Here is a 57,671-nt window from a genome sequence, read left to right as displayed (position 1 = left end):
GGTCGGATCGGACTGACGCGTCGACGGCCCCGGGAGCTGCTCGCTCCCGGGGCCGTCGCGGACGAGGCGGACCTCTCGGACCCGGTCAGGGCCCGACCGGCCGCTGACGCTCGCGCGGGAACACGATCCCGAGCGCCACCATGCCGACCGCGAGCACGAGGTGCAGCCAGTTGTCCGCCCAGTTCAGCGGCACGAAGTTGGCGCCGGACATCGTGCCCGCGGTGAAGAGGCCGTACACCCACAGCACGAAGTAGACGAGCCCGCCGATGACGAGGTACATCCGGGAGCCCGTCGGGTAGCGCGCCGCGAGCAGCCCCACGACGCCGAACAACAGGTGCACGACGTTGTGCAGGACCGAGACCTGGAAGATCCCGAGCAGCATCGCCATCGAGCCGTGGCCGGCCCCGGCGAGGTCGCCCGACGTGAGCCCCGGGACGAACCCGGCGATCCCGACGAGCAGGAACACGATGCCGACGACGAGCGCGGTCTTCTGGATGCTCGAGCCGGCGTAGCGGTCGGTGGACGTGGTGACGTCGGACATGGTGCCTCCCTGGTTCGGCGTGTCCCCGACCGTACGCACCGGGTGGACGCCTCGTTCCACGTCCGCGCAGCCGGGACACGTCGGCGTGGGAGACTCGTGCCGTGACGACGGGGGACGACCAACGACCGCTCGCGGCCTGGCGGTACCAGGGACGACTGCGGACGTACCAGCAGGACGTGCTCGACCGCGTCCCGGTCGTACCCGGCGACCCGGTCCACGTCGTCGCTCCGCCCGGCGCCGGCAAGACGCTCCTCGGACTGCTGCTCGCCGGACGGCACGGTGCCCGCGCACTGGCCCTGGCCCCGACGGCCACCATCCGGTCCCAGTGGGTCCGGTCGGCTGCGGCGCTCGACGGCACCGCCACCGTCTCGGAGGACCCGGAGGCGCCCGGCGACCTCACGGTGCTGACCTACCAGATGCTGTCGGTGCTCGAGACGGGGAACCCGCTCACCGACCTGGCGAGTGCGGACTGGCAGCGCGAGCTCGTCTCGGGCGGACGCGACGAGGAGGACGCGGCGTCGTGGCTCGCCGACCTCGGACGGTCGAACCCGACGGCCCACCGGAAGGGGATCGCCCGCCGCTCCCGGGCGATCCGCCGCCGACTCGCCCGCGAGGACCCCGCGCTCCTCGCATCGGCGCTCCACCCCAACGCCCGCGCGCTCGTGGACCGGCTCGTCGCGCACGGCGTCGAGACGATCGTCCTGGACGAGTGCCACCACCTGCTCGACCACTGGGCACTCGTCGTCGCGTACCTCGCCGCCCGCATCCGGGACGCCGGGCGTGAACCCGTCCTCATCGGACTCACCGCGACCCTGCCGTCGACCGACGACCGCGCCGCGCACGACAACTACACGGCGCTCCTCGGCGAGGTCGACCACGAGGTCCCGACCCCTGCGGTCGTGAAGGAGGGCAACCTCGCGCCGTACCGCGACCACGTCTGGTTCGTCGAGCCCACCGCGGACGAGGTGACGTTCCTCCGGGGGCACGAGCAGCGTCTGGCGGAGCTGGTCACGAGCACCTTCGACGATCCGGACGGTGCCGAGTGGCTCGTCGCGACGCTCCAACCACCCGCCGACCCCGCGGGGTCCACCGGCCGGGACGACCCGGAGGCACGGCTCGCCCGCGCGTTCGACGCCGACTTCGCGGTGGCCGAGTCCGCCGCCCGCATGCTCGCAGAGGTCCGCCCGGACCACCCCGTGCTCGACCTGCTGCACCGCGGGGCACGGACCGCGCCGGACGCCGAGCAACGGCTGCGACTCCTCGCCCGCTACGCCCTCGACCGGCTCCTGCCGGACCCCGCCCGCAGCGAGCAGTGGCTCCGCATCAAGCGCTCGATCGTCGACTTCGGCTTCACCCTCAACGACCGCGGTGTCCGGCGAGGTCGCGACCCGATCGACACCGTGCTCGCGTCCTCGGCCGCCAAGGACACCGCGGTCGGCGAGATCCTCCGCCTCGAGGCCGGCCAGGACGCCGTCGAGCACCTCCGGGCGGTCGTCGTGACCGACCACGCCACGCACGGCAACACCCGGGGGAGCGGTGGACGGGGCGCCGGAGCACTCCGGACCTTCACGACCGTGACCGCCGACCCGGCGCTGGCCCGCTTCCGTCCGGTGCTCGTCACGGCGCAGCACCTCCGCATCGCGGCACGCGACGTCGACGTGCTGCTCCCGGCACTCCGCCGGCGGCTCGGGGACGGCCTCGCGACGACCACCCTGGAGGACGCTCCGCACGTGCTCGCAGTCGACACCGGCGGGCACGGCTCGGCCGCGGTGCTGTCCGCCGTGTCGGAGCTCCTGACCGACGCCACGACCCGACTGGTCGTCGGCACGCGCGGACTCCTCGGCGAGGGGTGGGACTGCCCGGCCGCCAACACGCTCATCGACCTCACCGCCGTGGCGACCTCCGCGGCGACCCAGCAGCTGCGCGGTCGGACGCTCCGCCTCGACCCCGCCTGGCCGCGCAAGGTCGCCCACAACTGGACCGTGACGGCCGTCGTCCCGCCCGACGTGCCGCTGCTCGCCGTACCCGACGTCGCCCGCCTCCACCGCAAGCACGAGCAGATCTGGGGGCTGCTCCGCGCGGACGACGCCCAGGTCGTCCGCGGCACCGGCACGGCGCTGACCGAGGCGCAGGCCCTGCGCCTCGGCGGACTCGTCGCGAAGGACCGCCGGCAGAGCGTCGCCGGGCTCGACGCCGACATCGCCGCAGCGATGCCGAGTCGGGCCGACACCCACGCCGCTTGGCGCATCGGCGAGCCCTACGCCGACCGCGAGGGCTCGGCCGCCGTCGTCGAGGAACCGGACGCTGCGCCGTTCACGACCGGTCCCACCGCCGCCGTCGTGATGGCCGGGGTCCTCGCCGTCCTGCTCGTCGTGGTCGGACAGGGGCTCCGCGTCCTCGTCGAGGCCTGGCGCGCCGGAGCGGTGGCCGGGGTGGCCGGGACGGTCCTGCTCGCCGCCGTCGCAGCGGCGCTGGCGTGGCCGGTCGCCCGTGGCCTCGGGACCGCCCTCCGTCAGCGCTTCGACTCCGTCGGGGGGTACCGCCGTGCCGTGCGGGTCGTGATCGACGGACTCCACCGAGCCGGCCGGATCCCCGCGTACGGCGACGGGGACGTCCGCGTCACGGCACGGTGGGCGGGTCGCGTGCCGGCGGCGTTCACGATGGAGGTCGTCGGCGGCTCGGTCGCCGATCGCCGGACGGTCACGGCCGCCTTCGCGGACTTCTTCGGGCCCGTCCGGACGCCGCGGTTCCTGCTCGAGACCGGCCGCGTCGAGGCCACGCGGATCCGACGGGCGCCACTCCTCGCCGCGTCGCTCTGGGCCGCGCGGCGACTCACCCGCGGCAACCGGTTCCTCGCCGTGCCCACCGGGATCGGCCGCCGTCGCGAGGACGCCGAGGCGTTCGCCGCCGACTGGGCACGGCGGGTCGGCCCGTGTCGCCTCCACGAGGTCGACTCACCGGAGTCGCTCGTCCTCCTGCTCCGCGCCCGTCGCGACTCCGGCGCCTCGTCGACCCCGCCGACCCTCCGCGACCAGTGGTCGTGACCAGCCGCGCGCGCACCGCACGAGCGTGACGTCCGCCTGCGTGGCCGTGGGACGATGGACCCCATGCGTCTCGTCGTCGCCGGCAGCCCCGCTGCGGCCGTCCCCACCCTCCGCCGACTCGCGGCGTCCGACCACGAGATCGTCGCGGTGCTCACCCGCCCCGCGACACCGCAGGGTCGCAAGCGGGTCCTGACGCCGACGCCGGTCGCTCAGGTCGCCGCGGAACTCGGTCTGCCGGTGATCGAGGCGTCCCGGGTCGACGACGCGGTCACGGCCGAGCTCGCCGCGCTGGAGCCCGACCTCGGCGTGATCGTCGCCTACGGCGCGCTGCTCCGCCGTCCCGCGCTCGACACCCCGCGGCTCGGTTGGGTGAACCTGCACTTCTCCGACCTGCCGGCGTACCGCGGCGCCGCGCCCGTCCAACGTGCGGTGATGGCCGGCGACACGGACACGGCCGCCACGGTGTTCCAGCTCGTCGAGGCACTCGACGCCGGCCCCGTGTACGCGTCGGAGCCGTTCACGATCGACCCCGACGCGACGAGCGGTGACGTCCTCGCCGCGATGGCGGAGACCGGCGCCGAGGTCGTCACACGGGTCGTCGACGACCTCGCGGCCGGCACCGCGGTCGCCACCGAGCAGACCGGCGACGTCACCCTCGCGCCCAAGCCCACGGCCGAGGACGCGCACGTCCGCTTCGACGAGCCCGCCGTCCACGTCCACGCACGGATCCGTGGCGTCACGCCCGAGCCCGGCGCTTTCGCCCACCTCGGCGAGACGCGCGTCAAGCTGCTCCGCACCGCACTGCAGCCGGGAGGCGCGCCCTCCTCCACCCCGCACCTCGCGCCCGGCGCGCTCCGCCTGGTCGACGGCCGGCTGCTGGTCGGCACGGCCGACGACCCGCTCGTGCTCACCGAGGTGCAGCCCGCCGGCAAGAAGGCGATGGACGCCGCAGCCTGGGCCCGAGGGCTCGGCCAGCTCGACGGGAAGGTCCTCGCATGAACACCGCCGGAGCCCAGCGCAGCCGGGGACCGCGTCCGACGTCGGCCCGGCGGGTGGCGTACGACGTCCTCCGCGCCGTGCAGGTCGACGACGCGTACGCCAACCTCCTGCTGCCCGCCCGGATCCGCCGTGCCGGGCTCGCGGCGCGTGACGCTGCGTTCGCGACCGAGCTCACGTACGGATCGATCCGGATGCTCGGCCGCTACGACGCGATCGTCGGTATCGCGTCCGGCCGTCGGGTCGAGAACATCGAGGCCGACGTCCTCGACGTGATGCGCCTCGGCACCCACCAGTTGCTCGGCATGCGCACCCCGACGCACGCCGCGGTCTCCGCGACGGTCGAGCTCGCCCGCGAGGTCGGCGCCCGCCGGGCCACCGGCTTCGTCAACGCCGTGCTGCGGAAGGTCGCCGCACGGACCGACGCCGAGTGGGACGCCGCGATCACCGAGGGCCGTGGTGGCGATGCGCTCCTGGCGACGCGGTGGTCCCACCCGACGTGGGTCGTGTCGGCGCTGCGGGACGCCCTCGCCGCCGAACGGTCCCGGGACGAGCTCGCGGCCTTGCTCGCGGCCGACAACGTCGCACCACGGGTGCAGCTCGCCGCGCTCCCCGGGCTCGCGACGGACGACGACGTCGCCACCGCGACCGGGTCGCACGGCGCTGCGGCCGACCCGACCGACGGCGCTGCGGCTGACCCGACCGACGGCGCTGCCGTGGACGGCGGCGAGGCGGTGGACGGGACCGACGACGTGCCGGCGGCCGACGACGCGACCGGCACCGTGCCTCCCGTCCGGGCTGACGCCGACCTGCTCCCGGTCTCACCCACCGGCATCCGCGGCGTGTCCGGTGACCCCGCCCGCGTGCCGGGTGTCGCCGCCGGCCGGCTCCGCGTGCAGGACGAGGGCTCGCAGCTCGCCGCCCTCGCGCTCAGCCGGTCGTCCGCCGTGCGACCGGGGGAGCGGTGGCTCGACATGTGCGCCGGACCCGGGGGCAAGGCGGCGCTGCTCGCCGCCGAGGCCGCGGTCGGCGGCGCGCACCTCGTCGCGAACGAACTCGTACCGGCGCGGGCGGGGCTCGTGCGGAAGGCCCTCGCGGGCTTCGGCGACGGCGTGACCGTGGTCGAGGGCGACGGGCGACGCTTCGGTGGTGACGGTGCGGGCGTGCAGTACGACCGCGTCCTGCTCGACGCGCCGTGCACCGGGCTCGGAGCACTCCGGCGCCGCCCGGAGGCCCGGTGGCGCAAGCAGCCCGAGGACGTGCCGGACCTCGCCGCGCTCCAGGCCGAGCTGCTCGACGCCGCCGTCCGGGTGCTCGCCCCGGGCGGCACCCTGGCCTACGTCACGTGCTCACCGCACCTCGCGGAGACCCGCGGGCAGGTCGACGCCGTGCTCGAGCGGCACCCCGGTGTGCTCGAGCAGCTCGACACCGCGGGCGTCCTGCGGGCGGTGGCCGTGCGGGACCCGCAGGTGGCGGACGGCCCGGTCGCGCAACTGTGGCCGCACCGGATCGGCACCGACGCGATGTTCGTGGCGCTGTTCCGCCGCGTGGGCTGAGCGGGCGGCGCGGCTGCGACGCTGAGTCTCGCGCTGAGCGACAGTTCTCGTGCCGCGGAACCCGAGAACCGTCGCTGAGACCGAGTCTCGCGGAGCCCGAACCAAGTCTCGGGGCACCACCGCCGCCGGTAGGGTTGCCGGGTGACGATCCGCATCTCGCCGAGCATCCTGTCCGCCGACTTCGCGAACCTCGAGCGCGAGCTCCACCGCATCGAGACCGCCGACCTGGTGCACGTCGACGTGATGGACAACCACTTCGTGCCGAACCTCACCCTGGGCCTGCCGATCGTGCAGCGTCTGCAGGAGGTCTCCCCGGTGCCGCTCGACGTGCACCTGATGATCACCGACGCCGACACCGAGGCGCCGAAGTACGCCGAGACCGGGGCGTCGAGCGTCACGTTCCACTTCGAGGCCGCCTCCGACCCGGTCGCCACAGCGGCGGCCATCCGGTCGAACGGTGCCCGTGCCGCGGTCGCGGTGAAGCCCGGTACCCCGATCACGCAGGTGCTCCACCACCTCGACGCCTACGACATGATCCTGCTCATGACCGTCGAGCCCGGCTTCGGTGGTCAGGCGTTCATGCCGTCGGTGATGCCCAAGCTCGCGGACGCCCGCGCGGCGGTCGACGCGTCGGGCCTCGACGTCTGGCTCGAGGTCGACGGTGGCATCGCGGTGGACACCGTTCCCGAGGCGGTCCGCAGCGGCGCCGACACGCTCGTCGCGGGGTCGGCCGTCTACGGCGGCGAGCCGGCGCAGCGGATCGCGGACCTCCGCGGAGCCGCGGCAGCAGCCCGATCGTGACCGACGCGGACGACGCGACCCGTGCCTCCCGTCCGGACGGTGCGGTCGGCGAGCCGACGCAGGACGGTAGCCTGGACCCCGTGAAGACGTTCGACGACCTGTTCGCGGAGCTGACCGAGAAGGCGCGCACGCGCCCCGAGGGCTCCGGCACCGTCGCCGAACTGGACGCCGGCGTGCACCAGATCGGCAAGAAGATCGTGGAAGAGGCAGCCGAGGTCTGGATGGCGGCCGAGTACGAGGGCGACGAGCGCACCTCGGAGGAGATCTCGCAGCTGATCTACCACCTCCAGGTGCTCATGGTCGCGAAGGGACTCACCCCGGCGGACGTCTGGCGACATCTGTAGGACGCACTCCGCGCCCACGGGCGTGGTCCGCACCCGACAGCAGTCACCGACCCTCCTCCAGAAAGCAGACCCCTGATGCTCCGCATCGCCGTGCCCAACAAGGGCTCACTGTCCGAGACCGCCTCCGAGATGCTCCGGGAGGCCGGGTACGCCGGCCGCCGCGACCCGAAGGCGCTCCACCTCATCGACGAGCGGAACGGGGTCGAGTTCTTCTTCCTCCGTCCGCGTGACATCGCGACCTACGTCGGCTCGGGCGCGCTCGACGTCGGCATCACCGGCCGCGACCTGCTGCTCGACTCCGGGTCCGAGGCGCACGAGGTCGACGCGCTCGACTTCGCCGGCTCGACGTTCCGGTTCGCCGGGGCACCGGGACGCTTCGGGTCGCTCCAGGACCTCGAGGGCGTGCGGGTGGCGACGAGCTACCCCGGCCTCGTGGGCGACTTCCTCGCGAAGCACGGTGTCACCGCGACGCTCGTGAAGCTCGACGGCGCGGTCGAGAGCGCGGTCCGACTCGGGGTCGCCGACGCCGTCGCGGACGTGGTCTCGACGGGCAGCACGCTGCGGCAGGCCGGGCTCGAGATCTTCGGGCCGGTCATCCTCGAGTCGACCGCCGTCCTCATCGCCACCGACGAGGCCCGCCCGGGCATCGACGTCCTCCGCCGACGCCTGCACGGCGTCCTCGTGGCGCGGGGCTACGTCATGCTCGACTACGACATCCCGACGTCGCTCGTGCCCGACGCCACCGCGATCGCCTCCGGCATGGAGTCCCCGACGGTGTCGCCCCTGCACGGTCGCGACTGGTCCGCGGTGCGCGTGATGATCCCGCGCTCGGACATGAACCAGATCATGGACTCGCTGTACGAGCTCGGCGCCCGGGCGATCCTGGTCAGCTCGATCCACGCGGCACGCCTGTGAACGCCGCGGTGTCCGGTGCCTCGGGGACCCCGGCTCGCGAGGGCGGCGTCGCGGTCCGTGTGATCCCGTGCCTCGACGTCCAGGGCGGTCGCGTCGTGAAGGGCGTCAACTTCCTCGACCTGCAGGACGCCGGCGACCCCGTCGAGCTCGCCGCGCGGTACTACGAGCAGGGTGCCGACGAGCTGACGTTCCTCGACGTCGGTGCCACGGTCGAGAACCGCGCGACGATGTACGACACGGTCACCCGGACCGCCGAGCAGGTCTTCATCCCGCTCACGGTGGGTGGCGGCGTCCGGAGCGTCGACGACGTCGCGCGCCTGCAGCAGTGCGGTGCCGACAAGATCGGTGTGAACAGCGCCGCGATCGCCCGCCCGGAGCTCGTCGGCGAGATCGCTGACCGCTTCGGCGCGCAGGCGGTCGTGCTGTCGCTCGACATCAAGCGTTCCGACCGGATGCCGTCCGGTTTCGTGGTCACCACCCACGGCGGTCGCACCGAGTCCGACCTCGACGCGATCGCGTGGGCGCGCGAAGCGGTGGAGCGCGGTGCGGGGGAACTCCTCGTCAACTCCATCGACGCCGACGGCACGAAGAACGGGTTCGACCTCGAGCTCGTCGCCGCCGTGCGAGCGGTCGCGTCGGTCCCGGTGATCGCCTCGGGTGGCGCCGGTCACCTCGACCACTTCGCCCCGGCCGTCGAGGCGGGTGCCGACGCGGTCCTCGCCGCGAGCGTCTTCCACCGCGGCGAGATGACGATCGGCGACGTCAAGGCGGCGCTGCGCGCCGCGGGCGAACTCGTCCGCTGAACCGACCCGCTGACGGACGGGAGGCCCGTGGCGGCACCGCCACGGGCCTCCCGTCCGGTCTTCCACACCCCGCGTGGTCCCGCGTGGCACGCCGTAGGCTAGGAACCTCATGACCGACAGCACCAGCGCCAGCACCGACGCGGTCCTCGACCGCGTGCGATTCGGTGCGGACGGCCTGCTCCCCGCCATCGTGCAGGAGGAAACGTCGAAGGACGTCCTCATGCTCGGGTACATGGACCGGGAAGCCCTCCGCCGCACCCTGACCGAGGGGCGGGTGACCTTCTGGTCCCGCTCGCGGCAGGAGTACTGGCGCAAGGGCGACACCTCCGGGCACGCGCAGTACGTGCGTGCCGCGGCGCTCGACTGCGACGACGACACCCTGCTCGTGACCGTGCAGCAGGTCGGTGCCGCGTGCCACACGGGCGCGCACGCCTGCTTCGACGTCGATCCTCTCTCGCCCGTCACGGCGACCGCTCCGGAGGCCTCCCGATGACCGACCAGCCGCACTCCACCCGGCGCGAGGAGTTCGACGGACTCCTCGCCGACCACCGCGTCGTATCCGTGGTCCGCGCGCTCTTCGCCGACAGCGAGACCCCGGTCGGCGTCTACCGCAAGCTCGCCGACGGCCGACCGGGGTCGTTCCTGCTCGAGTCCGCCGGGCAGGGCGGCCTGTGGTCGCGCTGGTCCTTCGTCGGCGTGCGGAGCTTCGGTGTGCTCACCCAGGACGACGACCGTGCCGTCTGGATCGACACCGGCATCCCCGCCTCGCGTGCGGTCGACTCGCTCGACGGCGCGCCGCTCGACGTCCTCGCCCGGCTGCACGAGCGGTGGGCAACGCCGCGCGTCCCCGGTACGCCGCCGCTCGTCGGCGGGACCGTCGGGTTCATCGGGTGGGAAGCCGTCCGACAGCTGGAACACCTGCCGAACGTGCCCGCGGCCGACTTCGACGTGCCAGGGCAGGCCCTGGCGTTCGTGTCCGAGCTGGCCGCGCTCGACCACCGCACGGGGCTCGTCCTGCTCGTCGCGAGCGTGCTCAACGACGGTGAGGACGACGCCGACACGATGTGGGCGGACGCCCAGGCACGACTCGACCGGATGCAGGCCGACCTCGTCCAGCCCACGGTCGCGACCGTGGCCGAGGCCTTCGACATCGCCGAACCGACCCCCTCCCACCGGTCGACCCCGGACGAGTACATGGCCGCGGTGCAGCGCTCGAAGGAGTTCATCCGCGACGGCGACGTCTTCCAGGTGGTCATCTCGCAGCGGTTCGACCACGAGGTCACCGCGGACCCGCTCGACGTCTACCGGGTCCTGCGGACGCTGAACCCGAGCCCGTACATGTACTTCCTCGCGCTCTGCGACACCCACGACGACCCGTTCTGGATCGTCGGCGCCTCACCGGAGGCGCTGGTGAAGGTGCAGGCCGGTCGGGCCATCACGCACCCGATCGCCGGGTCACGTCCGCGTGGTGCGACGCCGGAGGAGGACGTGCGCTTCGGCGAGGACCTCCTCGAGGACCCGAAGGAGCGCGCGGAGCACCTCATGCTCGTCGACCTCGCACGCAACGACCTGCAGAAGGTGTGCGAGCCGGGCACCGTCGCGGTCACCGAGTTCATGACGGTCGAGCGGTTCAGCCACATCATGCACCTCGTGTCCAGCGTCGAGGGTGCCGTGCGCCCGGACGCCTCGGCGATCGACGTGTTCCGAGCGACGTTCCCGGCCGGCACGCTGTCGGGGGCACCGAAGCCGCGCGCGCTCGAGATCATCGACGAGCTGGAGCCGGCCAAGCGTGGCGCGTACGCCGGGGTCGTGGGCTACTTCGACTTCGCGGGTGACGCCGACCTCGCGATCGCCATCCGGACCGCGATGATCCAGGACGGCGTCGCACGGGTGCAGGCCGGAGCCGGCCTCGTCGCCGACTCGGACCCGGCGACCGAGCACACGGAGACCGTCAACAAGGCGGCGGCGCCGCTGCGTGCGGTCGCGACGGCGAACCGGATGCGCGAGGTGCGATCGTGACCCTCCGGCGCTCCCGTCCACTCGTCGTGGTCGCCGGGCTGCTGGTCGCCGGCATCGTCATGCTGTCGTGGACCCAGACGTGGTTCACCGTGCACCTGCGCGCGGGGTCGGCCGTGGTCGCCACCGTGACCGCCGACGGGTCGAAGACCGTGCCGCAGTACACCGCGCTCGCGATCGCCAGCCTGGCGCTGTTCCTCGCGTTGACGATCGCGGGACGGGTGCTGCGGGTCGTGCTCGCCGTGGTCGAGGTGCTCCTCGGCGTCGCCGTCGTGGTCACCGGGGCGTCCGCGCTCCGTGACCCGGTCGCGTCCGCCCGTGCGGCGATCGGCGAGGTCGCGGGGGTGAGCGACCTCGCCGGTGTCCGGCGTGTCGTGTCCTCGGTGGACGTCACGGCGTGGCCCGCGGTGGGGATCGCCGGCGGCGTGCTGGCGGTGGTGCTCGGGATCGTCGTGCTGTTCGTGCAGCGCGCGTGGCCGGGGCCGAGCCGCAAGTACGGCGCGGCGACCGCGGGCGCGGCGGCGGACGCACGTGCCACCGCGACGCAGCGCGACGCCGTGACCGACTGGGACGACCTGTCGGCCGGCACGGACCCGACCGACCCGTCCGCCGACGGTCCGCACGGCGCTGACCGCACGCCGTCCGCCGACGGCGAGCGTGCCGGGACCGCCACGGTCGACGCGGTAGGGTTGGAACACGGCGATCGACCGACGACGCCGGAGCAGAACGAGGAGCACCGTGAGCAACACTGAGCCCGCAGAACTCGGCGAGGGCCACTCGCCGGCAGCCTGGACGGCCGTCGTCATCATGCTGATCGGTTTCGCGGCTGGGACGCTCTTCTTCTGGTTCGACCAGCCGATCGGCGTGTGGATCTCCGCCGCGGTCGTGGTCGTCGGCCTCGTCGTCGGCGCCGTCATGGCGAAGGCCGGCTACGGCGTCAACGGCCCGAAGTTCGTCCCGAAGCACCACGGCGAGTAGTCCGACCATGCCGAACGTGCTCGAGACCCTCGTCGCGGGCGCGCTCGAGGACGCGGCCGCCCGTCGCGCCGACCGTCCGTACGCGGACGTCGAACGCGACCTCGACCGGGTGGCGTCGCCCCTCGACGCGCTGACGTTCCTCGCCCCCGGCGACGACGTGAAGATCCTCGCCGAGGTCAAGCGTGCGAGCCCGTCCCGCGGCTCGATGGCCCCGATCGCCGACCCCGCGGCCCTCGCCGCGGAGTACGAGCGTGGCGGTGCGTCCACGATCAGCGTCCTGACCGAGGGCCGGAAGTTCCTCGGCAGCCTGGCCGACCTCGAGGCCGTCAAGGCCCGGGTGGGCGTGCCGGTGCTCCGCAAGGACTTCATCGCCGACCCGTACCAGGTCGTCGAGGCACGGGCTGCCGGTGCCGACGTCGTGCTGCTCATCGTGGCGGCCCTCGAGCAGCCGCGGCTCGTCGAGCTGCACGGCCTGGCCGAGGAGCTCGGGATGCGCGTGCTGGTGGAGGCGCACTCCGCCGACGAGGTCTCGCGTGGTCTCGACGCCGGTGCCCGCATCCTCGGCGTCAACGCCCGGGACCTCACCGACTTCTCGCTCGACCGCTACCTGTTCGGCTCGCTCGCCGACCGCATCCCCGACGGTGTGGTCCGCGTCGCCGAGTCCGCCGTCGCCGGTCCCGCCGACGTCGCGCACTACCGTTCCGCCGGTGCCGACGTCGTCCTGGTGGGGGAGGCGCTCGTCACGGGCGACGACCCCGCCGCCACGCTCGCGTCGTTCATCGCCGCCGCCCGGTCCTGACACAGGACGGGCGGGCACCGAGACGACGTCCGGCTCCCGGGGACCGTCGACCCCCGGCCCCGCAACGACCCACCCGGTCCGGCAGTCCCGGACCCCGCACGGAAGGCATCTCGTGACCTCGCTCCGCGATCAGCACGGCCCCTACTTCGGCGACTTCGGCGGACGGTTCGTCCCCGAGTCCCTCGTCCTGGCGCTCGACGAGCTCGAGGCGGCCTTCCGCGAGGCCTGGGCGGACCCGGCGTTCCGGCAGGAGCTCGACGATCTGCAGCGCGACTACACCGGACGCCCGTCGATCATCACCGAGGTGCCCCGGTTCGCGAAGCACGCCGGCGGTGCCCGGATCATCCTCAAGCGCGAGGACCTCAACCACACCGGCTCGCACAAGATCAACAACGTGCTCGGCCAGGCGCTCGTCGCGAAGCGGCTCGGCAAGACCCGCCTCATCGCGGAGACCGGCGCCGGGCAGCACGGCGTCGCGACCGCCACGGCCGCCGCGCTGTTCGGCATGGACTGCGTCGTCTACATGGGCGCGGTCGACACGGAGCGCCAGGCCCTGAACGTCGCACGCATGCGGCTGCTCGGCGCCGAGGTCATCCCCGTGGAGACCGGCTCCCGCACGCTCAAGGACGCCATCAACGACGCCCTGCGGGACTGGGTCGCGAACGTCGAGCACACGCACTACCTGCTCGGCACGGTCGCTGGTCCGCACCCGTTCCCCGAGATGGTCCGTGAGTTCCACAAGGTGATCGGGGACGAGGCCCGACAGCAGGTACTCGACAAGGTCGGCCGGCTGCCCGACGCCGTCGCCGCGTGCGTCGGTGGGGGTTCGAACGCGATGGGCATCTTCGACGCCTTCCTCGACGACGAGTCCGTCGCCCTGTACGGCTACGAGGCCGGTGGCGACGGCATCGAGACGGGTCGCCACGCCGCGAGCATCTCGCTCGGCCGGACCGGTGTCCTCCAGGGCACGAAGTCCTACCTCATGCAGGACGAGGACGGCCAGACGATCGAGAGCCACAGCATCTCCGCCGGGCTCGACTACCCGAGCGTCGGACCGCAGCACGCGCACCTCGCAGCGATCGGACGCGCGAAGTACGAGCCGATCACCGACGCCGAGGCGATGGAGGCCTTCCGCCTCCTCAGCCGCACCGAGGGCATCCTCCCCGCGATCGAGTCGTCGCACGCCCTCGCCGGTGCGATCAAGCTCGGCAAGGAACTCGGCCCCGACGGCGTCATCCTGGTCAACCTGTCCGGCCGCGGCGACAAGGACGTGGCCTCCGCCAGCCGGTACTTCGGCATCCTCGACGAGAACGCGGTGCAGCTGTGAGCACGAACACGAACACCTCGGTCGCGTCGACCATCGACGCCGCCAACACCGAGCGCGCCGGAGCCGTCGTCGGCTACCTGCCCGCCGGCTTCCCGGACCTGCAGACGAGCGTCGACTCGGCGGTCGCCCTCGCCGAGAACGGCGTGGACGTCATCGAGCTCGGTCTGCCGTACTCCGACCCGGTGATGGACGGCCCGGTCATCCAGCGCGCCGCGGAGGAGAGCCTGGCGAACGGTTTCCGTGTCGCGCAGGTCTTCGACGCGGTCGACCAGATCACGAGTAGGGCCGACGTCCCGGTGCTCGTGATGACGTACTGGAACCCGGTGCTGCGCTACGGCGTCGACCGCTTCGCCGACGACCTGGTCGCCGCCGGTGCGTCCGGGCTCATCACGCCGGACCTCATCCCGGACGAGGCCCGCGAGTGGATGGACGCCTCGGAGCGCACCCACCTCGACCGTGTCTTCCTCGCCGCGCCGTCCTCGACGGACGCGCGCATGCACCAGGCCGTCGAGTCGAGCCGCGGCTTCGTGTACGCCGTGTCGACCATGGGTGTGACGGGTGCGCGCGTCGGGGTCGACGCTGCCGCGCGGACCGTTGTGTCGCGCCTGCGGGACGCCGGTGTCGAGCGCACGTGCGTCGGGCTCGGCATCTCGACGGCCGACCAGGTCGCGGAGGTCCTCGAGTACGCCGACGGCGCGATCGTCGGTTCGGCGTTCGTCCGTGCCCTCGCCGACCTGGGAGTGCAGGGCGTCGCCGACCGCGCGGCGGACCTCACGAGCGGCGCGCAGCGCCGCTGACGGACGGCACCTCCTGGAGGCCCGGATCACGTGAGCGGAGCCGGTCACGTGATCCGGGCCTCCAGTCGGTCGTTCCCAGGGAAGAAACCGACCGTCACGATTTCCACAGGACCGTCCACGACGGTCATGGCGGGCCGGTGGTCCGCGCTACAGTGATCGAGGCCGCGCCGGACGGCGGCCAGGCCAGCAAGCACCGAAAGGCGACCGCACCTCCATGCCCCTCCTGAGCATCCCGAGCCCGAGCACCGCCTGGCAGTACTTCGACGTGACCGCCTGGCTCCGCGACGCGTTCGGCTGGTCGTTGCCGCTCGACTTCCGCATCCACGCGTACGCGATCTGCATCCTCATCGGCATCGTCGTCGCCGTCGTGATGGCGAACCACCGGCTGAACGCCCGCGGTGTCGAGCGGTGGATCATCATCGACATCGCGATCTGGGCCGTCCCCGCCGGCATCATCGGTGGCCGCCTCTTCCACGTGTTCACGCACGTCAGCGACTACTTCGGGCCCGGGCGCGACCCGTGGTCGTTCCTGTACATCTGGGAGGGCGGGCTCGCCATCTTCGGCGCGCTCATCCTCGGCTCCGTCGGCGCGTTCATCGGCTGCCGCCAGGTCGGCCTCCGCTTCACGACCTTCATCGACGCGATCGCGCCGGGTGTGCTGCTCGCGCAGGCGTTCGGGCGCTTCGGCAACTACTTCAACCACGAGCTGTTCGGCATGCCGACGAGCCTGCCGTGGGGCCTCGAGATCGAGTCGACCAACGCCGCGTACCCGAAGGGCCTGCCGGAGGGCACCCTCTTCCAGCCGACGTTCCTCTACGAGATCATCTGGAACGTCCTCGGCGTGCTCGTCATCCTCTTCCTCGCGCGGAAGTTCACGCTGCAGTGGGGCAAGGTCATGGCGCTCTACCTGATCTGGTACGGCGCGGGCCGCTCGGTCCTCGAGTCGATCCGTGTCGACACGAGCGAGACCTTCTTCGGTGTCCGCACGAACGTCTGGATGGCCCTCGCGGCGGTCCTGCTCGGCATCGTCATCTTCCTTGTGCAGTCGCGGCGACACACCGGCAAGGAGCCCTCGCCGTACCTGCCCGGTCGCGGGCCCGACGCACGCGCCGATGTAGACTCGGACGACACCTGGTCGGAGCACGACGACGAGCCTGCAGCCGTCGCCGCCGACCCGGTCGGCACCACCCGGTCCTAGCGCTCGGCGCCCCGCAGCGAGCTCCGAGCGCCCCGGACCGGACGCCGACCGACCACCGCCCGCCACGAACCGGGCTCCACACCACCCGTGCCGACGGGGCAACCCGCCGTCGGCACGGACGGGCACCTGTCCCGCCCGTCCGGGCGGAACGCACCACCGGGCCACCGCTGTCCCTGTTCCCATCCTCGTGAGGACGGTTCCCCATGGCGCACCAGCCAGACCAGACGCGCAGCGCCGCGTCGTCGCTCCTGCCCCCGCACCGCCGGTTCTCGGCCGTCCCCGACGCCACCGGCATGTACGACCCGGCGAACGAGAAGGACGCCTGCGGGCTCGCGATGGTCGCGACGCTCCGCGGCACCGCCGGGCACGACATCGTCGACGCCGCCCTTGGTGCGCTCCGCAACCTCGAGCACCGCGGTGCCGTCGGGTCGGACGCCGGGACCGGCGACGGTGCGGGCATCCTCTGCCAGGTGCCGGACGCCTTCCTGCGCGACGAGGTGTCGTTCGACCTGCCAGCGGCGGGGGAGTACGCCGTCGGGACCGCCTACCTGCCCCTCGACGAGGACGACCGCCACCGTGTGCAGGGCGCCGTCGAGCGGATCGCACGCGAAGAAGGCCTGCGTGTCCTCGGCTGGCGGGAGGTCCCGGTGCGTCCGGAGGTCCTCGGCACGCTCGCCCGTGCCGCCATGCCCGCGTTCGCCCAGCTGTTCGTCGCGTCGAACCGGCACGACGTGCACGGTGCTGCCTGGCACGGGATCGCCCTCGACCGCCAGGCATTCCGCCTCCGCAAGCGTGCCGAGCACGACGTGGAGGTCTACTTCATGTCGCTGTCGAGCCGGACCATGGTCTACAAGGGCATGGTCACGACGCTGCAGCTCGAGCCGTTCTACCCGGACCTCAGCGACGAGCGCTTCGCGTCGAAGCTCGCGATCGTGCACTCGCGGTACTCCACGAACACCTTCCCGTCGTGGCCGCTCGCGCAGCCGTTCCGCACTCTCGCGCACAACGGCGAGATCAACACCGTCCGCGGCAACCGCAACTGGATGCGGGCGCGGCAGTCGCAACTCCAGAGCGAGCTGCTCGGTGACATGGCGCCGCTGCTGCCGATCGTCAGCCCCGGTGCAAGTGACTCGGCCTCGTTCGACGAGGTCCTCGAGCTCCTCAGCCTGACCGGTCGGTCGCTGCCGCACGCGGTGTCGATGATGGTGCCGGAGGCGTGGGAGAACCAGACCGGTATGGACCCCGAGCTCCGTGCCTTCTACGAGTACCACTCGATGCTCATGGAGCCGTGGGACGGCCCCGCCGCGATCACCTTCACCGACGGCACGCTCGTCGGCGCGACCCTCGACCGGAACGGCCTGCGTCCGGGTCGCTTCCTCGTCACGGACGACGGACTCATCGTCATGGGCTCCGAGACGGGTGTCATCGACGTCCCGGCCGCGAAGGTCGTCCGCAAGGGCCGCCTGCGTCCTGGTCGGATGTTCCTGGTCGACACCGAGGCCGGTCGCATCATCGAGGACGACGAGGTCAAGCGGTCGCTCGCCGGGTCGGGCCCGTGGAGCGAGTGGCTCGAGTCCGGTCGGATCAACCTCGCGGACCTGCCGGAGCGCGAGCACATCGTGCACACGCCGGCCTCGGTGACCCGACGGCAGCGAGCGTTCGGCTACACCGAGGAGGAAGTGCGGATCCTCCTCCGCCCGATGGCCCAGACCGGCGCGGAGCCGCTCGGTGCGATGGGTTCGGACACGCCCATCGCGGTCCTCTCCCAGCGGCCGCGGCTGCTCTTCGACTACTTCACGCAGCAGTTCGCGCAGGTGACGAACCCGCCGCTCGACTCCATCCGCGAGCAGGTCATCACCTCGATGGGCATGGGTCTCGGTCCGGAGCGCAACCTCCTGTCCGCCGGCCCGGAGCACGCGAAGCAGATCGTGCTCGGCTTCCCGGTCATCGACAACGACGAGCTCGCGAAGATCCAGCACTTCGAGACCGCGTCGGGACGGCACCTCACCGTCACGATCAAGGGCCTCTACCGGGTCGACGACGGCGAGGCCGCGATGCAGAAGCGCATCGACGCGGTCTGTGCCGAGGTCGACGCCGCCATCGAGTCGGGCAAGCAGTTCATCGTGCTGTCCGACCGCGACGGCAACGCCGAGAACGCCCCGGTCCCGAGCCTCCTGCTGCTCGCTGCCGTGCACCACCACCTGATCCGCACCGAGCAGCGCATGAAGGTCGGCCTGATCGTCGAGGCCGGCGACGTGCGCGAGGTGCACCACGTGGCCACCCTGATCGGCTACGGCGCCTCGGCGATCAACCCGTACCTCGCGATGGAGACGTGCGAGAACCTCGTCCGCGCCGGGATGATCACGGGCATCACGCCCGAGCAGGCCGTCCGGAACGTCATCAAGGCGCTCGGCAAGGGCGTGCTGAAGATCATGTCCAAGATGGGCATCTCGACGGTGTCGAGCTACGCGGGCGCCCAGGCGTTCGAGGCGGTCGGTCTGTCCCAGGAGTTCGTCGACCGGTACTTCACCGGCACGTCGTCGATCCTCGGCGGCGTCGACGTCGACGTGATCGCCCGCGAGAACGCCGAACGGCACGCCCAGGCCTACCCGCAGGACGGCGCGGTGCTCTCGCACGAGCGGCTGCAGACCGGCGGCGAGTACCAGTGGCGACGCGAGGGCCCGCCGCACCTCTTCAACCCGGACACGGTGTTCCGCCTGCAGCACGCCACGCGCGCCCGCCGCTACGACATCTTCCGCGAGTACTCGAAGGCCGTGGACGACCAGTCCGAGGCGCTGATGACGCTCCGCGGGCTGTTCCGCTTCAAGGACGGCGCCCGCCAGCCGGTGCCGCTCGACGAGGTCGAGCCGATCGAATCGATCGTGAAGCGGTTCAACACGGGCGCCATGTCGTACGGGTCGATCTCGCAGGAGGCCCACGAGACCCTCGCGATCGCGATGAACCGTCTCGGTGCCCGGTCGAACACGGGTGAGGGCGGCGAGGACGTCGAGCGCCTGCTCGACCCCGAGCGTCGGAGCGCGATCAAGCAGGTCGCGTCCGGCCGCTTCGGTGTGACGAGCATGTACCTGACGCACGCCACGGACATCCAGCTGAAGATGGCACAGGGCGCCAAGCCCGGCGAGGGCGGGCAGCTGCCTCCGCAGAAGGTCTACCCGTGGGTCGCCCGCACCCGGCACGCGACCGCCGGTGTCGGGCTCATCTCGCCGCCGCCGCACCACGACATCTACTCCATCGAGGACCTCAAGCAGCTGATCTTCGACGTGAAGCGGGCGAACCCGTCCGCGCGCGTGCACGTCAAGCTCGTGAGCCAGTCCGGCATCGGCGCGGTCGCGGCCGGGGTGACGAAGGCCCTCGCCGACGTCGTCCTCGTGTCCGGCCACGACGGTGGGACGGGCGCCTCGCCGCTCAACTCGCTGAAGCACGCCGGCACCCCGTGGGAGATCGGCCTCGCCGAGACCCAGCAGACGCTCATGCTCAACGGCATGCGCGACCGCGTCGTGGTGCAGGTCGACGGGCAGATGAAGACCGGGCGCGACGTCGTCGTGGCCGCGCTGCTCGGCGCCGAGGAGTACGGCTTCGCGACCGCTCCGCTCGTCGTCGAGGGCTGCATCCTCATGCGGGTGTGCCACCTCGACACGTGCCCCGTCGGCGTCGCGACGCAGAACCCGGAGCTCCGCTCCCGGTTCTCCGGCAAGGCCGAGTACGTGGTGAACTTCTTCGAGTTCATCGCACAGGAGGTCCGCGAGCTCCTCGCCGAGCTCGGGTTCCGGTCGCTCGACGAGGCGATCGGCCAGGCAGACGTGCTCGACGTCGACCGCGCCGTCCAGCACTGGAAGGCCTCCGGTCTCGACCTCGGCCCGGTGCTGCAGGGGCCGACGTTCGAGGCGGACGAGCCACGCCGACACCACCGCGAGCAGGACCACGAACTCGACGAGCACTTCGACGTCGAGCTGATCCAGCGCACCGCCGACGTGCTCGAGCACGGGGGCTCGGTCGCGCTCGACCTGCCGATCCGCAACACGGAGCGCGCGGTCGGGACGATGCTCGGGCACGAGGTGACCCTCCGCCACGGCGAGCACGGGTTGCCGGCGGGGTCGATCGACATCACCCTCCGCGGCTCGGCGGGGCAGTCGCTCGGCGCGTTCCTGCCCGCGGGCGTGACACTCCGGCTGGTGGGCGACAGCAACGACTACGTCGGCAAGGGCCTCTCCGGCGGCGAGGTCATCGTCCGCCCCGACGACGAGTCCGCGTTCGACGCGGCCGAGAACGTCATCGCCGGCAACGTCATCGGGTACGGCGCGACCCAGGGCAGCATGTTCATCCGCGGGATCGTGGGCGAGCGCTTCCTGGTCCGCAACTCCGGGGCGACCGCGGTGGTCGAGGGTGTGGGCGACCACGCGCTCGAGTACATGACGGGCGGGCTGGCGCTCATCATCGGCGAGACCGGGCGGAACCTCGGCGCCGGCATGTCGGGCGGGACCGCGTACGTGCTCGGCCTCCGCGACGAGGACGTCAACCAGGACGCCCTCGCGAGCGGGGAGCTGCGTCTCGGGCCGCTCGACAGCGCCGACGTCGAGATCGTCACCGACCTGCTCGAGCGACACCGCGACGAGACGGGGTCGACGGTCGCGGCGGAACTGCTCGAGTCCGGTGACCTCAGCGGCTTCGTGAAGGTGCTGCCGCGCGACTACGCGGCGGTCCTCGCAACCCGGCAACAGGCCGTGGAAGAAGGGCTCGACCCCGACGGCGACATCGTCTGGAACCGCATCTTGGAGGCGACCAATGGCTGACCCGAAGGGCTTCTTGAAGGTGCAGGAGCGCGAGCTCCCGCAGCGACGCCCCGTCCCCGTGCGGCTCATGGACTGGAAAGAGGTCTACGAGCAGCAGGAGTCCGGCGCACTCAAGCGCCAGGCCGGTCGCTGCATGGACTGCGGCGTGCCGTTCTGCCACCAGGGCTGCCCGCTCGGCAACCTCATCCCGGAGTGGAACGACCTCACCTGGCGCGGCGAGGGTCGGCAGGCGATCGAGCGGCTGCACGCCACGAACAACTTCCCGGAGTTCACGGGTCGGCTCTGCCCGGCGCCGTGCGAGGCGTCCTGCGTGCTCGGCATCAACCAGCCCCCGGTGACGATCAAGCAGGTCGAGGTCTCGATCATCGACGAGGCGTTCCAGAACGGCTGGGTCACGCCGCACCCGCCCGAGCGCCTGACGGGCAAGACCGTCGCGGTCGTCGGCTCCGGCCCGGCCGGGCTCGCGGCCGCGCAGCAGCTGACCCGCGCCGGCCACACGGTCGCGGTGTACGAGCGCGACGACCGGATCGGCGGCCTGCTCCGCTACGGCATCCCGGACTTCAAGATGGAGAAGCGCCAGATCGACGCGCGTCTCGCCCAGATGCAGGCCGAGGGCACCCGCTTCCGCGCGGGTGTCGAGATCGGGCGAGACATCACCTGGGACGACCTGAAGTCCCGCTACGACGCCGTCGTGGTGGCGACCGGGGCGATGGTCCCGCGCGACCTGCCGATCCCGGGGCGCGACCTCGCGGGCGTCCACTACGCGATGGACTACCTCGTCCAGCAGAACAAGACGAACGCCGGCACGACCGTCGACAACCAGACCACGGCCGAGGGCAAGCACGTCGTCGTGATCGGCGGCGGTGACACGGGGGCGGACTGCATCGGCACCGCGCACCGGCAGGGCGCCCTCAGCGTGACGAACCTGGCGATCGGCAAGCAGCCGCCGCTCGAGCGTCCGTCCGAGCAGCCGTGGCCGATGTTCCCGACCGTGTTCGAGGTCACGAGCGCCCACGAGGAGGGCGGCGAGCGACACTTCCTCGCCTCCACCGTCGAGTTCCTCGGCAACGAGGCCGGCGAGGTCCGTGCCCTCCGTGTCGCTGAGACCGAGTACCTCGACGGCCGACGGGTCCCGAAGGCCGGCACCGAGCGCGAGATCCCCGCCGACCTCGTCCTCATCGCCATGGGCTTCACCGGGCCGGAGACCGACACCATCGAGCCCCAGCTCGGGCTGCCCACTGCGGCGTCCGGAGCGCTCGCCCGCGAGGCCGACTACTCCACCAACGAGCCGGGCGTCTTCGTCGCCGGGGACGCCGGTCGCGGGCAGTCGCTCATCGTGTGGGCGATCGCCGAGGGCCGTGCCGCCGCCGCGAAGGTCGACGAGTACCTCGAGGGCTCGACGATCCTGCCGGCGCCGGTCAAGGCGACCGACCGCGCGATCACCGTCTGATGCACGACGAGTGAGCGACGGGCCACCGGCACTCGGTAGGGTGCTGGTGGCCTCGCTTCGTTCCGCGCGGCCCCACAGCGCGGAAACCCAAGCACCATCCACCACCAGAAGGAATCCATTGAGACGCGCAAAGATCGTTTCGACGCTCGGACCGGCAACGTCGGAGTACGAGACCGTCAAGGAGATCATCGAGGCGGGCGTCGACGTCGCCCGACTCAACCTCAGCCACGGTGACTACAGCGTCCACGAGGCCAACTACGAGAACGTCCGTCGCGCCGCCGAGGAGCTCGGCAAGCCCGTCGCGATCCTCGTCGACCTGCAGGGCCCGAAGATCCGCCTGGCGAAGTTCGCCGACGGCCCCCACGAGCTCGCGGTCGGTGACGTCTTCACGATCACGACCGAGGACGTCCCCGGCTCGAAGGAGATCTGCGGAACGACCTTCAAGGGCCTGCCGCAGGACGTCAAGCCCGGCGACCCGCTCCTCATCGACGACGGCCGCGTGCGGCTGCGCGTGCTCGACACCGACGGGGTCCGCGTCCGGACCGAGGTCGTCGTCGCCGGCACGGTGTCGAACAACAAGGGCATCAACCTCCCGGGTGTCGCCGTCAACGTCCCCGCTCTGAGCGAGAAGGACGAGGCCGACCTCCGCTGGGCGATCCGCCAGGGCGCCGACCTCATCGCGCTGTCCTTCGTCCGGAACGCCGCCGACGTGCAGCGCGCCCACGAGATCATGGACGAGGAGGGCAAGCGCCTCCCCGTCATCGCGAAGATCGAGAAGCCGCAGGCCGTCGACGCGCTCGAGGAGATCATCGACGCCTTCGACAGCATCATGGTCGCACGCGGTGACCTCGGCGTGGAGCTCCCGCTCGAGGCGGTGCCGATCGTGCAGAAGCGCGCGGTCGAGCTCGCCCGCCGCATGGCGAAGCCGGTCATCGTCGCGACGCAGATGCTCGAGTCGATGATCTCGTCGCCGATCCCGACCCGCGCCGAGACGTCCGACGTCGCGAACGCGGTCCTCGACGGCGCGGACGCGGTGATGCTCTCGGGCGAGACCAGCGTCGGCGAGTACCCGGTGCAGACGGTCCGCACCATGGCCCGCATCGTCGAGTCCACCGAGGACCACGGCCTCGAGCGCATCGCGCCGCTCGGCACGAAGCCCCGCACGCTCGGGGGTGCGATCACCCTCGCGGCCGTCGAGATCGCGGAGTTCACCGAGGCGTCGTACCTCTGCGTGTTCACCGAGTCCGGCGACTCGGCTCGTCGCATGTCGCGCCTGCGTCACGGCCTGCCGATCATCGCCTTCACCCCGAACGAGGCCACGCGCCGCCGCATGGCGCTCACCTGGGGCGTCCGCTCGTTCCTCGTCGACCGGAAGACCCACACCGACGAGCTGTTCTCGCAGGTCGACGACGTCCTCCTCGAGCACGGTCTCGCCGCGCCGGGCGACCGCGTCGTCGTGACGGCGGGTTCGCCTCCCGGCATCGAGGGGTCGACGAACGACCTCCGGGTGCACCGGGTCGGGGACGCGCACGCCGAGGCCGCACCGGCCTACGTGCGCGACTGACACCGGTCGCGTCCGGACAGGGCGCGGACGGGAGGCACGGTGCGGGTGATCCGCACGGCCTTCGGTCCGCGCCCTGTCGCGTCCCGCTCCGCACCTGCGCCGACGACGCGCCTCGCGTCACGCCCCCACCTGCGCCGACGACGCGCCTCGCGTCCCGCCCCCACCTGCGCCGACGACGCGCCTCGCGTCCGCCCCGCGGCCGACGCGACCAGCCCGTCGCTCGACCGGGCAGGATGGGTGCTGTGAGCCTCCAGGACGACACCGTGTCAGCACCCACCGGCGCCGACGTCCGTCGCTGGCGCCGCTACCTGGCCGACGAGCGCGCGGAGGCGGCCGTCTACCGGAACCTCGCCGCGCGTCGCACCGGTGAGGAGCGCGAGATCCTCGCCGCCCTCGCCGAGGCGGAGGGTCGGCACGAGCAGCACTGGCTCGAGCTCCTCGGCGACCGTGTCGGCCGACCGCAGCGGGGGAGCCTGCGCACCCGGGTCCTCGCGTCGCTCGCGAAGCGGTTCGGCTCGGTGTTCGTGCTCGCGCTCATGCAGCGGGCCGAGGACCGCTCGCCGTACGCGGACGACGACGACGCCACCGCACGGATGGCCGCCGACGAGCGCATCCACGGCGAGGTCGTCCGCGGTCTCGCGAACCGTGGGCGCATGCGGCTGTCCGGTACGTTCCGCGCGGCCGTCTTCGGCGCGAACGACGGCCTCGTGTCGAACCTCGCGCTCATCATCGGCATCAGCGCGTCCGGGGCTGACCGCCACTTCGTCCTGCTGAGCGGCATCGCGGGGCTCCTCGCCGGCGCGCTGTCGATGGGCGCGGGGGAGTACGTGTCGGTCCGGTCGCAGCGCGAGTTGCTCGAGGCATCCGCGCCGCACCCGGAGGCCGGCCGTGCGGTGGCGGACCTCGACGTCGACGCCAACGAACTCGCGCTCGTCTACCGCGCGCGTGGCATGGACGAGGCGGCGGCGCACGCCCACGCGGCCGAGGTCATCGCCGGACTCGGGCCGTCCGCCGAGACGGGGTCCACGCCGACGCGGGACGACCACGAGGCGATCGGCAACGGCATGAGTGCGGCGGTGTCGAGCTTCTGTTTCTTCGCCTCCGGTGCGGTGATCCCGATCCTGCCGTACGCGTTCGGGCTCGAGGGGTGGCCCGCGATCACGGTCGCCGGTGCGCTCGTCGGGGTCGCGCTGCTCGGGACCGGGGCGGTCGTCGGGGTCCTCAGCGGCGCCTCACCGCTCAAGCGGGCGCTGCGGCAGCTCGCGATCGGGTTCGGCGCGGCGGTCGTGACGTACGGGCTCGGGTTGCTGTTCGGGACCGGCGCGGCGTAGCGGCCCCGGCGGCCGGTCGTCGGTCGGACGCCGGGACGTCGGTCGGACGCCGGGGCGTTGATCGGCCGTCGCCGCGGCCACCGGCGCCTGCGGACGGGAACGCACGCGGACCCGGTCAGCGTCGCGCGGCTGCCCGCGGCGGCAGGAGCAGCAGCGCGGCGGCACCCACGACGACCAGGGCGATGCCGGCGAGCACCGTGAAGACCGCGAGCGCGAGCGTGGGGGCGAGGAGGACGGCGACGCCGCCGAGGACCGAGAGCACCCCGCTCACCGCGGTCGGGACGCGCGACGACCCGGGGTGCCCGACGACCGCGCCGACGGCCGACACGGCGCCCTCGACGATGAACCCGACGCCGGCGAGCACCGCGTACACGACGAGCGGCACGAACGGGTCCACCAGGCAGAGCAGCCCGGCGAGGCCGACGAGCACGCCGACGACGCCCGACGTCCACCGCCAGACCGGTGCCGTCCCGTGCCCGCGGACCGCAGCGAACACCCGGAGGGCACCCGCCACGACGAGGTAGACGCCGAACACCACCGCGAGGAGCGCCAGGGTCGGGCGCGGCCAGGCGATCGCGACGATGCCCAGGGCGATCGCGACGACGGCGGTCACGACGACGAAGACGCGGAACGTCCGGACGGCACGAGAGTCCACGAGCGCTCCTTCCCTGGTCGGCCGCGGTCGGGCCTGCTCGGCATCGACGCTACCGCGAGCGTCGTTGCCCGGTTCCCGCGGGCGCCGATGCCCGGTTCCCGCGGGCGGCGCCGCCCGGGCGCGGCGTCCGGTGCTGCCCGGGTGCAGCGGGCGGCGCTGCCCGGGTGCCGACCGTGCAACCGGATGCAACCTCTCCCGTCGTAGCGTGCGAGCAGGCGCGGACCCAGCGCCGCCGACAACGTCGTCGAAAGGTGTCCACCATGACCATCGCACCGTCGCCCGCCACCTACGCCGCCCCCGGCGAGGAGGGCTCGCTCGTCGAGTACCGGTCGCGCTACGACCACTTCATCGGAGGCGAGTACGTCGCCCCCGCGGGCGGGCAGTACTTCGAGAACCCGACGCCCGTCACCGGCAGGGTCTTCTGCGAGGTCGCCCGCGGCGACTCCACGGACGTCGACCGGGCGGTCGAGGCCGCGTGGAAGGCGTTCCCGGCGTGGAGCCGCACGAGCGTCGCCGAACGAGCCGGGATCCTCAACAAGATCGCCGACCGGATGGAGGAGCAGCTGCAGATGCTCGCGGTCGCTGAGACGTGGGAGAACGGCAAACCGATCCGCGAGACCCTCGGCGCGGACATCCCGCTCGCGATCGACCACTTCCGCTACTTCGCGGGCGCGATCCGCGCGCAGGAGGGCTCGACGGGGGAGATCGACCACGACACCGTCGCCTACCACTTCCACGAGCCGCTCGGCGTCGTCGGCCAGATCATCCCGTGGAACTTCCCGATCCTCATGGCGGTGTGGAAGCTCGCCCCGGCGCTCGCCGCGGGCAACTGCGTCGTGCTGAAGCCCGCCGAGCAGACCCCTGCCTCGATCCACGTGCTCGTGGAGCTCATCCGCGACCTGCTGCCGGCCGGGGTGCTCAACGTCGTGAACGGCTTCGGCATCGAGGTCGGCGCGCCGCTCGCCCAGCACCCGGACATCCGGAAGGTCGCGTTCACGGGAGAGACGACGACGGGCCGGCTGATCATGCAGTACGCGTCCCAGAACCTCATCCCGGTGACGCTCGAGCTCGGCGGGAAGAGCCCGAACGTGTTCTTCGCGGACGTCGCCCAGGAGCGGGACGCCTTCTACGACAAGGCACTCGAGGGCTTCGCGTTCTTCAACCTCAACCAGGGCGAGGTCTGCACGTGTCCGTCGCGGGCGCTCGTGGCGAAGGAGATCTACGACGGGTTCGTGGCGGACGGACTCGACCGGGTACGCGCCGTCAAGCAGGGTCACCCGCTCGACCCGGCGACGATGATCGGGGCGCAGGCCTCGAACGACCAGCTCGAGAAGATCCTGAGCTACATCGACATCGGCAAGCAGGAGGGCGCGAAGCTGCTGACCGGCGGTGAACGGGCCGACCTCGGCGGAGAGCTGTCCGGCGGCTACTACGTCACCCCGACGATCTTCGAGGGCGACAACTCGATGCGGATCTTCCAGGAGGAGATCTTCGGCCCGGTGCTCGCCCTGACGTCCTTCAGCGGCTACGACGACGCCATCCGGATCGCCAACGACACCCTGTACGGCCTCGGCGCGGGCGTGTGGAGCCGCGAGGCGACGACGCTCTACCGCGCCGGGCGGGACATCCAGGCCGGTCGTGTCTGGTCGAACACGTACCACCAGTACCCGGCGGGCGCGGCGTTCGGCGGGTACAAGCAGTCGGGCATCGGGCGCGAGAACCACAAGATGATGCTCGAGCACTACCAGCAGACGAAGAACCTCCTCGTGTCCTACGCCGAGGGCCCGATGGGCTTCTTCTGATGCCGGACTCCGATGGCGGGGCGGCGCCCCGACCCGTCACCGACGGCGGGGCGGCATCCCGACCCGCCACCGCCCGCGTGGCGGTCACACCGGCGGCGGGGGAGCTCCTGCGCTCCCTCGCCGCCCGGCACGGCCCGCTCATGTTCCACCAGTCCGGCGGCTGCTGCGACGGCTCGAGTCCGATGTGCTACCCGGTCGGCATGTTCCGGACCGGCCCCGGCGACGTGCTCCTCGGCGCGTTGGACGTGGACGGCATCGACCCGGTCGAGGTCTACATGTCCCGCTCGCAGTTCGAGTACTGGAAGTACACGCACCTCACGATCGACGTCGTAGACGGCCGCGGCGCGGGCTTCTCGCTCGAGGTCCCGGAGGGCAAGCGCTTCCTGACGCGGTCGCGGATGCTCACCGACGACGAGCTGGTCGACCTGGGCCTGGTCCCGGCGAGTGGTCGGACGTAGGCTGACCGCACCAGCCGCGACGACGCGGTCGGGGTTCCGGACAGGAGGGCACGTGCGCGCACCGTCCGGGCTCCGTCCGCTCGTCGCCGAGTCGTGGGAGCGGTCCGCCCGTGTCGACCCGGACGGCCTCCCCGAGGTCGCACTCGGCGACGACGAACTCGATGCCCTCCTCCGTGCCGGCCCGCTCGGGACCGCGCTGCCGGTCGTCCGTCGCCTGCTCCTCGACGACGCACGGTCCGCGGGGTGCATCGTCGCCGTGACGGACGCGGCCGGCCGGCTGGTCTGGGTCGAGGGCGCGCACCGAGCCCGCAGCGCGGCGGAGGGCATGGGGTTCGTCGCGGGCGCCGACTGGGCGGAGGAGCACGCGGGCACGAGCGCACCGGGGACCGCGCTCCGGCTCGGTCGCCCGGTCCAGATCCACGCCGAGGAGCACTACGCGACAGCCGTGAAGGCGTTCTCCTGCACGGCGGTCCCGCTCCGGGACGCCTCGGGCCGTGTGGTCGGTGCGCTCGACCTCACGGGCGACGAACGCGCGGTCGAGCGGCACACGCTCCCGCTGCTCACCGCGACCGCCGCCGCTGCGGAGGCCGAGCTCGCCCTCGCCGCACTCCGGGGTCCCGTCGCCCCGATGCCTCGACCGGAACCGACCGGTCTGGACCTGCTCGGTTCCGACACGGCGACCCTCCGGACCGGGGAGCGCAGCGTCCGACTGTCCGAGCGGCACTCGGAGATCCTCGCCGTGCTCGCCGCCGCACCCGCCGGGCTCGGGGCGGCGGACCTCGCGGTCGCCGTCTACGGCGACGTCCGGGCGGTGACGACGCTGCGCGCCGAGGTCGTCCGGCTCCGTCGGGTGCTCGCCGACCATGCGCCGGACGCACGCCTGACGTCACGGCCGTACCGTCTGTCCGGGGTCCGGACCGACGTCGACAGCGTGCTGTCCGCGCTCGACCGCGGGGCGCGCCTCCAGGCCGTCGACCGGTACACCGGACCGGTCCTGCCCGGGTCCGCTTCGCCCGGTGTCGACGACCTGCGCGACCAGGTGCGCTCCCGGTTCCGCGAGGCGCTGCTCGCCGACGGCGGCGTCGACGCGCTGCAGGCGTGGGCACGCACCGCGGACGGTGCCGCGGACGAGCAGGTGCTCCGCGCGCTGCTCGCGGTGCTGCCGCGGCGGTCGCCGCGGCGGGCCGGCGTGGTGGCGGCGATCGAGGCGATCGAGCGTCCCTGACCGCAGGCGCTGACGGCCGGGAGGCACGACACGCGTCGACCGGTCGGCCGACGGTGCGCGCCTCCCGCGCCGGGTGCGGTCACCCGGTCAGGACCCCGTCGTCGGCGCGGGCGTAGCGGAGCCGCCCTCGCTCGGGGCCGTGCCGTCCTTCGGTGCGGCGGGCGGGGTGGGGGCCTTCCCGTCCTTCGGTGCGGCGGGCGGGGTGGGGGCCGTGCCGTCCTTCGGTGCGGCGGGCGGGGTGGGTGCCTTCCCGTCCTTCGGCGCGGCCGGCGGGGTGGGGGCCGTGCCGTCCTTCGGTGCGGCGGGCGGGGTGGGGGCCTTCCCGTCCTTCGGCGCGGCCGGCGGGGTGGGAGCCTTGCCGCCCGCGAGCGGGCCCGCGACGCACCCCGGCGCCGCGGCGGGGCCACTCGCGTCGCCTCCAGGTCCGGCCTTGGGCGCACCGCTGGGCGCTCCGCTCGGTGCGCCGCTCGGTGCACCGCTGGGTGCTCCGGTCGGGGCGACGCTCGGTGCGCTCGGCGCGGCCATCGCCGCCGTCACACCGATCCCACCGAGGACCAGCGCCGCTGCCGCCGCGGTGCCGATGCCGACCGCCCGGAGGGTCCGGCGTCGACGGCCGGCGGTGAGCTGGTCGTCCTGTTCGTGCTGCATGGTGTCTCCTGTTCGTCGAGCGGCTGACCGGTCGGACCGCCGCGGAGGAGACGCTCGGATCCGAATCTGAAGCAGGACTGAAGCATGTGCGGCGCACAGGGTTTCTCCAGGCCGTTCCAGGCTCCGTGATGGCGGTGCCGACCTACGGTGTCCGCCGTGAACGCACCAGCACGCATCCTCGTGGTCGAGGACGACGACTCCCTCCGGACCGCGGTGGCGACGACCCTCCGCGCCGAGGGCTTCGTCGTCGCCGAGGCCCCGGACGGCCGCACCATCGCCGAGGACCTCGACCGGACGGCCCCCGACCTCGTGCTCCTCGACTGGATGCTCCCCGGGCCGAGCGGCATCCTGCTCGCCGCGCGCATCCGTGCCCGCTCGGACGCCGCCGTGGTGATGACGACCGCGCGCGATGAACTCGACGACCGGCTGCGCGGGTTCGCCGAGGGTGCGGACGACTACGTCGTGAAGCCGTTCGCGATGGCCGAACTCGTTGCGCGGGTCACAGCGGTGCTGCGCCGACGCGGACGGATCCCGTCGGTGATCGAGGTGGGTGACCTCGTGCTCGACCCCGACGCCTCGACCGTCCGGCGGGCCGGCATCGTGCTCGACCTCACCGCGACGGAGTTCCGGCTCCTCCGGTTCCTCGCCGAGAGCCGCGGCCGCACGGTCTCGAAGGCGCAGATCACGACCCAGGTGTGGGGCTACGAGGACATCGCCCCGAACGTGGTCGAGGTCCACCTCAGCGCACTGCGTCGGAAGATGGAGGCGCACGGCCCTCGGCTCGTGCACACCGTGCGCGGGCTCGGCTACCGGCTCGCGGTCGACCGGGGTGCCGCGTGAGCGAGGACCTCGCCGCTCCCGGTCGACCGCTCCGCACCACCTCCCTCCGGCTCCGCACCGTCGTCGCCGTCACCGTGCTGCTGGCCGTCCTGCTCGCGGGACTCGTCGTCGCGGTCGAGGCCGTCCTCGGTGCCCGGCTCACCGCCCAGGTCGAGGGCCGCCTGCGCGACCGCGCGTCGGCGGCCGCCGCGCTCGTGGGGGTGCTGGACGCCGACGACCTCGCCGACCGGTTGTCGGCGCAGGGACTCTCGGTCCGCATCGTCGAGCCCGACGGTGCCGCCGTCGAGGCCGGTCCCACGCCGGACCAGCTGCGGAACGGCCCGCCGGACCCGGGTGGGCTGCCGGGTCCCGCGGCGAAGGCGGACGCCCCGGGCACGGGGCGATCCGCGGCGACCGGATCGTCCGCAGCAGGGTCCACCAGCACGTCGGCGGCCGGCACACGGATCACCTCGTCCTCGGTGCGGGACGACGACGGCGTGCTCACGCTCCGCTCGGACCTCGCCGATGGGACGCGCATCACCCTCACCGCCGGGACCCGTGACGTGCAGGAGACCCTCGCGCAGCTCGGCTGGGTGATGGGCGGCGCGTCCGCGGCCTTCCTCGGGATCGCGGTCGTCGGTCTCGTCCTCGTGGTCCGGCGCACCATGCGACCGCTCGACGAGATGACCGGGGCGGCTCGCTCGATCGCCTCCGGGGACCGTGGCCGACGACTCCGGCCGGAGCGGACGGACACCGAGATCGGACGGGTCGCGCTCGCGTTCGACGAGATGCTCGACGCCGTCGAGGGTGCGGAGGCGAAGGCCGTCGCCGCCGAGGAACGTGTGCGCGGGTTCCTCTCCGACGCCGCGCACGAGCTCCGCACCCCCGTCGCTGGCGTCCGGGCCGCCGCCGACACCCTCGTCCGGAACGGTGCCGCGGACCCCACGACGAACGAGGAGCTCGCGGTCCACGTCGTCCGGCAGGCGGACCGCGCGGCCCGGCTCGTCGACGACATGCTCACGATGGCCCGGCTCGACCGGGGGATCGCGCTCGACCGGCGCCCGACCGACCTCGGGCCGTGGCTCGTGGCGGAGGTCGACCGGCTGCGGCTCCGGTTGCCCGCCACCACCGTCGACGCGACCGTGCCCGAGCACGCGGTGGTCGCCGACGTCGACCCGGACCGGCTCGCGCAGGTCGTCGGCAACCTCGTCGACAACGCCGCACGGGCGACGGGGCCGAGCGGGACCGTCCGCCTCACCCTGACGGAGGAGTCGGGGGAGGCCGTCGTCCGGGTCGAGGACGACGGGCCCGGCATCCCGGCGTCCGAACGGGAGCGGGTGTTCGACCGGCTCGTGCGGCTCGAGGCCTCCCGCGACGTCCGTTCCGGCGGTGCCGGGCTCGGGCTGCCGATCGCCCGGGGCATCGCCGAGGCCCACGGCGGGACACTCGCGAACGCCGACAACCGTCGCGGTGTCGATGGTCTCGGCGGCGCCGTGTTCGACCTGCGGGTGCTGCTAGCCTGATGTCCTCGCGAGTGTGGTGGAACGGTAGACACGGGGCACTCAAAATGCTCTGCCTCACGGCGTGCGGGTTCGAGTCCCGCCACTCGTACGGAGACGGCTCACGGCGTGCGGGGCAGTTCACGTCCCGGGCGTCCCGCCACTCGTACAAGAGCCTGCCGAGCGAGGAGTGCAGGCGACTTCTAGTAAGGTTTCGTTCGTGAGTGACACAGAAGCAACCCCAGCAGCACCGCGTCGCGTCGTCGTCGCCGAGGACGAGTCGCTCATCCGCCTCGACATCGTCGAGATCCTCCGCGACAACGGGTTCGACGTCGTGGGCGAGGCGGGTGACGGCGAGACCGCCGTGCAGCTCGCCACCGACCTCCGTCCCGACCTCGTCGTCATGGACGTCAAGATGCCGCAGCTCGACGGCATCTCCGCCGCCGAGAAGCTCTCCAAGAACCACATCGCTCCGGTGGTCCTCCTCACGGCGTTCAGCCAGAAGGACCTCGTCGAGCGCGCGACCGAGGCCGGCGCCCTCGCCTACGTCGTCAAGCCGTTCACGCCGAACGACCTGCTCCCCGCGATCGAGATCGCCCTCTCGCGCCACCAGCAGATCATCACCCTCGAGGCCGAGGTCGCCGACCTCGTCGAGCGCTTCGAGACCCGCAAGCTCGTCGACCGCGCCAAGGGCCTGCTGAACGAGAAGATGGGCCTCACCGAGCCCGAGGCGTTCCGCTGGATCCAGAAGGCGTCCATGGACCGCCGTCTGACGATGCACGACGTCGCCAAGGCGATCATCGAGCAGCTGAGCGCCAAGAAGTAGCGTCCGCGTCGCTCGCACGAGAGCGCCGTCTCCCACCGGGAGGCGGCGCTCTCTCGTCGTCTGCGGCGCCGCGACCCGGCCCGGAGGCGCGGGGTGCGCCCGCCCCGGCCGGCCACCTGGCAGGGTGGAGCGATGGACGACGTGGTGATCCGTGCCTCCCGGCCCACCGACATGGCGGCGGTCGCTGACCTGCGCTGGCGGTGGAGCGTCGACGAGGACCGCGTCGCCCCGGCCGTGACGCCGGCGGAGTACCGGGACGCGATGCGCGTCTTCGCAGCCGAGCACCCCGCCTCGCACCGGTGCGTGGTCGCGGAACGGGACGGGCGGGTGCTCGCCATGGCGTGGCTCGCCCTGAACCCTCGGCCGCCGGCGCCGCACCGACCACGGGGCCGGGTGGCGGCCGAGCTCCAGACCGTGTACGTGCACCCGGACCTCCGGGGTGCCGGCGTCGCTGGGCGGCTCGTCGCGCGACTGCTCGAGATCGCGGACGAGGCCGGAGCCGAACGCGTCGTGGTGCACTCGAGCGTCGTCGGCGAGCGGCTCTACCGGCGACTCGGCTTCGGCGACGCTCGACGGCTGCTGCAGCGGCCGCCCGAGGACTGACGCCCTCGCCCGACCCGGGCCGGCCAGGCTCGGGGCGGTCAGGCTCGGGGCGGTCAGGGCCGCGGCGGGAGCTGCTGCAACGTCCAGGCGTTGCCGTCGGGGTCGCGGAAGAAGACGAACCGACCCCAGGCGAGCTCGTCGACCCCGATCGCCTCGACGCCGAGGCCCTGCAGGTGGGCGAGCGCCTCGTCGGCGTCCGGGACGACGACCTGGACCGACTTCAGCGACCCGGGCGGCACGTCCGGCGACATGATCCCCTCACCGAACGCGATCGAGCAGGCCGAGCCGGGCGGTGTCGCCTGCACGAACCGGACGTCGTCGGAGACGCGTTGGTCGTGGTCGATGACGAACCCGATGCGCTCGTAGAACTCCCGGGCACGGTCGACGTCGCTGACCGGGACCATGATGAGTTCGATCTTCCAGTCGGTCGCGGGCATGGTCACTCCTTCGTGGGTGCCCGGCGGTTGCGGTGCGGCGGGGGTCGCTCCGGTCCGTCGCGTCAGCGGGCGTCGCGGATCATGTTGGTGATGCGCACGGTGGAGCAGCGCCGCCCCTGGTCGTCGGTGAGGACGATCTCGTGCGTGGTGAGGGTGTTGCCGAGGTGGATCGCGGTGCAGGTCCCGGTGACGGTGCCGCTCGTGGCGCTGCGGGAGTGCGAGGCGTTGAGCTCGATGCCGACGGCGTAGCGCCCGGGGCCGGCGTGGACGTTGGCGGCCATCGACCCGAGGCTCTCCGCGAGGACGACGTACGCACCGCCGTGGAGCAGGCCGACCGGCTGCCGGTTGCCCTCGACGGGGATCGTCCCCACCGCGCGCTCGGCCGTGAGCTCGGTGATCACCATGCCCATCTTCTCGGCGAGCTCGCCCATGCCGCGCTCGGCCAGGCGGTCGTCGACCGCGGTGGTGGTGGTCGCTTCGTCGGTCACGCGCGCAGGACTCCCGTGTCGGATGGCGTCGGTAGGCTGTCCGGGTGTCGGACTCCGCAAAGCCTACCCTCATGGTCATCGACGGCCACTCCCTCGCGTTCCGGGCGTTCTACGCGCTCCCGGTCGACAGTTTCGTGAACCGCGAGGGGCAGCACACGAACGCCATCCACGGCTTCATCTCGATGCTGCTCATGCTCCTGCAGCGCGAGAAGCCGACCCACCTCGCGGTCGCGTTCGACATCTCCCGGTTCTCGTTCCGCACCCGTGAGTACGAGGACTACAAGGGCACCCGCTCCGAGACCCCGCCCGAGTTCAAGGGCCAGATCCCGCTCCTGCAGCAGGCGCTCGAAGCCATGGGCATCACGACGGTCACGAAGGAGGACTACGAGGCCGACGACATCCTCGCCACCTTCGCCCGCCAGGGGTCGGAGCAGGGCTACCAGGTCTACGTCGTCTCCGGCGACCGCGACTCCATCCAGCTCGTGAACGACGACGTCACGCTGCTGTACCCGTCCGTCCGTGGTGTCTCGGAGCTCACCCGGTACGACCGCGACAAGGTGTACGAGCGCTACGGCATCGAACCGCACCAGTACCCGGACATCGCGGCCCTCGTCGGCGAGACCAGCGACAACCTCATCGGCATCGACAAGGTCGGCGAGAAGACCGCCGTCAAGTGGATCAACCAGTACGGGTCGCTGGACGGCGTGCTCGAGCACGCCGACGAGATCAAGGGCGTCGTCGGCGGCAACCTCCGCGAGCAGAAGGACCGCGCGATCCGGAACCGCAAGCTCAACCGACTCGTGAACGACGTCGAGCTGCCGGTCGGGCCGGCGGACGTCGCACTCCGCCCCCTCGACGAGCAGGCCGTCCGCGACCTCTTCGCGAAGCTCCAGTTCCGCACCCTCCTCGACCGCGTGTTCAAGGTCGCGGGCACGGGGGAGCCGTCCGAGGGCACCGCGACCGACGGCGGTGTGGCCGACGGAGCTCCGACGCCGCCGAAGGTCACCACGATCATCGACGAAGAGCTGGGGTACTGGCTCGAGCGCAAGGCGAAGGACGCTGCGAACGGCTTCGGCGTCGCGGTCGAGGTCATCGACGGCCGCCTCAGCGCGATCGGCATCGCCACGCACGACGACGCCGTGCTCGTCCCCGGCGGCAGCGGCGCGAAGGACTACGAGCAGCTCGCGGCGTGGTTCGCCTCCGATGCCCCGAAGCGCTTCCACGACGCGAAGACCGCGATCAAGGTGCTCGCCACGGTCGGCTTCACGGTGAACGGGCTCGCCGGCGACGCCCGCATCCTCGGGTGGTTGGCGCAGCCCGGCAAGCAGGGGCAGCCCCTCGCCGACCTCGTCTACCAGGAGCTCGGCGAGGAACTCCCCACCGCCGACCCGAACCAGCTCGTGCCCGAGACCGACCCGGTCAACGTCGGCGTCCACGCCTGGTACGTCCTCCGGGTGACGACGGCGATCCGGGCACGCCTCGACGAGTCCTCGCTGCGGGTGCTCGACGACATCGAGCTGCCGCTCGTGCACGTCCTCGCCGGCATGGAGACCACGGGCGTCGCGATCGACCGGCCGGTGCTCACCAACCTGTCGCACGAGCTCGGGGAGCGCGCTGCCGACCTCGCCCAGCAGGCCTTCGCCGAGATCGGGCACGAGGTGAACCTCGGGTCGCCGAAGCAGCTCCAGGAGGTCCTGTTCACCGAGCTCGCGATGCCGAAGACCCGCAAGACGAAGACCGGGTTCTCGACCGACGCGGCCAGCCTCGCCGACCTGCAGGAGCAGCACCCGCACCCGTTCCTCGGCCTGCTGCTCCAGCACCGTGACGCCACGAAGCTCCGGCAGATCGTGGACACCCTCGACGCCGCGATCGTCGACGGCCGGATCCACACCCGGTACGAGCAGACCGGCAGCAGCACGGGCCGCATCTCCTCGACCGACCCGAACCTGCAGAACATCCCCGTCAAGACCGCCGTCGGCCGCCGGGTCCGCTCGGCGTTCGCGGTGGCCGAGCCGTACACGACGCTCATCACGGCCGACTACTCGCAGATCGAGATGCGGATCATGGCGCACCTCTCCGGCGACCCCGGGCTCATCCAGGCGTTCAACGAGGGCGAGGACCTCCACCGCTTCGTCGGCGCCCGTGTGTTCGGCGTCGAGCCGGCCGACGTGTCGCCCGAGATGCGCACGAAGGTCAAGGCGATGTCGTACGGCCTCGCCTACGGCCTGAGCGCCTTCGGCCTGTCGAAGCAGCTGCGCATCGAGCAGTCCGAGGCCCGAACGCTCATGACCGAGTACTTCGCCCGCTTCGGCGCCGTCCGCGACTACCTCCGCAACGTGGTCGAGCAGGCCCGCGAAGACGGCTACACCGAGACGATCTTCGGCCGCCGCCGGCCCTTCCCGGACCTCAAGAGCCCGAACCGCGTCCTGCGCGAGAACGCCGAGCGCGCCGCACTCAACGCGCCGATCCAGGGTTCCGCCGCCGACATCATGAAGATCGCGATGCTCGGTGTCGCGGCCGACCTGCGGGACGGTGACCTCGAGTCGCACCTGCTCCTCCAGGTGCACGACGAGCTCATCCTCGAGGTCGGTCCCGGCGAGCATGACCGCGTCGAGGAGATCCTGCGCACCCGGATGGGCGGGGCGGCCGAGTTGAGCGTCCCGCTCGACGTCTCGGTCGGCGTCGGCCCGAACTGGGAAGCCGCCGCGCACTGACGCCGGTGTGGTCGCGTCACCGACGTGACCACACGGCGGACGGACGGCTCGGTGCCGGCCGGCACCGAGCCTCCCGTCGGTGGCGTCTCGCGGCGGGTCGCCGCCGCTGGGTAGGGTCGATCGCATGAGCGAAGAGCGTCCTTCCCGTCAGCCCACCGCCGTCGACCGCGTCGCCGAGGACTGGGTGACCACCCTCGTCGACCTCGACCCGACCGTCGCCACCTACATCGGTGTGCCCGGACGGACGGGGGAGTACGGGGACACCTCGCCCGCCGGTGCCACTGCGATGGCGGATGCCGCGGCCGCGGCGAAGCGTGCGCTGGACGCCGCCGAGGCGACCGACGACGTCGACCGGGTCACGAAGGCCGACCTCGGCGCCGAGCTCGACCTGGTCGCCGAGTCGTACGCGCGGAAGCTGCACCTCCGCGACCTCAACGTCATCGCCAGCCCCGCCCAGAACGTCCGCGAGGTCCTCGACCTCATGCCGACCGCGACCGAGTCCGACTGGCAGGACGTCGCCAGCCGTCTCGCCGCGCTCCCGGACGCGCTCGAGGGCATCCGCGAGACCCTGCTCGAGGGCACACGCGAGCAGGTGACGCCCGCGAAGCGCCAGGTCGCGCTCATCGCCGAGCAGGCCGGTCGCACGGGCGCGGAGGACGGCATGTTCCGGCAGCTCGCCGACGGAGCCGCCCTCGACGACGGTGCCGCGCTCCCGGAGTCCCTGCGCGCCGACCTCCGCCGCGGCGCCGAGGTCGCGGCGGCCGCGTACCGGTCGTTCGGACAGTTCCTCGAGCACGAACTGCTGCCGCTCGCCACCCCGGTCGACGCGGTCGGCCGCGAGGACTACGAGCTGCACTCCCGACGGTTCCTCGGCGCCACGGTCGACCTCGACGAGACGTACGCGTGGGGCATCGAGGAGCTCGCCCGGATGCGGGAGGAGCAGGAGCGCATCGCCGACCGCATCGAGTCCGGCGCGAGCGTCGCCCGGGCGATCGAGGTCCTCGACCAGGACCCGGCCCGGATCCTGCACGGGACCGACGCCCTGCAGCGGTGGATGCAGGAGACGAGCGACGAGTCGATCCGCGAGATGGACGGCAGGTACTTCGACATCCCGGACCCGATCAAGCGCCTCGAGTGCCGGATCGCGCCGACGCAGGAGGGCGGGATCTACTACACCGGCCCGTCCGACGACTTCTCGCGCGCCGGCCGGATGTGGTGGTCGGTGCCGCAGGGCGTGACCGAGTTCGGCACCTGGCGGGAGAAGACGACCGTCTACCACGAAGGCGTCCCCGGCCACCACCTCCAGATCAGCCAGGGCGTCTACAACCGCGGCGAGCTGAACACCTGGCGCCGTCAGTTGGCCGGGTCGTCCGGGCACGTCGAGGGCTGGGCGCTGTACGCCGAGCGCCTGATGGAGCAGCTCGGCTTCCTCGACGACGACGGCGACCGCCTCGGCATGCTCGACGGTCAGCGCATGCGTGCCGCCCGCGTCGTGCTCGACATCGGCGTGCACCTGCAGAAGACGAACCCGGACGGGGGCGCCTGGACGTGGGAGTACGCGCTCGACTTCATGGGGCAGAACGTCAACATGGCACCGGAGTTCGTGCGGTTCGAGGTGGCGCGCTACTTCGGGTGGCCGGGGCAGGCGCCGTCGTACAAGGTCGGGCAGCGCGTGTGGGAGTCCATCCGCGACGAGGTCGCGGCGCGCGAGGGTGCGGCGTTCGACCTGAAGTCCTTCCACCACCGGGCGCTCGCGCTCGGCAGCATCGGGCTCGACACGCTGCGGACCGCGCTCGTCGGCTGACGCCGAGACGGACTGGAGGCGCGGTGCGGGTCGGCACCGCGCGTCCAGTCCGTCCCCGGTCGCGTCCCGACGCGCGGCGACACGCCCGGTTGTGGCGCTTCCTCCGGTGCGGTTAGACTTGTGCGGCGCAATCCGCGCCAACCAATCACACCGCTGTCCGGCTCGCCCTCGTCCGAGGTGCGGACCAGAGGGTCGCTCCCTCGCCGTGCAGCCCGACTCATGTCCGTTCGGAGCAATCTCTACATGACAACCACCACGACCAAGGCTCCCAAGCAGGTCGCCATCAACGACATCGGCTCGGCTGATGACTTCCTGGCCGAGGTCGAGAAGACCCTGAAGTTCTTCAACGACGGAGACCTCATCTCCGGCACCGTCGTGAAGATCGACCGCGACGAGGTCCTCCTCGACGTCGGTTACAAGACCGAGGGTGTCATCCCCTCGCGCGAGCTCTCGATCAAGCACGACGTCGACCCCAACGAGGTCGTCGAGGTCGGTGACGAGGTCGAGGCCCTCGTCCTCCAGAAGGAGGACAAGGAAGGCCGCCTGATCCTGTCGAAGAAGCGCGCGCAGTACGAGCGTGCGTGGGGCGACGTCGAGAAGATCAAGGAGTCCGACGGCGTCGTGACCGGCACGGTCATCGAGGTCGTCAAGGGCGGTCTGATCGTCGACATCGGCCTCCGCGGCTTCCTCCCGGCCTCGCTCATCGAGCTCCGCCGTGTCCGCGACCTCACGCCGTACCTCGGTCAGGAGCTCGAGGCGAAGATCCTCGAGCTCGACAAGAACCGCAACAACGTGGTCCTCTCGCGCCGCGCCCTGCTCGAGCAGACGCAGTCCGAGTCGCGCACCACGTTCCTCAACAACCTCCACAAGGGCCAGGTCCGCAAGGGCGTCGTCTCCTCGATCGTCAACTTCGGTGCGTTCGTGGACCTCGGCGGCGTCGACGGTCTCGTCCACGTCTCGGAGCTCAGCTGGAAGCACATCGAGCACGCCAGCGAGGTCGTCGAGGTCGGCCAGGAGGTCACCGTCGAGATCCTCGAGGTCGACCTGGACCGCGAGCGCGTCTCGCTGTCGCTCAAGGCGACGCAGGAGGACCCGTGGCAGGTCTTCGCCCGCACCCACGCGATCGGCCAGATCGCTCCGGGCAAGGTCACGAAGCTCGTGCCGTTCGGTGCGTTCGTCCGCGTGGCCGACGGCATCGAGGGCCTCGTGCACATCTCGGAGCTGTCGAACAAGCACGTCGAGCTCGCCGAGCAGGTCGTGTCCGTCGGTGACGAGGTCTTCGTCAAGATCATCGACATCGACCTCGACCGTCGCCGCATCTCGCTCAGCCTCAAGCAGGCGAACGAGGGCGTGGACCCCGAGGGCACCGAGTTCGACCCGGCGCTCTACGGCATGCCGACCGAGTACGACGACCAGGGCAACTACAAGTACCCGGACGGCTTCGACCCGGAGACCAACGAGTGGCTCGAGGGCTTCGACACCCAGCGCACCGAGTGGGAGGCGCAGTACGCCGCCGCCCAGTCGCGCTGGGAGGCCCACAAGGCGCAGGTCGCGAAGACCATCGCCGAAGAGGCGCAGGGTGGCTTCGACCTCCCGGCCAGCGCTTCGTCGTCCTCCTCGTTCTCGGGCGAGTCGAACGGTGCGGGCACCCTCGCCGACGACGCCTCGCTCGCGGCGCTCCGCGAGAAGCTCAGCTCGACCAACTGATCGAGTCGCATCCGCGACCGGAAGCCCGGCACTCCCTCAGCAGAGGGGTGCCGGGCTTCCGGCGTTGTGCAGGACGGCGCCGATAGCCTGGTCGGCGTGCGCATCATCGGACTCACGGGGGGCATCGCCGCCGGCAAGTCGACGGTCTCGGCCCGCTGGGCCGATCACGGGGCGGTCGTCGTCGACGCCGATCGGTTGGCCAGGCAGGCGGTCGCTCCGGGGAGCCCGGGTCTGGCGCAGGTCGCCGAACGGTTCGGTCCGGGCGTGATCACCGCCGACGGCTCGCTCGACCGCCCGGCCCTCGGCGCGATCGTGTTCGCCGACCCGGATGCCCGGAGGGCGCTCGAGGGGATCACGCACCCGGAGGTCTGGCGGCTCGCCCAGCAGGCGTTCGACGCGGCCGCGGCCGCGGACCCCGAGGCCGTCGTCGTGTACGACGTCCCGCTGCTCGCCGAGGCCGCCGGGTCCCGGCCGATCCGGTTCGACGCGGTCGTGGTCGTCGACGCCCCGGCGGCACAGCGCATCGAACGCCTCGTCGAGCACCGCGGCATGGACCACGCGGAGGCCGAACGACGGGTCGCCGCGCAGGCGAGTGACGCCGAGCGTCTGGCGCTCGCAGACCACGTCGTGGACGCCACCGGCACGCTGGAGGACACGATCCGGTCGGCCGACGCGGTCTGGGCACGGATCGCCCGGTGAAGCACCGCGTCCTGCTCGCCGTCGCGTTCGTCCTGCTCCTGGCCATCGGGACGGGCACCGTCGTCGCGGCGAACGTCCTCGCGGCGCAGCGCCTCGCGGACGACGGACGCACGGCCGCGCAGGAACGCACACGCGGTGACGAACACGGACCGGACGGCGAGTTCCACCGCTTCCGGCTGGGGTCGATCGCGGGGGAGCGGCTCGAGCCGAACCGGGACGACTTCGCGGCCCGGACCGACCGTGACGGCCCGCTGCTGCTCTTCCTCCCGGCGACCCGCGCGAAGCCGGCGCAGTACCAGCGGTTCCTCGCGACCGCGCTCGGCGACGGCTACCACGTGCTCGGGCTCGACTACTGGAACCTGGGCAAGACGCTCTCGGGCACGTGCGAGGCCGACGCACGGTGCTACGGTCAGGTACAGCGGAACCGGTTCGACGGGAGCCGTCCCTCGCGGTTCAGCCAGGTCACGCCGGCCGGGTCGATCGTGTCCCGGTTCCGGAACGCGATCGAGTACCTCGACGACCACGACCCGGACGGCGGGTGGGGCCGGTTCGTCGACGCTCGCGAGGGCATCGACTGGTCGGACATCGTCGTCGCCGGGCACTCCCAGGGCGGCGGCGAGGCGGCGTACATCGCCCACGTCCGGTCCGTCCGGGGCTCGCTCATGTTCTCGTCCCCGGTCGAGTCGCTCGGCGCGGTGCACGCGGCGTGGATGGACCGCCCGGGTCGGACCCCTGTCGCCCGGATGTACGCGATCGACGACGTGCGCGATGAGTTCGGGCCGCGCATCCGTGGCTCCTGGACCGCGCTCGGGCTCACCGGATCCTCCGGGCCGTTCCGCACCGACACCGACCCGCCGCTCGCCGGCGCGGACCCGCACGCGATCCTCACCGACCTCGGTCTCGGCGACCCCGGCCAGTCGCACTCGCGGATCGTGAAGGACAGCACGCCGCTCGCCGCCGACGGCACACCCGTGATGCTGCCGCTCTGGGAGTGGCTGCTGCACCGGTTCACGAACACACCCGGCCAACCAGGGGTCGGCAGTTCCGCGGTACCCGGCTCCGGCGCGAGCACCCCGCCGGTGGAGGCCTCGCGTTCCTCGGACCGGTCATAGGGTCTCGCAATACGCTCAGGTCGTGCAGCCAGCAGCAGAACTCCCCGACCTGCGCGCCCTGATCGCCCGACGCGCCACAGAGGGCGGTGACCGCGCGTACCTCGAGGACGCGCGCTCCGACCGTGCCCTCACCTACCGCGGCCTCGACGCCGCCGTGTCCGCGTGGTCGTCCACGTTCGACGCCATCGGTGTGCCGAGCTCCGGCGCGGTGCTCGTCGACGTCGGGGACCCACTCGCGTTCGCGGTCGTGCACCTCGCCGCGGTGGCGTCCGGTCGTCGGTCGGTCCCGGTCGACACCGGCCAGCCCGTCGGCGAGCCCGCTCGGCTCGCGGCGCTGCTCGGCGGCCCCGGCTTGGTGGTGTCCGACCGCGACGAGGACGCCACGGTCGAGGGTGCGCCGTCCTCGCGGATCGACCCGGACACGTTCCTGCCGACGGGCGTGCGGGACGGCGACGTGCCGGCCGAGGTCGTCGACGCTCCCGGGGAGGGCTCCGTGGTGCTCTTCACCTCCGGCTCGACCGGGACCCCCAAGGGGGTCGAGCTGCCGGCGTCGCAGCTGCTGGTCGTCGCCCGGGCGGTCGCCTCGCACAACGGCCTCACGCCGGAGGACCGCGGCTTCAACTCCCTCCCGCTCTTCCACGTCAACGCCGAGGTCGTCGGATTGCTGGCGACCCTCGTCGCCGGCGGCACGCTCGTGCTCGACCGCCGCTTCCGGCGCACCGGCTTCTGGGAGCTGCTGGCCGAGCGCCGCGTGACCTGGCTCAACGCGGTGCCGGCGGTCCTCGCCGTGCTCGCGAAGACCGGCCCGCTCGACTTCCCGGAGGGACTGCGGTTCGTCCGGAGCGCCTCGGCGCCGCTGCCCGACCCCGTCCGGGACGCCCTCGGTGACGTGCCGCTCGTCGTGAGCTGGGGCATGACGGAGGGGGCGTCCCAGATCACCGCGACGCCGCTCGACGCCCCGGCCCGTCCGGGGAGCGTCGGCGTACCCGTCGGCTGCGAGGTGCAGGTCCGCCGTGAGGACGGCACCGTCGCCGGTCCCGACGAGGTCGGCGCGCTGTGGGTCCGCGGCCCGGGCATCGTCGACCACTACCTCGGCGGCCGCGCCGCGGAACGCTTCGACGCCGACCACTGGCTGAGCACGGGCGACGTCGGGTCGGTGTCGTCCGACGGGTGGGTGACCCTCGCGGGCCGCTCCGACGACGTCATCAACCGCGGTGGCGAGAAGGTCTACCCGTCCGAGGTCGAGGACGTCCTCCTCGCCGACGACCGCGTGCTCGAGGCGGTGGTCGTCGGCCGTCCCCACGAGGTGCTCGGTGCCGTCCCGGTCGCCTACGTCATCGTCCGTCCCGACGCCGAGGTCGACGCCGACGTCCTCGTCGCCGACCTGATCGCCCGCACCGAGGCCGAGCTCACCCGCTTCCGCCGACCGGTCGAGATCACCGTCGTCCCGGACCTCCCGCGGGCGCCGACGGGGAAGATCCGACGGGCCGACGTCCGGACGATGGCCGAGCAGCCGTGAGCGCAGCGCCCGCGGCCGCGCACCCGGCAGCCCCGAGCGACGCGTCGCCGACCCGCACCGCCGACGGTCGCCCGCGGCACCTGTACGAGGTCGACGTCCTCCGGATCCTGACCTTCGCGTGCGTCATCGGCGTGCACACGACGAGCCACACCGCGGCCACCGACGACGTCGGCCAGAACGCCCTGCTCGGGTTGCTGCACTTCACCCGTCTCGTGTTCTTCTCGCTCACCGCGTTCGTGCTCGTCTACAGCTACGAGATCCGTCCACGGCCCATGGCGCAGTTCTGGCCGAAGCGCTTCCTGCTGGTCGGGGTGCCGTACCTGGCGTGGTCGTTCGTGTACGTCGCGTCGTCGTGGCTGTTGAGCTCGTCGCGTCGCGGTGACGTCCCGGACCTCGTCCGGACGTACGCGGAGGGCATCGTCACGGGCGTCGCCTGGTACCACCTCTACTTCCTGCTCGTCACGATGCAGGTGTACCTCCTGCTGCCGGTCGTCGTGTGGCTCGTGCGGCGGACCCGGGGGCACCACGTCACGGTGCTCGTGGTCGCGGCGGTCGTGCAGCTCGTGGTCTTCGCCGGCTACAAGTACTTCCCGGCGAGCGACGCGTGGTTGCACGGCTACCAGAAGCAGTTCTTCTTCTCGTACGTCTTCTTCATCGTCTCGGGGGCGATCGCCGCCGACCACGCCGACGCGTTCCTCCGGTTCATCCGGGTGCACCGCCGGGGTGTGCTCTGGGGCTTCGCCGCGGTCGGGGTGGGCACGCTCGGCGTGTGGACCCTGCAGGTCCTGCTCGGCCAGTCGTTGTACGCCGCCGGGACCCCGCTGCAGCCCGTCCAGGTGGTGTGGAGCGGCGCGGTCTTCGTCGGCTTCCTGACGATCGGCGCGCGGTGGGCGGACCGTCGGCGCCGGGGGAGTCTCCTCGCCCGGGTGGTCGACTACGGTTCGGACCGCTCGTTCGGCATCTTCCTCAGCCACCCGTTCGTGATCTGGCTCCTGCTGTACGGCGACAGCTGGCTGGAGGGCCACGTCGCGAAGCCCTGGTTGACCCTCGTCACCTACGTGCTGGTGGTCGTGCTGTCCGTCGCGCTCACCGAGGCGTTCCGCTGGACCCCGCTCAGCGTGCCGCTGACGGGCCGGCCGTCGCTCGCCTCGCGCGCGCAGCGCGAGGCGAGGGCGCGGAAGCGTGCGGCGGTGGCCGCCGGCTGAGCCGGCCACGTCTCGGCCTGGAGGCTCGGCGCCGGACGGGTGTCGTGCCTCCAGGCCGTCAGGTGGTCGGCACCAGGGCGCCGGTCCGGCCGGCGGACCGCGACCGGCGCCCGATCAGGCGCCGGTGCGCTCGGCTGCCGGCGTGCCGATCTCGAGTCGGCCGTCGGTCGAGGTGAGCCGCTGCGGCTTCATCACCCAGGCGACCACGGCGGCCGCGGCGAGCAGCGCGCACGAGAGGGCGAACGGAAGCTGCCAGCCCGACGCGTCGATCAGGGCACCGAAGACGAAGGGCGAGACGACGCCGGCGATGCCGAAGCCGGTGTTCATGAACCCGGACGCCGTCCCGGACCACTGCGGTGCGACGTCCATGGGGATCGCCCACAGGTTCGCGTTGCAGAGCTCGAGGAAGAAGAAGGAGAGCGCGAGGGACACGGTCGCGACGGCGAGCCCCTGGCCGAACACGAGGGGGAGCAGGCAGAGCAGTGACCCGCCGAGCCCGATCACCAGGATGATGCGGCGCGCGTGCCGGGTGTCGCCGCCGCGGTGGATGAGCCGGTCGCTGAGCACGCCCCCGACGGTGTCGCCGACCACGCCGGCGAGGAGCACCCCGGAGGTGAACCAGGCGAAGGAGCTGATCTCGAGGTCGTAGGTGCTGCTGAGGAACGTCGGGATCCACGTCAGGAACACCCAGAGGGTCCACCCGTAGCCGAAGTCGACGAACGTCACCGGGAGGATCTGCTTCGCGAGCTGGCGCCACGGCACCGGTGGACGGGTCGTACGGGTCTCGACGGGCGGAAGCTCCGTCAGCTCGGCCTCGGTGATCCCCTTCGCGGACTCGGGGCGATCGCGGAACCAGACGAACCAGACGACGGCCCACGCGACCGAGAGCACGGCCGTGGCGACGAACGCCCACCGCCAGTTGCCGGTGCCCGCGATCACCCAGGCGACGAGGAGCGGCGCGACCGCGTTGCCGAGCCGGGCGGCCGAGTGCACGACGCCCTGCGCGAAGCCGTTGCGGTCGCGGGGGATCCACCGGCTCATCGCCTGCGTCGCGGCGGGGAAGGCCGCTGCTTCGGTGAGGCCGAGGAGGAAGCGTGCTGCGGCGAGCGTCCAGAAGCCGACCGAGAGGCCGGTCCAGAGGGTCGCGACGCCCCAGAGCACGGTGATGACGAAGAGGGACTTCCGCGGGCCGAACTTCTCGCTGATCGTGCCGCCGAAGACCTGCAGGAGCGCGTACGGCAGCGCGAAGGCGGACACGACGAGACCGGCGGTGGTCTCGTTGAACCCGAACTCCTCGGTGATGTGGGGGATCGCGGTGGAGATGTTCGTGCGGTCGATGTACGAGATCGCGTACATGCAGCAGAGGAGAAGGAGCACCTTGCCGCGGATCCTGCCGCGGAACGGCGTGCCCTTCGCGGGGGTCGGTGCGGCCGGCGTCGCCGTCGTCATGGGGCCTCTTCGGGGAGTGGGGGTTCGGGTTGCTGAACGGACCGGAGGCTACGACCGGTTCTCATCAGCGGGCTTTGAGGCTGCCTGCAGCGGACAGTACGCCGGGGGCGCACTCGGCGAGTGGTGGGACCGCGGAGCGGGCCCGTGCGCTGTGGGCGATCGGAGCCGGGTGTTGTCAGTGGTCGCCGCTACCGTGGAGGCATGGCAGTCGACATCGAGCCCACGCGGGCGGTGCGCCCGTTCGAGGTGATCAGCGAGTACTCGCCGAGCGGTGACCAGCCGGCGGCGATCGCCGAACTGGCCGGTCGCATCAACGCCGGTGAGACCGACGTCGTGCTCCTCGGCGCCACCGGTACGGGCAAGTCGGCGACGACGGCGTGGCTCATCGAGCAGGTGCAGCGCCCGACCCTCGTGCTCGCGCACAACAAGACCCTCGCGGCGCAGCTCGCGAACGAGTTCCGCGGCCTGCTGCCGAACAACGCCGTCGAGTACTTCGTCTCGTACTACGACTACTACCAACCCGAGGCGTACGTCCCGCAGACGGACACCTTCATCGAGAAGGACTCCTCGGTCAACGCCGAGGTCGAGCGTCTCCGCCACTCCACGACGAACTCGCTGCTCAGCCGACGTGACGTCGTGGTGGTCTCGACGGTGTCCTGCATCTACGGCCTGGGGACGCCCGAGCAGTACATGAACGCCTCGGTCGCGCTGCACGTCGGGCAGACGATCTCCCGCGACCAGCTCGTCCGCCGGTTCGTCGCGATGCAGTACCAGCGCAACGACGTCGACTTCGCGCGCGGGACCTTCCGGGTCCGCGGGGACACGATCGAGATCATCCCCATGTACGAGGAACACGCGATCCGCATCGAGATGTTCGGTGACGAGATCGAGGCGCTGTCCTCCCTGCACCCGCTGACGGGGTCCGTGATCGAGGACCTGCCAGCGGTGTCGATCTTCCCCGCGTCGCACTACGTGGCGGACACCGACGTGATGCACCGCGCGATCGCCGACATCAAGGTCGAGCTCGCCGAGCGCCTCGCCGAGCTCGAGGGGCAGGGCAAGCTGCTCGAGGCGCAGCGGCTGCGGATGCGGACCACGTTCGACATCGAGATGATGGAGCAGATCGGGTTCTGCTCCGGGATCGAGAACTACTCGCGGCACATGGACGGCCGTCAGGCGGGCGAGGCTCCGCACTGCCTGCTCGACTACTTCCCGGACGACTTCCTCATCGTCATCGACGAGTCGCACGTCACGGTGCCGCAGATCGGCGCGATGTACGAAGGCGACGCCTCCCGCAAGCGCACCCTGGTCGAGCACGGGTTCCGCCTCCCGAGCGCCCTCGACAACCGTCCGCTCACGTGGGAGGAGTTCCTCGAGCGCGCCGGGCAGAAGGTCTACCTGTCGGCGACCCCCGGCCGGTACGAGCTCGGCGTCACGGACAGCGTCGTCGAGCAGATCATCCGTCCGACCGGCCTGGTCGACCCCGAGATCGTCGTGAAGCCGAGCGACGGGCAGATCGACGACCTGCTCGAGGAGATCAAGCAGCGCGTCGAGAAGGACGAGCGCGTCCTCGTGACCACCCTCACGAAGCGCATGGCGGAAGAGCTCACCGACTTCCTCGGCAACGCCGGCGTCCGGGTCCGCTACCTGCACTCCGACGTCGACACGTTGAAGCGCGTCGAGCTCCTCACCGAGCTGCGACAGGGCGTGTACGACGTGCTCGTCGGCATCAACCTCCTGCGTGAGGGTCTCGACCTCCCGGAGGTCTCGCTCGTCGCGATCCTCGACGCCGACAAGGAAGGCTTCCTGCGCTCGTCGACCTCGCTCATCCAGACGATCGGCCGTGCCGCCCGCAACGTCTCCGGCCAGGTGCTCATGTACGCCGACACCATGACCGACTCGATGCGCAACGCGATCGAGGAGACCGACCGACGTCGCGAGAAGCAGGTCGCCTACAACCTCGAGCACGGTATCGACCCGCAGCCCCTCCGCAAGAAGATCGCGGACATCACGGAGATCCTCGCGCGAGAGAACGACGACACGAAGGCGCTGCTCGAGGGTCGCCCGGCGGCGGACGGCCGGCGGTCGCCGACGCCGAACCTCAAGCGCGAGGGCATCGCGGGCGAGGGCGCGACGCAGCTCGAGGCCACGATCGCCGACCTCAACGAGCAGATGCTGCAGGCCGCGGCCGAGCTGAAGTTCGAGCTCGCCGCCCGGCTCCGGGACGAGGTCCAGGACCTCAAGAAGGCGCTCCGGCAGATGGAGTCCGCCGGGCATGTCCGCTGAGCCCGGTGCTCCCCGGACGGTCGTCGTCACGGGGGCGACGGCGGGGCTCGGCTACTGGGCGTCGGAGCAGCTCGCCGCAGCGGGGCACCGGGTCCTCCTCGCCGCACGGAGCCTGGATCGTGCCGCTGCAGCGATCGAGAGCATCTGCTCGATGGTCCCGGGGGCAGAGGTCGAGCACGTCGCGCTCGACCTGGCCGACCTGGACTCCGTCGGCGCCGCTGCGGCCGCACTCGCAGACCGGCTGCCGGACGGCATCGACGCCCTCGTGAACAACGCCGGCGTGGTCGGCTCGCACGAGCAACGGTCGACCGCGCAGGGGCACGAACTGCAGGTCGGGACGAACCACCTCGGGCACTTCGCCCTGACGGCCCGTGTGCTGCCGCTGGTCGAGCGACGCGCGGGCCGCATCGTCCACCTCGGATCGATCGCGCACCGGTGGGCACGACTCGACCGCGCCGATCCGCTCGGAGCCGGGCACTACTCGAGCTACCGGCAGTACGGCCGGAGCAAGCTCGCGGTGATGCTCTTCGGCTTCGAGCTGGCCGAGCGCCTCGCCGACGTCGGATCATCCGTGGCCAGTGTCGTCGCGCACCCGGGCTTCTCGCTCGACGTCCTCGCCCCGGACCGCCCGCTCGTGGCGGCGACTCGGGCAGAGCCGGCCTGGACCCGTCCCGCGCAGCGCCTGTACGCCCAGGGCAAGGACGACGGCGCCGAGCCGATCGTGCACGCGGCGGTCGCTCCGGACGTCCGGTCCGGGGAGTACTGGGGGCCGGCCGGGCGGATGCAGCTCCGCGGACCGGCCGGCCGGGTGACGGCCGAACCGAAGGCGCACGACCGGCTCGAGGCCGCTCGGCTCTGGACGGCCAGCGAACGAGCAGCCGGGGTGGCGTTCGCTCTCGACGCACTCGGGTGACACCCACGGCCCGACGAATGTCAGTCCCGGTTCGTAAACTTGTCGGCGATGACCATCACCTCTGACCGCGGTACCGCGACCTCGGGCCGGAACGCCTTCGGCGAGCCCGCTGACCTCCACCTCCCGGGCGGCACGGCACCGCACAGCACCTCGACGCTCAGCGTCCGGGGCGCGCGCGTGCACAACCTCCGTGACGTCGACCTCGAGATCCCGCGCGACTCCCTCGTCGTGTTCACCGGGCTCTCCGGGTCGGGGAAGTCGTCGCTCGCGTTCGACACGATCTTCGCCGAGGGGCAGCGCCGCTACGTCGAGTCTCTCTCGGCCTACGCGCGACAGTTCCTCGGGCAGGTCGACCGACCCGACGTCGACTTCATCGAGGGGCTGTCGCCCGCGGTGTCGATCGACCAGAAGTCGACGAACCGCAACCCGCGGTCGACCGTCGGCACCATCACCGAGGTCTACGACTACATGCGTCTGCTCTGGGCGCGCATCGGTGTGCCGCACTGCCCCGTCTGCGGCGAGGTGATCAGCAAGCAGAGCGTGCAGCAGATCGCCGACCAGCTCATGGAGTTCGAGTCCGGCACGCGGTTCCAGGTGCTCGCGCCCGTGATCTCGAAGAAGAAGGGCGAGTTCGTCGACCTCTTCCAGGAGCTCGCGGCCTCCGGCTACGCCCGCGCGATCGTCGACGGCGAGCGGATCCAGCTGAGCGACCCGCCGAAGCTCAAGAAGCAGGTCAAGCACGACATCTCGGTCATCATCGACCGCCTGGTCGCGAGCGACGACATCCTCGGGCGCCTCACCGACTCGCTCGAGACGGGCCTGCGCCTGACGAACGGTACCGTGGCGATCGACCTCGTCGACCACGAGGGCCCCGGCGCGGTCCGGACCTACTCCGAGAACCTCTCCTGCCCGAACAACCACCCGCTCGCGCTCACCGAGATCGAGCCGCGGACCTTCTCGTTCAACGCCCCGTTCGGTGCCTGCCCGGAGTGCTCGGGTCTCGGCACCCGGATGTCCGTCGACCCCGACCTCGTGCTCGGCGATCCGGAGGCCTCGCTCCGCGACGGCGTCCTGCTGCCGTGGACGGGCACGAGTGGGCTGTACTCCTACTTCGAGAAGCTGCTCGCCGGCCTCGGGAAGGACCTCGGGTTCTCCCTCGACACCCCGTGGAGCCAACTGGACCCGAAGGTCCAAGCGGCGATCCTCACCGGCAAGGACTTCCAGGTCTCGGTGTCGTGGCGGAACCGCTTCGGCCGCGAGATGCGGTACACGAGCGGCTTCGAGGGCGTCATGCCCTACATCGAGCGCAAGTTCGCCGAGGCAGAGTCGGACTCGCAGCGGCAGCGCTTCCAGGGCTACCTGCGCGAGGTCCCGTGCCCGGTGTGCGACGGCACGCGCCTCAAGCCCGAGGTGCTCGCGGTCACGGTCGACGGCCGCAGCATCGCCGACGTGACGAACCTGTCCCTCGACGACGCCTACGCCTTCATGGAGGAGCTCCGGCTCACCGAGCGCGAGGCCCACATCGCCGCGGCGGTCCTCCGCGAGATCCGGGCCCGTCTCGAGTTCCTGCTCGAGGTCGGGCTGAACTACCTCACGCTCGCGCGCGGTGCGGGTGGACTGTCCGGTGGCGAAGCCCAGCGCATTCGTCTCGCGACACAGATCGGCTCCGGGCTGACCGGCGTCCTCTACGTCCTCGACGAGCCGAGCATCGGTCTCCACCAGCGTGACAACCGCCGGCTCATCGACACCCTCGTCAAGCTCAAGAACCTCGGCAACACCCTGATCGTGGTCGAGCACGACGAGGACACGATCCGGACGGCCGACTGGGTGGTGGACATCGGCCCGGGCGCCGGTGTCAACGGTGGCAACGTCGTGCACTCCGGCTCGTACGAGGGGATCATCGCGAACCGGGAGTCGATCACGGGGGACTACCTCGCCGGTCGGCGCGCGATCGAGGTGCCGGCGGAGCGTCGGAAGGCGAACCCGAAGCGCGTCATCAGCGTGCAGGGTGCGCGGGCGAACAACCTGCAGGAGATCGACGTGGACTTCCCGCTCGGGGTGTTCACGGCGGTCACCGGTGTGAGCGGCTCCGGCAAGTCGACGCTCGTCAACGACATCCTGTACAAGGTGCTCGCAAACCAGCTCAACGGGGCGCGGCACATCGCCGGCAAGCACACGCGTGTGAAGGGCCTCGACCAGCTCGACAAGGTCGTGCACGTGGACCAGGCCCCGATCGGCCGGACGCCCCGTTCGAACCCGGCGACGTACACGGGCGTGTTCGACCGGATCCGCCAGCTCTTCGCCGAGACGCCCGAGGCCAAGGCGCGCGGGTACCAGCCCGGACGCTTCAGCTTCAACGTCAAGGGTGGTCGCTGCGAGAACTGCTCGGGCGACGGCACGATCAAGATCGAGATGAACTTCCTGCCCGACGTGTACGTCGCGTGCGAGGTCTGCGGCGGTGCGCGCTACAACCGCGAGACGCTGCAGGTGCACTACAAGGGCAAGGACATCTCCGAGGTCCTCGACATGCCCATCAGCGAGGCCGCCGAGTTCTTCGAGCCGATCTCCGCGATCCACCGGTACATGAAGACCCTCGTCGACGTCGGTCTCGGTTACGTGCGGCTCGGGCAGAGCGCCACGACGCTGTCCGGTGGTGAAGCCCAGCGCGTCAAGCTCGCGACGGAGCTGCAGCGCCGCTCGACCGGCCGCACCGTGTACGTGCTCGACGAGCCGACCACGGGGCTGCACTTCGAGGACGTCCGCAAGCTCCTCCTCGTCCTGCAGGGTCTGGTCGAGAAGGGCAACACGGTCATCACGATCGAGCACAACCTCGACGTCATCAAGTCCGCCGACTGGCTCATCGACATGGGTCCGGAGGGCGGTGCCGGCGGTGGGACGGTCCTCGCGACCGGGACGCCCGAGCACGTCGCCGACGTCCCGGAGAGCCACACCGGTGTCTTCCTGCGCGAGATCTTCGACGCACAGGACGCCCGGGTCGGCAAGGAACAGGCCGTCGGTGCGCGGCAACCGAGCGCCTCCGCACGGTCGGGTTCCGGGCCTGCAGCGAAGAGCGGCGCCGGATCGAAGCAGAAGGCGGGTGCGCGGTAGGTGGCGGACACCGTTCCGTGGCGGCCGAAGGCGGGGGAGATCCCGACCGATCCGGGCGTCTACCGGTGGCGTGACGAGAACGGCCGGGTGCTGTACGTCGGCAAGGCGAAGAACCTCCGTGCACGCCTGAGCAACTACTTCGCGCCGCTGCCGACCCTGCACGAGCGCACCCGACGGATGGTCCTCACGGCGCGGAGCGTCGAATGGACGACCGTCGGGTCCGAGATCGAGGCGCTGCAGCTCGAGTACACGTGGATCAAGGAGTTCGACCCGCCCTTCAACGTCAAGTTCCGGGACGACAAGTCGTACCCGTACATGGCGATCACCCTCGGCGACGAGGCGCCGCGGGTGATGGTGACGCGGAACCGGAAGATCAAGGGCGCGAAGTACTTCGGCCCGTACCCGAAGATCTGGGCCGTGCACGACACGATCGACCTGATGATCAAGGTGTTCCCGATCCGGACGTGCTCGGACTCGTCGTACAAGCGCGCCATGCAGACCGGCAAGCCGTGCTTCCCGGGCCAGATCGGGAAGTGCGGCGGGCCCTGCTCGCAGAAGGTCACGATCGAGGAGCACCGCGCACTCGTCGAGGAGTTCGTGCGCTTCATGTCGAGCTACGACCGGCGCGTGATCACGCAGCTCCGTCAGCGCATGGGCGCCTCCGCCGACGCGATGCAGTACGAGCAGGCCGCCCGGTACCGCGACCAGGTCGAGGCGCTCGAGGCCGTTCTCGAGAAGAGCGCTGTGGTGCTGCGCGACAGCGTCGACCTCGACCTGTTCGGGATCGCCGAGGACGAGCTCGCGGCTGCCGTGCAGCTGTTCTCCGTGCGCGGTGGTCGCATCCGTGGTGTCCGGGGCTGGGTGGTCGACAAGGAGCTCGACATCGCCACGGGCGACCTCGTGGAGCAGATCGTGCAGGGCAACTACGCGACGGGTGACGAACCTCCGCGTGAGGTCGTCGTGCCCGAGCTCCCCGAGGACGCCGAGGCGCTGCAGGAGTGGCTCAGCCAGCGGCGCGGCGGGCGTGGGACGAAGCTCAGCACCGCACAGCGTGGCGACCGCGCGGGCCTGGCACGCACCGCGAAGCAGAACGCGGCGCAGGCCCTCATGCTCTACAAGACGAAGCGGAGCGCGGACTACACGACGCGGTCGGCCGCCCTGGCCGACATCCAGGACGCCCTCGGCATGAGCGAGGCCCCGCTGCGGATGGAGTGCTACGACATCTCGCACCTGCAGGGCACGAACGTCGTCGCCTCGATGGTCGTCTTCGAGGACGGACTGCCCCGCAAGGACCAGTACCGGCGGTACACGATCGCCGAGACCACCGACGACACCGACAGCATGCACCAGGTGCTCACCCGGCGTCTGGCGCGCCTCGACGAGGACGCCTCGGTGCCCGACGTCCCGGACGTCACCACGGACGAGGTCGTCGAGGGGTCGAAGCCGACGAAGCGGTTCGCGTACCGTCCGCAACTGCTCATCGTCGACGGCGGGCAGCCGCAGGTGCAGGCCGCGAAGCGCGCGATGGACGAAGCCGGCGTGCACGACATCGCCCTCGTCGGCATCGCGAAGCGCCTCGAGGAGCTCTGGCTGCCCGACGACGACTTCCCGGTGATCCTGCCGCGCAACTCCGAGGCGCTGTTCCTCATCCAGCGCATCCGTGACGAGGCGCACCGCTTCGCGATCACCCATCAGCGGACCCGCCGGAAGCGCGACGTCCGCTCGCAGCTCTCCGAGATCCCGGGGCTCGGGCCGTCGCGCGTGGCCTCGCTCCTGAAGCACTTCGGGTCGGTCGCTCGGCTCCGGGCGGCGACCGCCGCGGAGATCGGCGTCGTCCCGGGAATCGGGCCGGCGACGGCGGCCGCCGTGGTCACGAAGCTCGCGCAGCACCCGGCGAGCCCGTCCGCACCCGGCAGCGCCCCCGATCCCGACAGCGCCCCCGGAACCGACGCCGCGCTCGACGCCGACGCCGGGCTCGACCCCGACGACGCGCTCGATGCCGGCAGCGTGCCCGACGCCGACGCCGACGCCGACGCCGACGAGGTCGACGCCGACGGCGACCGTGTCCCGGCCGCGTCCGTCACCGTGCCGGACGTGACCGACGACGGACCGGAGCTGCCCGCGTGAGGTGCGTCGTGCCTCCAGGCCGTCTGCCGCGGAGGCACGGAGCGAGGAGAGCCGGGCCGACCGCGCGCCGTGACCGGTCCGGACGGTAGCCTTGACCGAGCCGACCACCCGACAGCCGCGGCCGACGGCTGTGACCGAGACGACCCCGGGCGACGAGCCCGGACCGCGACGACGGAGCCTCCTCCCAGATGACTGACACCGCCGGATCCACGACCCCGCAGCAGCACGACATCCTCATCGTGACGGGCATGTCCGGCGCCGGCCGGTCCACGGTCGGGAAGGCCCTCGAGGACCTCGGCTGGTACGTGGTCGACAACCTGCCGACGCAGATGCTGGCCCCGCTCACCGAGCTGGCCGACCGCGCCGGTGAGAAGATCCCGAAGATCGCGACCGTGGTCGACGTCCGCGGTGGGCGCTTCTTCACCGATCCGGAGCAGGCCGTCGAGCAGGTTCGCTCGACGACGTCCGCCCGGGTCCGCGTGCTCTTCCTCGAGGCGACCGACGCGGTCCTCGTGCGGCGCTTCGAACAAGTCCGTCGACCGCACCCGCTGCAGGGCGACGGCACCCTGCTCGACGGCATCGGTCGCGAGCGCTCCCGGCTGTCCGGGCTGCGCGAGGCGTCGGACATGATCATCGACACCTCGGACCTCAACATCCACCAGCTGGCGAACACCGTCACCGAGAAGTTCGCCGACGACCACTTCGTCGGCGTCCAGGTGACCCTGATGAGCTTCGGGTTCAAGTACGGGCTGCCCGCCGACGCCGACATGGTGGCCGACGTGCGCTTCCTGCCGAACCCCTACTGGGTGCCGGAACTCCGCGCCCACACCGGCCTCGATGCCCCCGTCTCGGACTACGTCCTGGCCCAGCCCGGAGCCCGTCCGTTCGTCGAGCGCTACGCCGACGTCCTGGAGCCGGTCTTCGAGGGGTACCAGCGGGAGAACAAAAGACACGCTACGATCGCCATCGGCTGTACCGGCGGGAAGCACCGTTCGGTCGCCATCGTCGCCGAGCTGGCGAGTCTCCTCCGCGGGATGCCCAGCGTCGCCGTGCGTGTGAAGAACCGAGATCTCGGCCGGGAGTGACCGTCCCTCCGGCTGCTCCCCACGCGTGTGACGCCGGACCGCGGACCCCACCGAGAAAACGTTAGGAATGATGCTGTGCCGTTGACTGCCGAGGTCAAGGACGAACTGGCCAGGGTCGTCGTGAACCGCAACACGGTCCGCGCCGCCGAACTCGCGACCATCCTGCGGTTCGCGGGTGGTCTGCACGTCATCTCGGGCAGGATCGCGGTCGAGGTCGAACTCGACACCCGCATCATCGTGCACCGGGTGCGCAAGGACCTCGCGGAGCTCTACGGCGTCCGTTCCGAGGCGAGCGTCGGATCGTCCGCGTCGTCCCGTCGTGGCACGCGCTACCTGGTCCGGGTGCTCGAGGCCGGGGAGACCCTCGCACGCCAGACCGGCCTCATGGACGCCCGCCGCCGGCCGGTCCGTGGCCTGCCGAACCGTCTCACCACGGGCAACCGCGAGGACCTCGCCGCGATCTGGCGCGGCGCGTTCCTGGCGTCCGGCACGCTGACCGACCCGGGTCGTGCCGCCGCCCTCGAGGTCACGTGCCCGGGCAACGAGGCCGCGATGGCGCTCGTCGGGGCAGCGTCGCGTCTCGGCATCGCCGCGAAGGGCCGTGAGGTCCGCGGCGTCCACCGCGTGGTCATCCGCGACGGCGAGGCCATCGGTCAGATGCTCACCGTCATGGGTGCCGCCCGCACGACCGCCGAGTGGGAGGAGATGCGTCAGCGCCGCGAGGTCCGTGCCACGGCCAACCGACTCGTCAACTTCGACGACGCCAACCTCCGACGCTCGGCGCAGGCCGCGGTCGCCGCCTGCGCCCGGGTCGAGCGTGCGCTCGAGATCCTGGGCGACGAGGTGCCCGACCACCTCCAGTACGCCGGTTCCCTCCGGCTGCAGCACCGCGACGCATCGCTCGACGAGCTCGGTCAGCACGCCGAGCCGCCGATGACGAAGGACGCGATCGCCGGCCGCATCCGCCGTCTGCTCGCCATGGCCGACAAGAAGGCGTCCGACCTCGGCATCCCGGGTACCGAGGCGAGCGTCCCGGAGGAGCTCGAAGGCGCGTGACCGCGGTCGTCGCGACCACGTGATCGCGGTCGTCCAGACCACCTGACGGGAGGCGCGGGGGCCGCGGGGCCCCCCCCCCCCCGCCCGGGGGGGGGGGGGGGGGGCCGGGGGGCCCCCCCCCAACCCCCCCCCCCCATGTGAAACCAAGGGGCGGGG

At 71.9% G+C, this 57,671-nt stretch carries 46 protein-coding genes and 1 tRNA gene (1 of these 47 running past the window's edge); 41 read left to right on the top strand and 6 right to left on the bottom strand.

The features are described from left to right. Positions 1–16: the 3' portion of a glycine C-acetyltransferase gene (locus ACIPYW_RS13560; RefSeq protein WP_400414375.1), read on the top strand. It extends 1,169 nt beyond the left edge of the window; only the last 16 of its 1,185 coding nucleotides appear in the window; the start codon falls outside the window, past its left edge; its stop codon occupies positions 14–16. Between the two features lie 69 nt (positions 17–85). Here ACIPYW_RS13560 and ACIPYW_RS13555 read toward each other — a convergent pair whose 3' ends face one another. Further along, positions 86–541, bottom strand: coding sequence for a DUF4383 domain-containing protein (locus ACIPYW_RS13555; RefSeq protein WP_400414373.1), 456 nt, complete (start codon positions 539–541; stop codon positions 86–88). 101 nt (positions 542–642) lie between these two features. Between ACIPYW_RS13555 and ACIPYW_RS13550 the strand changes: the two genes are divergently transcribed. From ACIPYW_RS13550 to ACIPYW_RS13460, 19 genes are all read left to right on the top strand, one after another. Then, positions 643–3,585, top strand: coding sequence for a hypothetical protein (locus ACIPYW_RS13550; RefSeq protein ID WP_400414371.1), 2,943 nt, complete (start codon positions 643–645; stop codon positions 3,583–3,585). Between the two features lie 63 nt (positions 3,586–3,648). Continuing rightward, positions 3,649–4,584 carry a methionyl-tRNA formyltransferase gene (gene fmt, locus ACIPYW_RS13545; protein WP_400414368.1) on the top strand — a complete coding sequence of 312 codons (936 nt, stop codon included), beginning with the start codon at positions 3,649–3,651 and terminating at the stop codon, positions 4,582–4,584. Further along, complete coding sequence (locus ACIPYW_RS13540) at positions 4,581–6,137, top strand: RsmB/NOP family class I SAM-dependent RNA methyltransferase (RefSeq protein WP_400414365.1); 1,557 nt, start codon at positions 4,581–4,583, stop codon at positions 6,135–6,137. Before fmt ends, ACIPYW_RS13540 begins: the two co-directional genes overlap by 4 nt. A gap of 141 nt (positions 6,138–6,278) precedes the next feature. Beyond that, positions 6,279–6,938, top strand: coding sequence for a ribulose-phosphate 3-epimerase (gene rpe, locus ACIPYW_RS13535; RefSeq protein WP_400414363.1), 660 nt, complete (start codon positions 6,279–6,281; stop codon positions 6,936–6,938). 80 nt (positions 6,939–7,018) lie between these two features. Continuing rightward, complete coding sequence (locus ACIPYW_RS13530; RefSeq protein WP_058726551.1) at positions 7,019–7,282, top strand: phosphoribosyl-ATP diphosphatase; 264 nt, start codon at positions 7,019–7,021, stop codon at positions 7,280–7,282. A 75-nt stretch (positions 7,283–7,357) separates the two neighbouring features. After that, positions 7,358–8,197 (top strand): ATP phosphoribosyltransferase, encoded by an 840-nt coding sequence (gene hisG / locus ACIPYW_RS13525; protein WP_290131630.1) that lies wholly within the window; start codon positions 7,358–7,360, stop codon positions 8,195–8,197. Further along, the gene (gene hisF / locus ACIPYW_RS13520; protein ID WP_400414358.1) at positions 8,194–9,000 is read left to right on the top strand and encodes an imidazole glycerol phosphate synthase subunit HisF; all 807 of its coding nucleotides are present in this window, start codon (positions 8,194–8,196) and stop codon (positions 8,998–9,000) included. The genes hisG and hisF overlap by 4 nt, the downstream gene beginning before the upstream one ends. Positions 9,001–9,109: 109 nt before the next feature. Beyond that, positions 9,110–9,493: a phosphoribosyl-AMP cyclohydrolase gene (gene hisI, locus ACIPYW_RS13515; RefSeq protein ID WP_400414356.1), complete on the top strand. Its 384-nt coding sequence runs from the start codon at positions 9,110–9,112 to the stop codon at positions 9,491–9,493. Continuing rightward, the gene (locus ACIPYW_RS13510; protein ID WP_400414353.1) at positions 9,490–11,019 is read left to right on the top strand and encodes an anthranilate synthase component I; all 1,530 of its coding nucleotides are present in this window, start codon (positions 9,490–9,492) and stop codon (positions 11,017–11,019) included. The genes hisI and ACIPYW_RS13510 overlap by 4 nt, the downstream gene beginning before the upstream one ends. After that, a complete protein-coding gene (locus ACIPYW_RS13505) occupies positions 11,016–11,768 on the top strand; it encodes a Trp biosynthesis-associated membrane protein (protein WP_400414351.1) in 753 nt (250 codons plus the stop codon). Before ACIPYW_RS13510 ends, ACIPYW_RS13505 begins: the two co-directional genes overlap by 4 nt. Next, positions 11,755–11,994 carry an HGxxPAAW family protein gene (locus ACIPYW_RS13500; RefSeq protein WP_290131634.1) on the top strand — a complete coding sequence of 80 codons (240 nt, stop codon included), beginning with the start codon at positions 11,755–11,757 and terminating at the stop codon, positions 11,992–11,994. Before ACIPYW_RS13505 ends, ACIPYW_RS13500 begins: the two co-directional genes overlap by 14 nt. Positions 11,995–12,010: 16 nt before the next feature. Beyond that, positions 12,011–12,793 (top strand): indole-3-glycerol phosphate synthase TrpC, encoded by a 783-nt coding sequence (gene trpC / locus ACIPYW_RS13495; protein ID WP_400414816.1) that lies wholly within the window; start codon positions 12,011–12,013, stop codon positions 12,791–12,793. A gap of 112 nt (positions 12,794–12,905) precedes the next feature. Continuing rightward, the gene (trpB, locus tag ACIPYW_RS13490) at positions 12,906–14,120 is read left to right on the top strand and encodes a tryptophan synthase subunit beta (RefSeq protein ID WP_290131635.1); all 1,215 of its coding nucleotides are present in this window, start codon (positions 12,906–12,908) and stop codon (positions 14,118–14,120) included. Beyond that, a complete protein-coding gene (trpA, locus tag ACIPYW_RS13485; protein WP_400414348.1) occupies positions 14,117–14,917 on the top strand; it encodes a tryptophan synthase subunit alpha in 801 nt (266 codons plus the stop codon). Before trpB ends, trpA begins: the two co-directional genes overlap by 4 nt. A gap of 214 nt (positions 14,918–15,131) precedes the next feature. Next, positions 15,132–16,115, top strand: coding sequence for a prolipoprotein diacylglyceryl transferase (lgt, locus tag ACIPYW_RS13480; RefSeq protein WP_290131637.1), 984 nt, complete (start codon positions 15,132–15,134; stop codon positions 16,113–16,115). Between the two features lie 203 nt (positions 16,116–16,318). Beyond that, positions 16,319–20,926 carry a glutamate synthase large subunit gene (gltB, locus tag ACIPYW_RS13475; RefSeq protein WP_400414344.1) on the top strand — a complete coding sequence of 1,536 codons (4,608 nt, stop codon included), beginning with the start codon at positions 16,319–16,321 and terminating at the stop codon, positions 20,924–20,926. Then, the gene (locus tag ACIPYW_RS13470) at positions 20,919–22,376 is read left to right on the top strand and encodes a glutamate synthase subunit beta (RefSeq protein ID WP_400414343.1); all 1,458 of its coding nucleotides are present in this window, start codon (positions 20,919–20,921) and stop codon (positions 22,374–22,376) included. Before gltB ends, ACIPYW_RS13470 begins: the two co-directional genes overlap by 8 nt. Before the next feature lie 118 nt (positions 22,377–22,494). Beyond that, positions 22,495–23,940 (top strand): pyruvate kinase, encoded by a 1,446-nt coding sequence (gene pyk / locus ACIPYW_RS13465; protein ID WP_058727235.1) that lies wholly within the window; start codon positions 22,495–22,497, stop codon positions 23,938–23,940. Positions 23,941–24,173: 233 nt separating this feature from the next. After that, the gene (locus ACIPYW_RS13460; protein WP_400414340.1) at positions 24,174–25,271 is read left to right on the top strand and encodes a VIT1/CCC1 family protein; all 1,098 of its coding nucleotides are present in this window, start codon (positions 24,174–24,176) and stop codon (positions 25,269–25,271) included. Between the two features lie 115 nt (positions 25,272–25,386). Here ACIPYW_RS13460 and ACIPYW_RS13455 read toward each other — a convergent pair whose 3' ends face one another. Next, complete coding sequence (locus tag ACIPYW_RS13455; RefSeq protein WP_400414337.1) at positions 25,387–25,926, bottom strand: HdeD family acid-resistance protein; 540 nt, start codon at positions 25,924–25,926, stop codon at positions 25,387–25,389. Positions 25,927–26,186: 260 nt separating this feature from the next. Here ACIPYW_RS13455 and ACIPYW_RS13450 point away from each other — a divergent pair, with 260 nt between their 5' ends. From ACIPYW_RS13450 to ACIPYW_RS13440, 3 genes are read left to right on the top strand one after another with little or no spacing between them, the layout of a single operon-like run. Further along, positions 26,187–27,728: an aldehyde dehydrogenase family protein gene (locus tag ACIPYW_RS13450; protein ID WP_400414334.1), complete on the top strand. Its 1,542-nt coding sequence runs from the start codon at positions 26,187–26,189 to the stop codon at positions 27,726–27,728. Next, positions 27,728–28,186, top strand: a complete 459-nt coding sequence (locus ACIPYW_RS13445; RefSeq protein WP_400414331.1) for a DUF779 domain-containing protein — start codon at positions 27,728–27,730, stop codon at positions 28,184–28,186. The genes ACIPYW_RS13450 and ACIPYW_RS13445 overlap by 1 nt, the downstream gene beginning before the upstream one ends. Positions 28,187–28,238: 52 nt before the next feature. Then, entirely contained in the window at positions 28,239–29,411 is a 1,173-nt protein-coding gene (locus ACIPYW_RS13440) for a GAF domain-containing protein (protein WP_400414328.1), read from the top strand. 87 nt (positions 29,412–29,498) lie between these two features. Here the strand turns inward: ACIPYW_RS13440 and ACIPYW_RS13435 are convergent, their stop codons facing one another. Further along, entirely contained in the window at positions 29,499–30,059 is a 561-nt protein-coding gene (locus tag ACIPYW_RS13435; protein WP_400414325.1) for a hypothetical protein, read from the bottom strand. Between the two features lie 156 nt (positions 30,060–30,215). Between ACIPYW_RS13435 and ACIPYW_RS13430 the strand changes: the two genes are divergently transcribed. From ACIPYW_RS13430 to ACIPYW_RS13410, 5 genes are all read left to right on the top strand, one after another. Next, positions 30,216–30,899, top strand: coding sequence for a response regulator transcription factor (locus tag ACIPYW_RS13430; RefSeq protein ID WP_400414322.1), 684 nt, complete (start codon positions 30,216–30,218; stop codon positions 30,897–30,899). Further along, a complete protein-coding gene (locus ACIPYW_RS13425) occupies positions 30,896–32,401 on the top strand; it encodes an ATP-binding protein (protein WP_400414319.1) in 1,506 nt (501 codons plus the stop codon). Before ACIPYW_RS13430 ends, ACIPYW_RS13425 begins: the two co-directional genes overlap by 4 nt. Positions 32,402–32,408: 7 nt before the next feature. Beyond that, a tRNA-Leu gene (locus ACIPYW_RS13420) sits at positions 32,409–32,489 on the top strand. Between the two features lie 108 nt (positions 32,490–32,597). Beyond that, positions 32,598–33,203, top strand: coding sequence for an ANTAR domain-containing response regulator (locus tag ACIPYW_RS13415; RefSeq protein WP_022903868.1), 606 nt, complete (start codon positions 32,598–32,600; stop codon positions 33,201–33,203). Positions 33,204–33,335: 132 nt separating this feature from the next. Next, on the top strand, positions 33,336–33,806 hold the full coding sequence (locus ACIPYW_RS13410) for a GNAT family N-acetyltransferase (RefSeq protein WP_400414316.1): 471 nt from the start codon (positions 33,336–33,338) through the stop codon (positions 33,804–33,806). 53 nt (positions 33,807–33,859) lie between these two features. Here the strand turns inward: ACIPYW_RS13410 and ACIPYW_RS13405 are convergent, their stop codons facing one another. Beyond that, entirely contained in the window at positions 33,860–34,243 is a 384-nt protein-coding gene (locus ACIPYW_RS13405) for a VOC family protein (RefSeq protein WP_400414313.1), read from the bottom strand. 62 nt (positions 34,244–34,305) lie between these two features. Next, positions 34,306–34,674, bottom strand: a complete 369-nt coding sequence (locus ACIPYW_RS13400; RefSeq protein ID WP_058724714.1) for a PaaI family thioesterase — start codon at positions 34,672–34,674, stop codon at positions 34,306–34,308. A gap of 101 nt (positions 34,675–34,775) precedes the next feature. Between ACIPYW_RS13400 and polA the strand changes: the two genes are divergently transcribed. From polA to ACIPYW_RS13365, 7 genes are all read left to right on the top strand, one after another. Beyond that, complete coding sequence (gene polA, locus ACIPYW_RS13395; RefSeq protein ID WP_400414311.1) at positions 34,776–37,445, top strand: DNA polymerase I; 2,670 nt, start codon at positions 34,776–34,778, stop codon at positions 37,443–37,445. A 124-nt stretch (positions 37,446–37,569) separates the two neighbouring features. Continuing rightward, on the top strand, positions 37,570–39,249 hold the full coding sequence (locus tag ACIPYW_RS13390) for a DUF885 domain-containing protein (protein ID WP_400414308.1): 1,680 nt from the start codon (positions 37,570–37,572) through the stop codon (positions 39,247–39,249). 243 nt (positions 39,250–39,492) lie between these two features. After that, complete coding sequence (gene rpsA / locus ACIPYW_RS13385) at positions 39,493–40,956, top strand: 30S ribosomal protein S1 (RefSeq protein ID WP_290131652.1); 1,464 nt, start codon at positions 39,493–39,495, stop codon at positions 40,954–40,956. 96 nt (positions 40,957–41,052) lie between these two features. Next, a complete protein-coding gene (coaE, locus tag ACIPYW_RS13380) occupies positions 41,053–41,655 on the top strand; it encodes a dephospho-CoA kinase (protein WP_400414304.1) in 603 nt (200 codons plus the stop codon). Next, the gene (locus ACIPYW_RS13375; RefSeq protein ID WP_400414301.1) at positions 41,652–42,767 is read left to right on the top strand and encodes a BPSS1187 family protein; all 1,116 of its coding nucleotides are present in this window, start codon (positions 41,652–41,654) and stop codon (positions 42,765–42,767) included. The genes coaE and ACIPYW_RS13375 overlap by 4 nt, the downstream gene beginning before the upstream one ends. Positions 42,768–42,789: 22 nt before the next feature. Beyond that, positions 42,790–44,286, top strand: a complete 1,497-nt coding sequence (locus ACIPYW_RS13370; protein ID WP_400414299.1) for a class I adenylate-forming enzyme family protein — start codon at positions 42,790–42,792, stop codon at positions 44,284–44,286. Continuing rightward, entirely contained in the window at positions 44,283–45,491 is a 1,209-nt protein-coding gene (locus tag ACIPYW_RS13365) for an acyltransferase (RefSeq protein WP_400414297.1), read from the top strand. Before ACIPYW_RS13370 ends, ACIPYW_RS13365 begins: the two co-directional genes overlap by 4 nt. Before the next feature lie 114 nt (positions 45,492–45,605). Here ACIPYW_RS13365 and ACIPYW_RS13360 read toward each other — a convergent pair whose 3' ends face one another. After that, a complete protein-coding gene (locus ACIPYW_RS13360; RefSeq protein WP_400414296.1) occupies positions 45,606–46,940 on the bottom strand; it encodes an MFS transporter in 1,335 nt (444 codons plus the stop codon). 213 nt (positions 46,941–47,153) lie between these two features. Here ACIPYW_RS13360 and uvrB point away from each other — a divergent pair, with 213 nt between their 5' ends. From uvrB to whiA, 6 genes are all read left to right on the top strand, one after another. After that, positions 47,154–49,226 (top strand): excinuclease ABC subunit UvrB, encoded by a 2,073-nt coding sequence (uvrB, locus tag ACIPYW_RS13355; protein ID WP_400414813.1) that lies wholly within the window; start codon positions 47,154–47,156, stop codon positions 49,224–49,226. After that, entirely contained in the window at positions 49,216–50,139 is a 924-nt protein-coding gene (locus tag ACIPYW_RS13350) for an SDR family NAD(P)-dependent oxidoreductase (protein ID WP_400414294.1), read from the top strand. Before uvrB ends, ACIPYW_RS13350 begins: the two co-directional genes overlap by 11 nt. Before the next feature lie 48 nt (positions 50,140–50,187). Then, a complete protein-coding gene (uvrA, locus tag ACIPYW_RS13345; RefSeq protein ID WP_400414291.1) occupies positions 50,188–53,247 on the top strand; it encodes an excinuclease ABC subunit UvrA in 3,060 nt (1,019 codons plus the stop codon). Then, on the top strand, positions 53,248–55,374 hold the full coding sequence (gene uvrC, locus ACIPYW_RS13340; protein ID WP_400414289.1) for an excinuclease ABC subunit UvrC: 2,127 nt from the start codon (positions 53,248–53,250) through the stop codon (positions 55,372–55,374). It begins immediately after the preceding gene. A gap of 188 nt (positions 55,375–55,562) precedes the next feature. After that, positions 55,563–56,459 carry an RNase adapter RapZ gene (rapZ, locus tag ACIPYW_RS13335; protein WP_290131661.1) on the top strand — a complete coding sequence of 299 codons (897 nt, stop codon included), beginning with the start codon at positions 55,563–55,565 and terminating at the stop codon, positions 56,457–56,459. Positions 56,460–56,534: 75 nt separating this feature from the next. Next, positions 56,535–57,515 (top strand): DNA-binding protein WhiA, encoded by a 981-nt coding sequence (gene whiA, locus ACIPYW_RS13330; protein WP_400414286.1) that lies wholly within the window; start codon positions 56,535–56,537, stop codon positions 57,513–57,515. Positions 57,516–57,671: the final 156 nt, after the last annotated feature.

The sequence above is a fragment of the Curtobacterium sp. NPDC089689 genome (assembly GCF_044749145.1).
In the GTDB taxonomy this organism is placed as follows: Bacteria; Actinomycetota; Actinomycetes; order Actinomycetales; family Microbacteriaceae; genus Curtobacterium.
Note: the sequence above shows the minus strand (reverse complement) of the source record. Positions and strands in the feature narration are given on the sequence as shown.

What these genes read in the sequence shown, in the direction of transcription:
- ACIPYW_RS13555 (WP_400414373.1), bottom strand. Translation starts at nt 541, where the DNA reads ATGTCCGACGTCACCACGTCCACCGACCGCTACGCCGGCTCGAGCATC.
- fmt (WP_400414368.1), top strand. Translation starts at nt 3,649, where the DNA reads ATGCGTCTCGTCGTCGCCGGCAGCCCCGCTGCGGCCGTCCCCACCCTC.
- ACIPYW_RS13540 (WP_400414365.1), top strand. Translation starts at nt 4,581, where the DNA reads ATGAACACCGCCGGAGCCCAGCGCAGCCGGGGACCGCGTCCGACGTCG.
- hisG (WP_290131630.1), top strand. Translation starts at nt 7,358, where the DNA reads ATGCTCCGCATCGCCGTGCCCAACAAGGGCTCACTGTCCGAGACCGCC.
- hisI (WP_400414356.1), top strand. Translation starts at nt 9,110, where the DNA reads ATGACCGACAGCACCAGCGCCAGCACCGACGCGGTCCTCGACCGCGTG.
- ACIPYW_RS13510 (WP_400414353.1), top strand. Translation starts at nt 9,490, where the DNA reads ATGACCGACCAGCCGCACTCCACCCGGCGCGAGGAGTTCGACGGACTC.
- lgt (WP_290131637.1), top strand. Translation starts at nt 15,132, where the DNA reads ATGCCCCTCCTGAGCATCCCGAGCCCGAGCACCGCCTGGCAGTACTTC.
- gltB (WP_400414344.1), top strand. Translation starts at nt 16,319, where the DNA reads ATGGCGCACCAGCCAGACCAGACGCGCAGCGCCGCGTCGTCGCTCCTG.
- ACIPYW_RS13470 (WP_400414343.1), top strand. Translation starts at nt 20,919, where the DNA reads ATGGCTGACCCGAAGGGCTTCTTGAAGGTGCAGGAGCGCGAGCTCCCG.
- ACIPYW_RS13460 (WP_400414340.1), top strand. Translation starts at nt 24,174, where the DNA reads ATGGGTGCTGTGAGCCTCCAGGACGACACCGTGTCAGCACCCACCGGC.
- ACIPYW_RS13450 (WP_400414334.1), top strand. Translation starts at nt 26,187, where the DNA reads ATGACCATCGCACCGTCGCCCGCCACCTACGCCGCCCCCGGCGAGGAG.
- ACIPYW_RS13445 (WP_400414331.1), top strand. Translation starts at nt 27,728, where the DNA reads ATGCCGGACTCCGATGGCGGGGCGGCGCCCCGACCCGTCACCGACGGC.
- ACIPYW_RS13435 (WP_400414325.1), bottom strand. Translation starts at nt 30,059, where the DNA reads ATGCAGCACGAACAGGACGACCAGCTCACCGCCGGCCGTCGACGCCGG.
- ACIPYW_RS13410 (WP_400414316.1), top strand. Translation starts at nt 33,336, where the DNA reads ATGGACGACGTGGTGATCCGTGCCTCCCGGCCCACCGACATGGCGGCG.
- ACIPYW_RS13405 (WP_400414313.1), bottom strand. Translation starts at nt 34,243, where the DNA reads ATGCCCGCGACCGACTGGAAGATCGAACTCATCATGGTCCCGGTCAGC.
- ACIPYW_RS13400 (WP_058724714.1), bottom strand. Translation starts at nt 34,674, where the DNA reads ATGGGCGAGCTCGCCGAGAAGATGGGCATGGTGATCACCGAGCTCACG.
- ACIPYW_RS13390 (WP_400414308.1), top strand. Translation starts at nt 37,570, where the DNA reads ATGAGCGAAGAGCGTCCTTCCCGTCAGCCCACCGCCGTCGACCGCGTC.
- rpsA (WP_290131652.1), top strand. Translation starts at nt 39,493, where the DNA reads ATGACAACCACCACGACCAAGGCTCCCAAGCAGGTCGCCATCAACGAC.
- ACIPYW_RS13360 (WP_400414296.1), bottom strand. Translation starts at nt 46,940, where the DNA reads ATGACGACGGCGACGCCGGCCGCACCGACCCCCGCGAAGGGCACGCCG.
- ACIPYW_RS13350 (WP_400414294.1), top strand. Translation starts at nt 49,216, where the DNA reads ATGTCCGCTGAGCCCGGTGCTCCCCGGACGGTCGTCGTCACGGGGGCG.
- uvrA (WP_400414291.1), top strand. Translation starts at nt 50,188, where the DNA reads ATGACCATCACCTCTGACCGCGGTACCGCGACCTCGGGCCGGAACGCC.
- rapZ (WP_290131661.1), top strand. Translation starts at nt 55,563, where the DNA reads ATGACTGACACCGCCGGATCCACGACCCCGCAGCAGCACGACATCCTC.